The sequence below is a fragment of the Catonella sp. genome, assembly GCF_057250765.1.
Map to the genome: position 1 here is coordinate 57,672 of NZ_DBHIEC010000006.1, position 57,671 is coordinate 115,342.

Sequence of the window (57,671 nt, forward strand, 5' to 3'; positions counted from 1 at the left end):
TTGGGGAAGATCCTCTTACATATCTTTCAGCTGTAATGGTCCAGTCAATCTTAGAGTTCTTCACATCAAGAACTCCGGTCTTTGTAAGATTGACATCACCGACTATTTCTCCAAGCTGATAGTCTTTACCAAAAATTCTAATCACTTTCTCATTGGTTGTAGTAAAGTCAAACTTAGAAAGGTCAGTAATTAAAGTAACTGACGCTCCGATTGAAGTGCTGTCCTTTTCAAAAACAGCGTCATCTGTGTTGGAAAAATCAAATTTAACCTTGATATTTCCATCGTCATCACAGGTAAAGATAGCATCACAAATCTTAAGTTTTGATGCCGTATCTTCTACAGGGCGCACAACTTCATTAACACTTCCATTAATTTTTAGCTTACTTCCTAAGTCAAACTGAATATAATCGCCCTTATTAATGCGGTTTTCTTCAGTTAAACTTTTGTTAAACACAGCGTTAAAGGATACATCCATCCTAATATAATTTGCTGTATTTATTGCTCCTGTAACAGGCTTTTCAACGTTACTGCTATCTTGTTGATAGATAGTTACGTTCACATTCTTTGCAAGATTTGTCTTGTCATTTCCTGCTGCGGCTACATATTCAGGAAGCTTTACTCCGGTTAGCAATATAGCTAACGTAAGTATGATTCCTAATAGTGCTGTTCCATGTTTTTTCCACATATTTTTACTCTCCTTGTAAATTATTTCCCCTCCCGCACCTGCGGAAAGATTATATCCCTTCCTTGGGATCCCTCATGGTTACAAATAGCAAAATATTTGGCATATATTTTACCACTTGTAATATTTATACCAAAAATCCACGAAAAGTGCAAGTAAAAAAAACATACACAAAAATCATTTTATTCGTCACATTTGACAAATGTTTTGATTTTCGTGTATGTTTTGGTAACCTTTATCGGTATCTCTGTATTTTATACCTTATTACTCTTCTTCTTTACGTTTTCTAAATGTAAGGCCTGCCATAACTACAAGACCCATTCCTGCCACGTAGTACCAAACTGTAGATGCGCCACCTGTCTTAGGAAGTGCCTTGGTATGGCTCTTCTTTGCCTTAAATCCGTCTAAAGGTGTTTTATCCTTCTCAAAGATATACTCCTTTTCTCCATTTGGCTTGGTTTTCTTAACAACCTTACCCTGAGGAGTTCCATCATTTCCTATAACCTCAAATTCATCAGGACTGTTAGGGTCATTTGGATTTGGTGTATTGTTTATCGGATATGAAGGTATAGAAGGTGTTGGGTTTGGTGTATTAGGTGTTGTAGGATTTACCGGAATCAGTGGTGTTGGGTTCTCAGGTGTTGGAGGAACCACTGGCTTCTCAGGTGTTGGTGGTGTTACAGGCTTCTTCTTGTTAATAACAGTAAGTTCGTTATTCAAAAGTTTTGCCTTTTCTGCATAATCTCCTACTAATTCAGCCTTAAATCCGCCTTCAACCTTAACCACTTTAATCTTATATGGCTCTTTGTTGACAACATATCCTTCAGGAGCCTTAGTCTCAACAAGTTCATAGTCACCTGCTGTAAGATTCTCAATTCTGATAGCTTCATCTGTTACAGAGGTATATTTACCTACTTCTACCGCTGCATCAGTTGTAGCACCGAGCTTCTTAAGCGTAAACTCCGCTCCCGCAAGTCTGTTGCCATCTGCATCAGTCTTTATAAGGTTTAGACGCTCAGTAACCTTATCAATCTTCTTGTTGATAATCTTTAGCTCATTCTGCTCTAGTGTTGCAAGACCTGCATAATCGCCTATCAGTTCAACCTTAAATCCGTTTTCAAGCTCAATCACCTTAATTCTGTATGTAACATTGTTTGACTCATATCCTTCAGGAGCCTTTGTCTCAACAAGTTCATACTCTCCCGCTGTAAGCTCTTCAAACTTAATAGCTTTATTAGCAGATGTTGTAAATGTACCAATATTTTTTTCAGGTTTGGCAGCAGTTGCAAGCTTCTTAAAGCTAAACTCCGCTCCTGCAAGCTGATTTCCCTTTACATCAGTCTTAATTATCTGAATACGCTCATAAGGCTTGTTGTTTACATGACCATAAGCCTCTGCCTTGACCTGATGAGTTACTTTTACACTCTTACCTATTGTCTCACCATTCTCAATGAGCTTAACTTCATTGCTTAAGCTATCACCACGTGCAGCATTATCAGCAAAATCAGTTATGTAGGAAATCTTATAGGATGAATCATTATCCGGAATATTGATGCTCATTATACCGGTTTCATTGTTATAGGTAAATATAGTATTTGGGGCATCTGTAACTTCTACCGGATTGATAAAGTTACCGTCCTTATCAAACTCACCCTTCCATATCTTATAATTGTCTCCATCGAAAACAAGATTTGAAGAATTCTTCTCTTTTCTAAGAACGAGGTTTCCATTTATCTTATCTTCGATCTTTATTTTTGTTGCGTTGTTATCATTGTAGGTCTTATATGGTCTGTAGAATACATTCCACTTAATAAATCCATTGTCATCTACATTGATTTTATCCTTGCTGTCCTGTCCATCGTAGTTCTTCCAAAGGAATCTGTCGTCATACCATGAGTAATCCTGTCCTACTAAGGAATTACTTCCAATGTAAATTCTAGCATGATTGTATACTGTTCCTTTATTATTGACACGGTTACCTTCCTTAACCTTTATTTTCACAAAGACTACGTAAGGACCGTTTAATTTATTAAACGCAACTTGAAAGCCTTCGCTAGGTTTTCCATTAGGATTGATTACTATGTCTTCCTTTTTTAATTCTTCATCGCTAAGAGCATTACCAACTGCCTTAACAGTACTATTTCCAATTCTATAATCAGGATCATTCGTACCCTCATATTTAATAGCAGGAACACCCTTATAAATTAGTATTTCTTTATTATTCTCTGGGTTTAACTTATCCTCAACTATTGGAACAAAGGTAAAATCTTTATCCCAACTATAATTACTAAGAGAAGTATCATCCAGTATAACAGGACCGAGGTCGCCATACACATCCTTTATATTAGCGGCATTTACATTTATTCTAAAAACTACTGTTCTTGTATCTCTGTCGTATCCGACATCATTTTGCTTAACATCAATTTTCTCATTATCATCAAATACATCAGCATTTGTTGCTTCCGCATCAAGGTTTTTCAAGAAATTTCTTGCAGTTTTTGCAGAAATCACCTGTTTGCTGATAAGTTTTGAGTTATATCTGTAATATGCTGAATCCTGATATGTCACATAGCGTCCCTTTGTAAGCATAATGGTATTATACCCGGCTTTTTCATCACCTCCACTATACCACTGTGTCAGTATATCCTTATCTGCAATCATTGAACTAAACTTAGCAAAATTATCCACGCCAGGAACAAGCTTAAGTTCAAGAATGTGACCTACTACCTTTTCGTTTTTAACTATTTCGTAAACTGCGCTTGTAATACCAGCTGTAGAAACCGTCACTGGATTTTCAACATTTATAAGTTTCTGTTTTTTCCCTTCAAGAGGAATTATTGTGTCAAATTTTGCACCATTTGCAAGTGTAGTGACACTTGGATCACCCACCTTCTTTATGGTATAGCCATTCGCAGAATTTACTTCTGATTTGTTAGGTACTGTATTATTATCGAAGATGAAGGTATCATACATATAGTATTCGCCAGGAGCAGGAACGGTACTCTTATCAGCTCTAACTGTCCACTCAGGCTGAGGTCCTATATATTCTCCCTTATATGCATAGTACTTTTTCACATCTTCTGTCAGGGCCTGAGCATTTGCAGTCTTACTTATACTTCCGAAAGAACCACCACCTATAGGACTTGTTCTCACTTTCGCATGAAGCTTTGCCTTATAATTTACTTCTCCGTTCCAATACAGAAAAGCGTCATTTTCAAAATTTGCAGGACTTCCGTCAGGTTCAATAGCTGTCTCAATTGTAAGTAACACTCTTTCACTGACATCATTTATAGCAAACTTATGACCTTTTTCAGTTACTGTAGGAGTTACATTCTCTTTGGCTCCCCACTCTCCATTTTTCATCCTCTGAAAATATGCAGTAGTAAATTCTTGAGGAATTCTACCGGTCAAATCACTTTCAAGTTTATCAAGAACAGTAACATTACCAAGATTATAGTTTTCTTTGTTAAAATCTACAGTCCAAATAATCTTTTTGCCTGTAGAATCGATTGAGCCCAATTTTTCTCCGAATTGTGGGACAGCAACATTCGCAGTTGCATCTCTGTAACCACCACTAATCTGCCTTATAACTGCCCTATTATTATATGTTTTCGACAAATTAATAAAATCAACATAGCTGCTTAATGTTATAACTACCTTACCCACATTATCAGGATCTAAATCCTTATCCTGTATAGAATGGGAAACCCACTGATATTCAGGCATATTGCTCTGTTTTCTAGTGTATACATTTTCAGCTTCTTTACCATTAATCCTAAATGAGCCTTCAACATACTCTTTAGCTATGCGATTGCTAAGTGTATCTTCAAATTCATAATTTTTAAGACTAAGATACCTCTTTGGATTGGTTCCTGATATAAATCTTTCAACATTGATTGTCCAGTCTATTTTTCCGTTAATATAATCAAGTTTACCTACCTTATTTATATTTACAACATCTCTAATGTTGACTACTTCATATTCCTTATTCAGAAGTCTAATGCTCATCTTAGAATCTTCATACTTTGCAGTCTGTCCATCAACAGAAATTGTAATTGAAGCACCAATCTTTCCATCTCTTTTCTTAAATACAGCATCTGCTCCTGTAGAAAAGTCAAACTTCACCTTAAGGGTTCCATCAGAAGGATTAACTGTAAAGATTGCATCACATATTTTATCACCTGTATCTTTATCGTTTACTGGTATAGTCTTCTGTTTTAAAGTTTGATAGTTATCTTCAATATTTAAGCCCTGTCCCAAATCAAACTCAACAAAATCACCTTTATTTATACGCTTATCAGCAGGTGCATCAAGATCAAACACAGGGTCAAATTCAACATTTACCAAAATGTCCTTTGACATATCTACCTTGTCTTTGATTGGTTCATAAGTTGTTATGGTGCCTCCGTTGCCATAATCGTACTTTGGTTGTCTAAACTCTACTTTTGTTGTAGGTCTAACCAACTCAGTCTTATCATTTGCATCTGAAGCGAAAATAATGTTAGGTAGTTTTACTCCGGTTAGCACTATAGCAACCGTGAGTATCAGACCTAACAGTGCAGATCCATGTTTTTTCCACATACTTTCTCTCTCCTTTATAATTAGATTTCCGCCTCCTGCCATAAGCAGAAAGAAGTAAATGCCCATGTTTTGGATATCTATGGGTTACAAATAACACATTAAGTTATTTGTAATTTATTACTTGTAACATTTATATCAGAAATTCACGAAAACTGCAAGTAAAAAAAACATACACAAAAATCATTTTCTTTGTTACATCTAACAAAGAATTTGTTTTCTGTGTATGCTTTCGTGGTTTTATTCAGTAAGTCTGTAATCTAAGTAACTTGTTCACACTAATACTTTCTTTGTGCTTAGCTTTGTAATTAGCTTGTTACCTTATTCGTACTATATTTCTACTAACTTTGACTTATACTTGTGCTTATCTCATTACTTTTCTTTTTTACGTCTTATGAGTACCAAGCCACCTACAAGAACCAGACCGATTCCCGCAACATAGTACCAAACTGTAGAAGTACCACCAGTTTTTGGAAGGTTCTTCTTCGCTTTATTTCCACCTAAAGGAGTGTCATCATCATCTACTATCTGATTATTCTTTCCCTTTGGTTTATTGGTCTTTACAACCTTCCCCTGTGGTGTCTTATCTTCATCAACAACCACTCCATCTGGTGTCTTAGGATTATTAGGAGTTGGAGTTATAGTTGAAGGTGTTGTTGGGGTTATAGGTGTAGTTGGGGTTGGTGTAGGGGTTATAGGTATAACAGGTGTTGGATCCTCTGGTGTTGGAGTTACCGGAATTAAAGGTGTAGGGTTATCCGGTGTTGGTGGCACTACAGGTGTTGGATTAACTGGTGTAGGTGGTACCACAGGTGTTGGATTATCCGGTGTAGGAGGGTTAACAGGATTTGGAACATCAGGTGTCTTTTTATTAATAATACTAAGAACACCCTGATTCATCTTTGCCTTTCCTTCATAGTTGCCATCTAAAAGTACCTTTAATCCGCCATTTTCAAGCTCTACAACTTTTATCTTGTATACCACGCCATTTGATTCATAACCTACAGGTGACTTTGTCTCGGTAAGTTCATATTCACCAACTGTGAGGTTCTCAAACTTAACAGCAGAATTGGTTGCAGATATAACTGTTCCCATATCTCCTGCAGGGCTCTGTGCACTTGCAAGCTTCTTTAAGTTAAACTCAGCTCCTGCAAGCTCTGTACCTTCAGTATCTGTCTTTACTAACTGAAATGCACCATAGTTCATATCCTTAAGACTTCCCCAAGCATTGGCTTCAACCTTGTGGCTTACTCTTACTTCACTGCCTACCTGTTTGTCTTTCTCTATAAGAGCAACGCTATTCTCAAGAGATACATCCTTTGCTACGTCTTTTGCAAAGTCTGTGATATATGAGAATCTGTATCCTGCATTTCTGTCAGGAATATGCATAACCAGCTTCTTCTTTGCAAGGTCGTACTTGAATATTTCATCAAGTCCGGTAGTAATCTCTACCGGGTTAACAAAGTTACCAGCATCGTCATACTCACCCTTCCATACCTTGTAGTTATCATCTGCAAATATAAGCTTGTCTGTACCCTTTTCTTTTCTAAGCACAAGATAGCGGTTTAACTCATCCTCCAGTCTAACTGTAGCTGTATCGTTGGCAGCATATACTCTGTATGGCTTGTAGTACACATTCCAGTTGATGTAGCCATGTTCATCGATGAAGACCTTATCTGCATCATGGTTCTTCCAAAGGAATCTTTCATCATACTTTGCATATGCATTTTTAATAATAGCGGTATTGCCACCTTCAAGCATAATTGTGGCATTGTTCCATACCTCACCTTTTTCATTCAAAGGAAGATCATTTTTCATTACAGCCTTTACGAAGATAACATAAGGGCTGTCTATCTTGTCAAATGAAAAGGTAATTAAATCATCGTTATAACCATCTTTTCCGATCGTGGCCTCTATACCTTTGTCTGCTATTTCCTGATCTGAAAGAGGATTACCTACAGCATTTACCAGCGATCCTATCTTTCCTGTTATATCGTTAGAAAATGTAGGAATACTGCCATATCTCTGGTCTGCTTCGTTTGTATTGTTGTATTTTAGTGTAGGCTCGCCCTTGTATATAAGGAAGTACTTATTATCTTTTATTGGTGCCAGTTTTAGCTTGTAGCATAGTTTATCATTTAAGATAAACTTTCCTAAGTCACCATTTACATCCTTGATATCCTTTGCATTTACGCTGATTCTAAAGACTACAGATCTGGTATCTCTGTCATAAGCAGTGTCTCTGTTGTCAATTGCTCTGTTGTTTACAGCGTCATATACATTACTGTTTGTAGCCTCTGCGTTATAATCGGTAAGGAACTGCTTTGCTACCGACTTTGAGAGTACATGCTTATCCAAAAGCTTTGGCTGATAGTGGTATCCAACCAGCTTATCAAGCACTACGTGGGCTCCCTTTGTAAGAGCAAGGTAGTTCTGTACCTGATATACACCGTCATCACGGTCTAATACAACGAGGTCTTTGTCCATAACTCTTGACCTAAACTTAGCATAGTTATCTGTACCCTGCACAAGCTTAAGCTCAAGTATGTGGCCAACTAATACGCCACCCTTAAGGACTTCATATACTGAATTAGTGAGCCCGCTTGTAGCATCTGTGACAGGGCTTTCAGGATTAACAAGCTTCTGGTGTCTTTTATAGATTGCATTTTTTGATTTATTTGAAAATACCTTATCAAAGCCCACACCGTTTGCAAGAGCAGTAACGCTGTTGTCTCCTACTTTTCTTATGGAGAAACCATTAGCTGTATTTATTGTTTCTCTGTCAACACTTACACTATTATCAAAAATGAACGCATCGTACATATAGTAGTCGCCAGGAGTAGATACAGCATCCTTATTAGCTGTTACTGTCCACTCAGGTTCAAAGCCGATATAATCGCCCTTTCCACCAACATAGCCAAGTTCACCTTCTGGTGAGGCCTGGCTTTTAGCGGTCTTGTTAATCTCACCAAACTTGATATCTCCACCTGGTACAGTATAGATATCGGCATGTAGCTTAGTCTTATTCTTTACGTTATTCCACCATACGTATGCATCATTGCTAAAGTCTATACGGTAGTTGTCTGGCTCAATCTCTGTTTCGATAACAAGCTTAAATCTACCTGTAACATTAGGTATGGTAAATGTATGATTATCACCTGAAACCTCTGGTGTTATTTCAGTCTTAACACTACTAAAATCATATTTATCATAATCATAAGCCTGGATATATGCCTTCTTAAACTTCTGTGGTATCCTGCCCTGATTGTCCTTGGTAAGTTCATCAGATATTGTTACATCACCAAGCTCATACTTAGGGTAGTTGAAGTCTATAGCCCAGGTAATTGTCTTTGTATTGGCGTCATATGTACCTGTCTTACTACCCATTTTTCTAGCTGAAACACCGGTAGAAACACGCCATCTCTGGGATGTATTAAACTTAACCAGCTCAACGGCATTATAATAATAGCGATCTCCCCCGCTAAATTCACCACCAAAATTCACATCTGTACTGAATTTCACTACTGCCTTACTAGTATCAGCAGTATCTAAGTCCTCAGCCTTGATGGTATAGGACATGGCATCGGTATAATCCGTACCATATACTTTACCCACCTTTAAGCCTGATGTCTCATCTCTGGACTTATCATTGATTGTGAATGTGCCCGGTATATAGTTATTCCCCCACTCTCCCTGAGAGGTTGGATCCTCCAGAAAAGTATATCCTTCTATGCTAAGAGGCTGTCTTGGTTCAACACCCTTTACAAATCTTTTAGCTGTAATGGTCCAGTCAATCTTGGAGTTCTTTACATCAATTACACCGGTCTTTGTTAATTCAACATCACTGTCAATAACGCCAACCTTGTACTCTTTGCCAAATATCTTGATAACTTTCTCAGTGGTATTCTCATAATCAAACTTTGAAAGGTCCACATCTACCTTGATTGATGCTCCGATACCTGCACTTTCTTTATCAAATACCTTATCATCACTGTTTGAAAAATCAAACTTCACCTTAATATTACCTGATGCATCCTTTGTAAATATTGCATCACAAATCTTCACATTTAATGACTTATCATTAATAGGAATTACAACTTCATTGGCAGACGCATTGTCACCTGTAAACTTGAGCTTTTCACCCAAGTCAAACTGTACATAATCACCTTTTTTAATATAATTGCCTTCATTTAAGGTCTTGTTAAAAACAGCCGTAAATGAGATATCAACCTGGATATCTTTATCTGTGCTTATATCCCCTGTCACAGGCTTATAATCATTATATCCTTCCTTTTGCGAGATGGTTAGCTTTGCATCATTTACAATACTTGTTTTGTCATTTTCTGCAGCTAACACATAATCAGGAAGCCTTATTCCGGTAATGAATAAAGCCACAGTAAGTATTAGCCCAATAAGCGCAGAACCATGTTTTTTCCACATACATTCTCTCCTTATGTAATAATAGTTGCTCTGCAAATAAGCAGAATGTTACAGTTGCCCCCTCCTTGGGATAACAGGCTCAAAGCAAAATATTGCTTATTTCCCCATTACTTACTATCCTAATTTATACCAAATATAATAAAAATAATCAAGCTAAATAATAATTATTATATCCTAAAATTAATAAAAAACGAAGGTCATGCTGCCACATATATACAAACAGCACAACCTTCGTAAATTAGTTAATTAAAAGCATTTATAACCTTTACAAATTACTTTTCTTCTTTACGTCTCTTAAATACAAGACCTGCTACAAATACCATACCAATACCTGCAACATAGTACCAAACTGTAGAAGCTCCACCTGTCTTAGGAAGATTCTTCTTTGCTTTATTTCCACCTAAAGGAGTATCATCTTCATCAACTATCTGATCATTATTACCCTTTGGCTTATTGGTCTTTACAACCTTGCCCTGTGGGGTACCATCTTCATCAACAACCACTCCATCAGGTGTCTTAGGATTATTAGGAGTTGGAGTTATAGTTGAAGGTGTTGTTGGGTTTATAGGTGTAGTTGGGGTTGGTGTAGGTGTTATAGGTATAACAGGTGTTGGATTCTCAGGTGTTGGAGGTGTTGGTGTCTCCGGATTGACAGGAATAAGCGGTATATTAGGTGTAGGTGGGTTCACCGGAGGATTCACCGGAGGATTTACCGGTGGGTTTACCGGAGGATTTACCGGAGGGTTCACCGGTGGATTTACCGGTGGATTAGGAACATCAGGCTTTTTCTTGTTTATTACACTAAGTACATTCTGTTCAAACTTAGCCTTTCCTGTATAATCTCCTACCAATTCAAGCTTAAACTCTCTATCAAGCTCGTCTACCTTGAACTTGTAAGTAACACCGTTTGACTCATAGCCTTCAGGAGTCTGTGTCTCAGCAAGTTCATACTCGCCCGTTACGAGATTTTCAAACTTGATAACTGAATCAGTTGCTGACTTATATGTTCCTATCACAACTGCAGCATCTGTTGAAGCACCAAGCTTTTTAAGTGTAAATTCAGCCCCTGCAAGTCTTTCGCCATTTTCATCAGTCTTAACAACGCTAAGCGAAGCTTTAGCTTTAACAAACTTCTTATTGATTACAGTAAGTTCGTTCTCTGTAAGTTTTGCCTTTCCATCATACTTAGCAGCGCCATCAGAGAACTCTACCTTAAATCCACTTTCAAGCTGTGTAACCTTAATCTTATATACTATACCGTTTGAGTCATATCCATCAGGTGTCTTATCTTCAGTAAGCTCATACTCACCAGGTGTTAACTTCTCAATAACAATGGCTGATTTGGTAGCAGAATCAAATGTACCAATGTTCTTCTTTGGATTTGCTCCATTGGCAAGCTTCGTTAAAGTAAACTTTGCACCTGCAAGCTTTTCTCCATTCTCATCAGTTTTAACTATCTGGAGACGCTCATAGGTCTTATTGGTTAAGCTTCCCCAAGCTGTACCGTCAATCTTATGGTTAACTGTTACTGTACTGCCTATCTGCTTTGAGGTCTCTATAAGAGCCGCCTCATTACTTAATTTGTCACCAGGCTTTGCATTATCTGCAAAATCAGTTATATAAGAAATCTTATAAACTGTATCGTTATCAGGGATATTGATTACAAGCTTTTCAGCTGTTGTATCATAGGTGAAAATCTTGTCAAGGTTCTCTGTAATCTCAACAGGATTAACGAACTTTCCATCCTTGTCTATCTCACCCTTCCATATCTTGTAATTGTCTCCCTCAAATACGAGGTTTCCTGTACCCTTTTCTTTTCTAAGAACGAGATTTCCGTTTAACTTATCTTCGATTCTTAATTTGGTTTCATTGTTATCGTTATAAACCTTGTATGGTATGTAGTTAAGGTTCCACTTGATGTATCCGTTATCGCTTATATTAACCTTATCTCCATCCATTCCCTTTGTAAGGAATCTTCCGTCGTAATCAAAGGCTGCACTTCTATTAACGGTATACTTATCTAATGTTATTGTTACATTATTATTAGCAGTACCTATCTTATTGGTATACTGAGGTATGTCATTTCTAAGTTCAGCCTTCACAATAACTACATAAGGTCCATTAAGCTTGTCAAAGGTTACATTAAGCTGATTCTTTATATTGTTATAGTCCTTAACAACCTCGCCGCTTATTCCTTCTGACTTAAGCTGAACGTCAGTAAGAGCAATGCTAGTAGCAGATACTACATTGGTTGATACAATTGAAGTCAAAGTATCATTTGTTCCAGGATACTTATCTGCAGAAGTTCCTTTATACACAAGGAAATATTTGTCATTTGCAGGGTTTGTTTCATCCTTTTTGATTGGAGAAAACTGGAACTCATAAGGAAGCCTATCCTTAAGTACAAACTTACCTATATCACCATCAACATCCTTTATATCGGCAGCGTTCACACTAATCCAAAAGTATACAGACTTAGTCTCTCTATCATAAGCTATTTCTTTATTGTTCTTTGCCGCTCCTTTATAACCCTGATAAAGAGAATTGGCTGTAGCATCATAAATATCAGTATTTGCAGCTATAGCATCATAATCTTTTTGGAACTTTTTAGCTGCATCTCTTGAAAGAGTGCTCTTAGCCAATATTCTTGAAAGATAACGGTATCCTGCATCTTTTGTAAGCAGTAACTTACCGTTTTTAGCAAGAACTACTCTGTTTGTAACAGGAGAACCATTATAAGTATTTTCATTTACAAGAGCAGATCTCTCCATAATCCTTGACTTAAATGTAGCTTTATTATCTACTCCAGGTACAAGCTTAACCTCAAGTACATGCCCTACTGTCTTTCCATCCTTAACTATTTCATAAACTGCATTAGTAATACCGTCAGTCTTAGTTGTTAATGGATCATTGATATTTAGGAGTTTCTGATGCGTTCCGCTTTCAGGCATTATTTTTGCAAGTGATACATTGCCTGCAAGCGTTGTAGTTCCGGCATCTCCAACCTTTTTAAGAGAAAAACCATTCCCTTCATTTACAGTCTTCTTGTTTATTGCAACATTCTCATCAAAAATGAGTACATCGTACATATAGTAGTCCCCTGTACCTACAGGAACAACTTTGCTGTCTGCTGAAATAGTCCACTCAGGTTCAAATCCAACAAACGAATGCCAGAAGGAGTGATTTTTAGCGGACTTATCGATATCACCATAAGTCTGTCCACCCGGAAGAGTTGTGGATACACTGCCATTTAATTTAACCTTGTACTCTTCTTTATCATTCCACCATACATAGGCATCATTGTCAAAATCAGCACGAACGCTGTCAGGTTCAATTTCAGTCTCAAATGTAAGCTTTATCTTTTCCTTAACATCATCAATGCTGAATGTATAATTGTTCCCTACGTAAGAGATAGCAGTTAATGTGCTCGCTGCTCCCCAAGTTTTGTTAGCTTCATCCCATCTCTGAATCTTAGCATTTAAGAACTTCTGATCTATTCTTCCTGTTCTGTCAGGTGTGAATTCATCAGATACCTTAACAGTTCCAAGTTCATATGCAGGCTCGTTAAACTCAACTGTCCAGATAATCTTCTTACCGCTATCGTCTATCTTACCTTCTTTTTTACCAAACTTTTCATAATTAACACTTGCCCAAACATCGGCACTTTCACCACTACCATAAGGCTTAGAAACCTGAGCCCTGTTGGAGTTAGTAGTATTTATATTGCCATATTGATTTACTCCAAGATTTGCAACTGTGCTGAGAGTAACAACTGCCTTTCCTACATTTGCAGCATCTAAATCAGCTGCAGTAATTATATACTCATAATCAGCTGATCCATTTTTGTAAATATGTAATGTGCCATCAACATAATCATTTGATTCTTCTACAAGTCTGTTCTTAATCTTAAAAGTTCCTCTGATGTAATCACCAAACTTAACACCATTTACGGTCTCAGTTGTTGGGAGGTCACGAACCTTGTATCCCTCGAGGCTTAATGGTTTATCAGGCATACCTTTGACATGTCTGTCAATTTCAATAGTCCAGTCTACCTTATGGTTTTTAGGATCAAGTTTACCTGTTTTAGTAAGCTTTAACTCTCCTTCAATATAACCAACTTCATAGTCTTTACCAAAAAGCTTGATTGTCTTTTCAGAATTCTTCTCCCAATTAAGCTTGGTTATATCAGGCTTTACTGATACACTTGCACCTACCTTACCGCTCTTTTTCTCAAAAACAGCATCATCTGAATTTGAAAAGTCAAATTTAACTGTGATATGTCCTGTTGTAGGATCCTTTGTGAATACCGCATCACAGATTTTTAGCTTAGATTCACTATCAGTAATAGGCAAAGTCAGTGAGTTTGCAGTTTCGTCAGCTCCAGCAAACTTAAGTCTGTCGCCTAAGTCAAACTGAACATAGTCTCCTTTGTTGATACGTTCATCAGGCTGAAGATCCTCGTCAAATATTGCCTCGAATGACATCTCGACCTTAATTTCGTTTCTCGTGTCAATCTGGGTAGCATCTTTTATTGGTGTATAATTACCCCCGCTATCCTTTTGACTAAGTACAAAAGTTGTACTATCCTTGCCTGCTACCAGGCTTGTCTTGTCGCTGCCTGCTGCTGCTACATACTCAGGAAGCTTTATGCCTGTTATGAATAAAGCTATCGTAAGTATTAGCCCAAGAAGCGCAGAACCATGTTTTTTCCACATACTTTTTCTCCTTTTAGTTGTTTACAATCTCCGTCAGCAAGTAGAAGTGATATCCCCTCCTTGAGAAATAGATAAAAATAGATAAAATTATTTAGCTACATTTTATCCCTATTAATATTAATACCATATTTAATAAAAACTTGCAATCAAAAAAAACAAAAAAAAATACACAAAAAACATTAAAATAAGTACATTACACATTATATAATGTTTTTCATGCATTCTTTTGTAACCTATCTGTAACCATTTTTTATGGAATTGCTTATTTAACAAAGTAAACTACAAACTTAACTTTGTTAACAACTTTATAAAATATTCAGGTAAAGGCGCATGGAACTCCATATACTCCTTCGTTCTTGGATGGATGAATCCAAGCATCTCAGCATGAAGAGTCTGGCCTTCAAGCTTAAAAGGATTCTTTGCTACACCATATACATTATCTCCAAGCAGTGGATGGCCTATACTTGTCATATGAACTCTAATCTGATGCGTTCTGCCTGTTTCGAGTACACACTCAATATGGGCAAAATTATTGCCATTTGGAGAGGAATAGTTCTTTATGACCTTATAATGTGTAATTGCAGGCTTGCCATTAGGTACTATAGCCATCTTTTTTCTATCATTCTTAGACCTTCCTATTGCTCCCTCTATCTTTCCTTCATCATCCTTGAATGTTCCATAGACAATGGCCTGATATTTTCTTTTAATACTGTGTTCTTTTAACTGTTCCGCTATAAATCTATGAGACGCATCATTCTTACAGGCTATTACTACACCTGTGGTATCCATATCAATCCTATGTACTATACCGGGGCGCAGTTCTCCATTTATGCCCGAGAGGTTGTCCCTGCAATGAAACATCAGTGCATTGACAAGGGTTCCGGTGTAATGACCTGCTGCAGGATGGACTACCATTCCTTTGGGTTTATTTACAAGGATAACATCTTCATCCTCATATAGAATATCAAGCGGTATATCCTCAGGAAGTATCTTGACATCCTTTACTGGAGGTAGATTAACTGTAATGGCAGCACCGTTATATACCTTAAAGCTACCTTTAACTATTTTCCCTGCAACCTGTACTCTGCCCTCATTTATTAGGTTTTTAAGATATGACCTGGAGTAATCAGTGAGAGTTTCAGACAGATATTTGTCTATTCTTTCCCCCTCTTCCTCTGAGTTTAGCTCAATGATGTCATCAGAATCCTCATCCATTTCTATATCGTATGTTTCTATTTTACTGTTTTGTTTCATCCTTCACCTTACCAAGCATCTTATCAAAGTCATCATCCTTATAATAAAAAATACCGAGAAATATCATTGCACAAGCTGCTACAGTCACATAGCAGTCAGCCACATTGAAGATAGGGAAATTAATAAGTTCAAAGTATAGAAAATCGATAACATAGCTGTGACCATACTTAACCATAGTGAGTACTCTGTCTCCAAAGTTTCCCAATGCTCCTGCAAGCAAAAGAACCAGCGCATAATGAAAAAAACTATATCTTTTCTCGTACACTAACTTTCTAAGCATAAATATAACCAGTGCCACCACAGCTATCGTAATGACAATAAATATCCAAAAACCACCTTGAAGCATACCAAATGCTGCTCCGGAGTTGCCACCTTCAAGTAGGGTAAAACTAAACACACCAGGTATTATATCAAAGCTGCCATTTGACAGAAACTTTACCGCCAACTGTTTGGTCACAAAATCAATGGCAACCAAAATAACAACAGCAATCATTTCAAAAAGAAAAATCTTATTTTTATTCATACCTAACCTTCAAATACCTCATTTATTCCAAGCATTAGCTCTTCATCAGTCACATCTCTGTAGATTTCTGCTCTTCCTATCTCCGTAGTCAAAACAAACTTAATCCTTCCACCCTGCATCTTTTTATCTGACTTTGTTGCAGATAGAATGTCTTCTTTGCTAAAAGCTATTTCAGATAAATTAATCCTTCTAAACAGCTTGAAGCTCACAAGTATGTCTTTCATACCAGAAAACTCTTCCTCCGACATAAGTCCACGGCTAAGAGCAATTCGTGCTGCGGCTACCATGCCCAATGCAACACATTCTCCATGAAGGAGCTTAAACTCCATTAGTTTCTCGATTGCATGTCCTATAGTATGCCCATAGTTTAATATTGCTCTAAGCCCTTCTTCTAATGGGTCTTTCTCTACCACTTCTTTTTTTATTCTACAAGAGTGGAATATGATATACTCCAGAGTTAAATAGTCTTTGTCTAACACTTTATTTGCATTATCCCTAAGATAGTCTATGAACTTTCTATCATAAATATAACCATATTTGATGACTTCAGCCATACCTGATAGATATTCTCTTTCAGGCAGTGAAATCAAAGTATTGACATTCATATATACAAGTTTTGGTTGATGGAAAGCTCCTACCATGTTTTTATAGGAGAGAAAGTCAACTCCTGTCTTACCGCCAACACTTGAATCTGACATGGCAAGTAAGGTAGTAGGAATCTGTGCAAATCTTATTCCCCTAAGATATGTAGCTGCGCTAAACCCTGCCAAATCTCCCACAACTCCACCGCCTATAGCAAGTATTACATCATTTCTTTCAAATTTCTCTTTTATAAGTTTCTCATATAGCTTGTAAACTGTAGACAGATTTTTGTTATCTTCTCCTGCAGTAAATGTAAAACTACTTACTATCTTATTTGTATTCGATAATAACCTAGAAACTTCATCCTTAAAGTATCCATCTGTGTTCGAATCAAATACCATCATATATTTATTGCATGTAGCAAAAACTACTGATAATATATCCGCTAATTTGATAAAATCAGGCTCAATGACTATGTTATAGGGGTCATCTACGCCTGAATTTATCTCAACATTAAGTATTTTACTCATATTTCCCTTTACAATTTAAAGCCTGTTATCATTAAAAGTTTCATCATCAGCACTCAGGATGTCACGAGGTATTCTGTTAATAAGATTTTCATTTACAGAAGTCGATTGCTCTCTTAAATTCTGCATCCTATCAATTTCCTGTCTTGTCTTTTCTTCTGCTGCAATCTTTCTTGCAAGAAGCACTCTTCTTTCCTGTGCATTCATCTCTCCCGCGCGTAAGTTGCCTGCAGACTGGCTCTTTGCTGCAGAAGAAAGCATCTCTACAGCAGTAGGTACTGACTCATGTGGATGTACTTCTTCTGCCGCAGCTTTTAATTCGGATGCAGGGCTGACATCAGTGACAGGCTTTGACTCATTTAAGTGCTTGTCATCCGCTGTTCTTACTCCTTGAATAGTACGAGTCTGTGCAAAATGTCTTGCATCACTAACGGTAGCTGATTCTGAGGCAGGTCTAGCGCCCTGTGCCGGTTTTGCAGAAGGAGTTATCTTTGGAACTTTAACAGGCTTAATTTCCTGAGTAGGTACGGTTTTAGCTACAGTATTTTCCTGTACAGGCTTTACTTCACTTGCTTTTTTTGCTTCCTGCATTGGTTTTGCAGAAGTCATCGGTTTTACTCCCTGGACAGGCGTTCCTGCAGAAGCAGGCTTTGCTTCCTGTACAGGTTTTGTGGCAGTTTTATGCTTCAATTCAGGAACATGATCTACATCTTCCTCTTTGATTTTCTCCATTACTGCTTCAAATTCATCTTTTTCTACATCTTCTTCATCATCTGAAGCTTCTTTGTCCGACAAAAAGTCAGCAATGTTCTCATCTACCTCGGATGTATTGTCCTCTTCCTCAGGTATTGCATTTCGTGCATCTTCAAGTTCATCCTTAAGCTTTAAATATCCATCCAAATCATTAACAGATATCTTGTAGGTGTCACTATTAATAAGGTCTAACTGTGTGGTAATAAGGTTCTTAACATAAGACTTATACAGCTCAAATCTTCTGTTTAGCTCATCAGTCTGCCTGTATATAGCATCCAAATCAGCCTTTGCTTTGGTAATTATCGAATCCGCTCTTGAACGCGCAACCTTTTCAATAATTTTAGCATTATTAAGTGCCTTCTCCTTCTTTTCATCAGCTGTCTTTTGAGCAAGCACCAGCGACTTCTGCAGGGTCTTTTCTATTGACTTATAATACTGCATACCCTCACTTAAAGTAGTTAATTTCTCTTTAAGCTCAGTATTTTCCCTGTTTACCTCTTCGAAAGACTCAACAATTTCATTTACGAAATCATCTACGCTCTTTTTCGTATAGCCAATACCCTTCTTAAATTCATGGTTCTTTATCTCGTTTAGTGAAAGCATAATCCCCTCCTGCAAATTAACAATATTTTCCGATATGAATCTGTAGCCTGTCTTTTTTTGTTTTTCCTAAACTTCCATAAAAAATAAATTTTCCAAAACCTCTTACGGATATTACATCACCTTCCGATACCTGATAATGGCTTGATGATGAAGCTGCAGAATTAACAGCAACCTTATCTCCATCAATCAGTGCCTTTACCTTAGTCCTAGAAAGGTTAAGAGCCTCTCCAATTATTACATCCAGTCTAAGTGATGGTACAGTACCATACTTGTCTTCAATCCGTCTGCAAACCATAACTTCGTCTGCAGATGTCCTTTCTGCACTTACATTACATCTTCCGATCTGCCTGAGTTCACTTATGAGAAAATCTGTAATCTTATCCTTACAGAATACAAAGGCCTTAACTATACTGCCATTTTCTGACTCTGTGAAGATATCTCCTATAAGCTTTCTCTCTATTCCAAGCCCCAGTATGGCCCCAAGAAAGTCTCTGTGTGTAAGCGAGTTATTTTCATACTTTACACTCTTTATAAGTATTTCAATACACTCAATTGGGAACTTAATATCTTCTCTATCCTCATACGATGCAGGAAAACAAACCATGACTCTCTCTGCGTCTTCTAAGCCTCCATATAGGAAAAACCTTCCTAACGGAAGGTCTGCCACCTGTCTTTTTAAAATTGCAACTTCCCTGTTATTAAGAAAATCTGAAAAAACACTTATATCTCTGGCAAAAGACAGCTTTGCCAGGTCTAGCAAATGCCTGAATACTAAATTTTCTTCCTTATCCATATTACTGTCCATTTAACTTTGGTACAGCAAAGAGAGTATCAATAAGCTCCTCTTCATTTTCAACTGAAAGCTCAACGTTCTCAGGTGATATGATATAAACATACTTAGACACAGCTCTGAACTTCCCGTTGATTGCATGCATCGTTCCAAAAACAAAATCCACTATACGCTGTGCTTCCACAGTATCAAGTGCTTCGAGATTGAGGGCAACAATAGAGCCAGCAAGCAACTTATCACAAATGTCTTCAACCTCATCAAATCCCTTAGGGAGCTTTACACAGACTTCAGTTCCGCCTTTTCCGCTCTTTTTAATAGGTATAACCTTGCGGTTATCCTTTGGAGCAGCTGTTTTCTTCTTTTTCTCAAAGAATGAAGGCTCTTCGTCTTCATCCTCCTCATCGTAATCATCATCATAGTCGTTTCTTCTAAGCTGTCTGGATCTTGAAGACTCTAAACGCTCTTCTTCAAGCTCATCTTCATAATCCTCATCATAGTCATCATCATAGTCGCTGCCGTCTTTGAATGACGTAAACATATGGCTAATCTTCTTAAACATAAACACACTCCTATTATTAATCTCAAATCGAATAGTCTCTGTGACCGAATATTCCGGTACCCACCCTAACAAGAGTAGCTCCTTCTTCAATTGCCGTTTCATAGTCACCGGTCATTCCCATCGAAAGGACATTCATACTCACATTATGAATGTTTTTGCTATTCAAGTCAACCATTATTTTATTAAGATTTTTAAAATATTTACGATTTTCTTCAGATTCTTCCGCAATAGGTGCTACTGTCATCAATCCTTTCACTCTTATATGCTCGAATTTTGCCACTTCTCTAATAAAATCCTCCACATTTTCAGGCAGCACACCGAACTTGGTATCTTCTCCTGCGATATTTACTTCCACAAGTACATCCACAATCACTCCTCGTTTGACTGCTTCCTTTTCAAGTGCTTCTGCAAGCCTAATGCTTTCAAGTGAGTGTATTAAAGATACCTTTCCTACTACATATTTTACTTTGTTAGTCTGAAGATGGCCTATCAGATGCCAATCAAGAGAATCGTCAATCTTCTCCATCTTGTCTTTAAGCTCTTGAACCTTGTTTTCTCCAAATGACCTTATCCCGCATCTCATAGCTTCTTTGACAGCCTCTACAGGATGAGTCTTACTAACCGCTATAAGTTTTACTTCTTCTCTTTTTCTTCCTGCCCGCTTACATGCAGCTGCAATGTTTTCTTCAACTAATCTAAGATTATCAGATATTTCCATATTACTCCTTATCCATCTTATCAGCATTAAGAATTATATTGTCATATTCACTTAAATTATAGCCTTTATCTATAGGGATGAGATAATATTCACTGTTGTCACCTGCTGCATTGTCGGTATCAGGCTCTACGTGCCTGAATCTCGGATAACCGTTATTAATATTATATACACCCTTCATAAGCTTGGTAGAACTGATTGTATATGTATTTTGACTATTGGCAGCCATTAGCTCATCTCCCGGCTTAAAGCCCTCATTTACATCTACATACACCATTTTCTTCTTGGTATCCCTGTAGCAGATATCAGTCTCAACATACTTGGTCACTGTTTCTCCATTATTATTAGTACTGCGCAGGGTAAATCCTCCTGTCCTGTTGCCGCCTCCATTCATATAGTATTCTTCAGGAATCTCATATACCTGTCTTTCAACCACAGAAGACTTAGGCACTTTGAGACCGGTTATGCTCTTTAGCACAATATACACATTCACAAATCTCTTATCGGCATAGTCAACCATATAGTTGTAAAACGTCAGCACCAGATAATTGCTTCCGTTTATTTCAGTAATATCCGCCTTTGCCTTTGCATTAAATCCCTTGTTGTCAACATTAACGTCCACATAGCCTTTATCCTTAAGCAGTTCTATCTGAGTTTCATTGACAGGAACCACTACCTTCCAGGTTTCATCCGAAATAAGCTTGTACACAGGAACTCCCGCCTCAACCTTGCCATCATTTTCAGTAGCTATTTTAAGTATATAGCTATTCTGCTTTTCAAATATATCGGATGTAATATTATCTTCAGTAAGATTCTCAAGCCCGTCAGCTCCATAGACCACAATACCGCTGTCACTTGCGGAGCTAACACTAAAAGAGCCCTTTGCGTCAGAAGACTTTTTAAGTGAAGCCATAATCTTTTTGCCCGAGGTAGTCATAACAGTCTCTTTCATAGACTCTTTAAGACCATAGGTGCTAAGGAAATTATCATCTCTGTTTATCTGGAACTGATGAAGTATTCCTGCAATTCTCTCTCCTGACTCATCGCTTTGGTCGTCAGCAGTAAGCTTTGAATATATTTTTCCTGTCTTGTCTATGGAAAATACTGCTTCTTTTCTTCTCACCCTTGAGTTTCCGTTCACATAATAATTGATATATCCTGCTTCTTTTGATTTTACTACATTTTCATTTCTTAAAGCTAATCCGGTAGTATTGATAACCTCCGTCTTTTCATCACTTACTACTCTGTATATTGAGGTCTTTTCTCTTAGCATATAAGAAATAGTGTGCCCTAATATATAAATCAATATGATTCCAAAAACAACAAAGCCTACATGGAATTGATTTTTCCCACCGTATCGTACAACATTACTTTTCCTTCTCTTTGTCATCTTTCTTTCTGCCAATATCTATTCCTCCAAACAAACAAACTGCCACACCAAAAATAATGTGACAGTCTGTAAAATAAAGCAATAATCTTATAAGGAAACCAGCACATTACGCTTATATTCCTCAGGAAGTTCCTCACTCTTAACAGAAAGACTGAGAATAATGTCCACACTGTATTTATCTGCAACCTGAATAATCTTATCTAATACAGGCTTCATTGTTTCCTTATCTGTCAAGGAAATCTTAAGGAAGCTATCAAGGAAAATGGCCTCAAGATCGTGGTCCTGAGAGATAATTCCGCAAACAAATCCAATAAATTCCCCGGAATTCTCTACAAAGAAATCCTTCACATTTATAAGACGGATCTTATTGTTGAGCTCATACATATGAGCAAGATCCTTGTCAAGAAATACAACATTACCACCTGAAGTTTTCACTGCTTCATTGGCCTTATCGAGTATTACTTTAGTCTTACCTTTTCCCTTTTCCCCACAAATAATATTTACCATAGTAAAACCCTCCTTTATATGAAAAAGTTTATTAAGCACTAATATTATATGTCAAAATACCATAAAATTCAATCAGTTTGAAGCATTTTGAGGTAAATTTTCAAAAACAGTTCCTAGCTGTGCGTAAAGGTTGAGGCTGTCTGATGCCTTAAGAATACCCACGATATAATTCTTATCAGCAGATGACTTAAATGACATCAAAATACAAGAGCCTGCCTCATCTGTAGTACCTGTCTTCCCTCCTATAACTGTATATCCATCAGGTACTCTAAGCAAGCCTGCCAGATACTGGTTGGTAGAAATGACCTTAGTTGTGACCTTGTTACCCAGGACATTTTTATATTCTAATGTGTATGACCCCTGATTAATTATCTTAACAAATTCCGGGATTTCAAGAAGCTTATGGAATATGAGATACTGGTCATACAAGGTAGTATAGTGGGCATTGTCGTGAAGTCCGGTACTATTTACAAATCTACTATGGGTAGCTCCTATTTTCTTAGCCTCTTCATTCATAAGAACGGCAAACTTCTCTTCACTTCCACTTACAGCAACAGCAAGAGCCTTTGCCGCATCATTGGCAGATGTTACAAGAGCAGCGTTTAAGAGCTGTCTTATAGTAAGCTGGTCTCCATCCATAAGCCTCATTCTCTTAGCATAAGGCTCAGTGATTTTAATTGCTTCTCCATTTATTTTTACTACCCTATCCAAATCACTTTCTTTGGTAAAAACCACATAAGCAGTCATCATCTTTGTAAGACTGGCAGGGTACATCTTCTTAAAGCAATTCTTAGCATAAATAGGACTTTCTTCGTTAGCTACTATAACCGACTTAGCATTAAACGATGGTTTGTCTGTTAATTTATTAACATTTTTGTCTGTGATTACACAAAGACCATCTGACATCAGAGAGATATCAGAGGCAGAGGTTACCTTTTCATAAGCTCTGCCGCCTGTTCCCTCATCCCCATATGGGAAATATGCTATGGCATTGTTTCCACAGCCGGTCAATATAATTCCACACAGGGCTGCAAGAATTATTTTACTTTTTAACTTAATCATGACTTATACAATTCTCTCCAGTCAAGGTCGCCTCTATCCAAAGCCTTTATCATAAGCTCAGCTGATGCAAGATTAGTTGCAGCAGGGATATTGTTAGCATCACAAAGCCTAAGAATGTTGCTTACATTAGGCTCGTGGGTCTTTGAAGAGAGTGGATCTCTTAAAAATATAACCAAGTCTATCTCATTATGGTCTATCTGCGCAGCCATTTGCTGCTCACCACCTAAATGTCCGGCAAGATACTTGTGCACATTTAGATTGGTAACTTCTTCTATAAGCCTTCCCGTAGTCCCGGTTGCGTATAAAGTATTCTTGCCTAGTATGCCTCTATAAGCAATGCAAAAATTCTGCATCAGCTTTTTTTTCGCATCATGAGCAACCAAACCAATATTCATATTCCACCCCTTTACAGTGTTTATTTAAAATAATATTTCATTCTCACCTGAATTAAATGTCAATCCATGTTTTGCCTTTTGAAGGCCAACATTTAATACCATTGCTATTGCTAAGAAATTACTTAGCAGTGACGACAACCCATAGCTTAGAAACGGCAGCGGAAGTCCTGTATTTGGCAAAAGTGCTGTAGCAACTCCAATGTTAACAAAAGACTGGAACGCAAGCATCGCAGATACACCAATTGCAATCATCTTACCGGTAAAATCTGCTGTTCTTCTAGCTATCAATACGCACTTAAATACTATAAAAGCAAATAAAACTATAACCAAAACGCAGCCTAAAAAACCAAGTTCTTCTGATATGACGGAAAAAATAAAATCACTTTCGTTTACATATACCTTGTTGTATAGTCTAAAATCTGATCCATCGCCAACAAGGGTTTTCCCCAAAACCTTACCAGCGGCAATAGCATTTACAGAATTAATCTGCTGATATTGACCGGTAAGTGCATACTTTTCAGGATTCAAGAAACTAAGTATACGCCCCTGCTGCACTTTAGTAAGTAATTTCTGACCCGGCTGTAACACATACCAAAAAAGTCCTGCTCCTAACGGAATGGACACAGCCAGGGTAATACCAATAATTTTAAGGCTAAGTCCCGCCATAAAAATCATAATGACAAAGATAAACATACAAACCATGCTGGATGAAAGATCTGTCTGAATGAGTATCAACGATGTTGGTACCATCATTATAATACCGGATAGGAAAAACGTGCTCCATTTATTAAGCTTATTTTGAACTTTTGTAAACAATACAGCTAGCACAACTATTAGTATTATTTTAACAAGTTCTGATGGCTGTATCTCAATCGTGCCAACACTTAACCACCTATACGCTCCTGTGGTATGGTCATTACCAAAAGAAGTAAATCTGACCATAACTAGAATTATTACACCAACAATATAATAAAGGATTGCAAACTTGCATATCAGGTGATAATCAATTAAAGCACCTACAACAGCCACTATCAACCCAATAACGATACCTATAAGCTGCCTTCTTGCCATCGAAAACCCTTCTGACTTAAAGAGGCAGTACACTCCAATAAGGCAAAGTAACAACACAGCAGCAAGTAAGGAAAAACTAAAATCCTTAAAATCGTATTTTTTATTTTTTAACATCAGTATCCTTATGACCTTTTCCCTATCATCTCCTTAATAGGGATGTTTGCACAGATTGCAGGTACAGAGCCGTTCCTTGAATCTGACTCTGTCTGTTCAATCTTAATGTCAAGTCCATCAACATCTATTTCAACGTATTTTGAAATAACCTTAAGTATGTCATTTTTAATCTGCTCCATGATTTCAGGAGAACAGTTAGCCCTGTCTGATACCAACACAAGCTTAAGCCTGTCTACTGCCTGTTGTCCTGAAGATTTCTTCTTGAAAAAATCCATTAAACTCATAGCTTAACTCCTTTACTTCTTAAATATTTCTCCAAGACGTGCCAAAAATCCCTTCTTGCTTTCAAGGTCAAGTAAAGGTACTTCTTCGCCTGTTATTCTCTTACAAATATTCATATATGCCTGACCTGCAAGACTATCGTTACCTACAAGAGGCTCTCCTGTATTGGTAGCTACAACGATATTTTCGTCATCAGGAACAACACCTAGAAGGCTGATGGCTAAGATATCAAGAACCTGTTCACTTGACATCATGTCACCTCTTTTAACCATGTCCATACGAAGCCTGTTGACTATAAGCTCTGTCTTTTTAATCTCATTTGCTTCAAGAAGGCCAATTATTCTGTCAGCATCTCTTACTGCTGATACTTCAGGCGTGGTAACTACAATCGCTCTGTCTGCACCCGCAATAGCATTCTTGAAGCCTTGCTCTATACCGGCAGGACAATCAAGAATAATATAATCAAACTCATTCTTTAACTCTTCAGTAAGTGCAACCATTTGCTCAGGGTTTACAGCATCCTTGTCTCTTGTCTGAGCACTAGGAAGAAGATATAAAGTCTCATATCTCTTGTCCTTAATAAGCGCCTGCTTGATTTTGCAGTTCTGCTCAATTACATCAACAAGGTTATACACAATACGATTCTCCAGTCCAAGAACCACGTCAAGGTTTCTAAGACCGATATCAGTATCGATAAGAACTACTTTTTTACCAAGCATAGCAAGACCGGTACCTACATTAGCTGTAGTAGTGGTTTTTCCAACTCCACCCTTACCGGAGGTTATAACAATAACTTCTCCCATAAAAAAATCTCCTAACTAAATCAATATTCCATCAATAATATAATATAATTAAAATGAATTAATTACAAGTGAATAAGTAAACTTTTTTATATTTGTAGTGAATCAAGTACATTTTTATCAAGATCCTCAATGCATATATTGTCATTTTCAACAAAGGCAACTTGAGGTGATAAGCACTTAGACTTACCTGAAAACGCAGTGTTATCGGCACTTCTAGCTATCTTTGATCCTATTCTAAGCTGTATAGGTGCCATATCAAGGGCAATAATGAAAGCATTGTCATTGCCTCCTGCGCCGGCTTCAGCCTCTCCCTTTAGGGCACCTAGTACCACTATACTGCCCTTAGCTACGACTTTTGCTCCGGGATTGATATCACCAATGATGATAACACCGGTATCAAATTCCATCATCTGACCGGATCTAAAATACCCTTTATGTATCTTTGTAAGGCTAATATCCTCCGATATGGCTATCTGATCCAGTTTTTTCTTGAAACGTTCTTCCCTTATCGGATCATTGTCGATTGTACACACTATGTTGATGGAAGAATTATGAATTATAGTATCAATTATAGTCTCTTCCTCGTCATCGGTAAGCTTTCTTCCGTCAAATGCCACTGCCATGTCCGCATTTCCAAAGAACTTAGCTGATTCCTTAAATTTTTCAGCCACTGCTTTACATAAAGCATCAAATTCAAGCTCTGGATCAAGTATTATCATAAGCCCAAAATTATTTGCTTTAATAACAACCGGTTGCTTCATTTTTCCTCCTGTATTAGTCTGAAATTATATTTTTAACTTTATCTTTGACAGCTTTTTTATTAAATGCCTCTTCATCCTCATCGCCAAAGTAATATTCATAAAAGTCGGCCACAGCACTTGCGGCATTTCCTGAGGTATAACCATTAGGAATGACACAGGTCACTGATATCTTTGGCTTTTTATAAGGCGCATAGGACGTGAAGAGACCGTGGTCAGCTCTCTGCTTAGAAAACTGAGCTGTACCGGTCTTACCTGCTATGAGGTTTTTAACCTTCTTAAAAAGTTCTTTATGGGAACTTCGACTGCCGTTTACTGCAAGATACATACCATCTCTTATAACACTCCAAACATCAGGCCTAAGCGAAATCTGTGGTGTTTTCTTATTTTTGGAATTAGAAACTGTATTCTTCACAGTATTTCCCTTGATGTCCTTTATCTCCTTAATCACTGTAAGATAATTAAGTGTACCTTTGTTGGCAATGGCGGCTGTATACCTTGCTATCTGGGTAGGTGTAAATGCATAGCTGCCCTGACCGATAGAAGATCTTACAGAATCGGTGTCTGATATAGAAGGCTCGTACTCGTATAATTCAACTCCTGAAGTAGTGCCCTTCTTAAAGCCGAACATTGCAGCGTATTTATTAAGCTTCTCAAGACCTAGCTTTGAGTTATATTTGCCTTCAGAGTCAAGACTCATTCTGTATCCGCCTTCATAAAAGAAGTAGTTACAGGATACCTCAATAGCTGTTCTGATATCTATATTACCGTGTGGGACATTGCTCCAGCAGGCTGCAGGCTTGTCAGTCTTTGTAAATAATACTTTCGCATATATCTTCTCATGGTCACCTATGGCGCCGGTTGAAAGGTCTGCGGCTGCAGACACCATCTTAAAGGTTGAACCGGGTGCAGTCTTTTGCAGACAAGGCCTGTTGATAAGCGGATAGGACCCGTCAGTGGAGAGCTTAGCATAGTACTTGGCATCTATTTGGTTGGCAAGCTTGTTGTTATCATAACTTGGATACGTAACCAAAGCCTTTACATCACCATTATTAGGGTTTGTGATAACCATTGAGCCGGAACATGGATCAAGTGCCAGATTCGCAGGTGTTATTTCAAGACTCTTTATCTTACTCTTTATAAAGTTATAAGGTGAAAGCGAGCCATTTAAGAGATTGCGGTATGCTTTCTCATCCTCTTTTAAGAAACCTTGCGAAAAAAGTATAAGTGATACCTCTGTCCCTGAAATCTCATAATTAAATATAAGATTCTTATAGATGATTTTCTTAAACTGCAAATCAGATGTTATATTGTCAAATATGTAGTTAAGCAGTATTTTGTATATTTCATCAGTACTTAGGTACTCACTGCCTATATCAAGCTTAGGCAGATTAATCCATCTGTTAGAGACCGCATACTTAAGGAATTCTCCAAGGCTTTTCTTGTGTGCAATATAATCCTTGAAGTTAACATCATCCTCATTGACCAAGGTCACGTCAATCAGCTTTTCATTTTTGACATAAGTATATATATAATCCATATACTCACTGATTGTCTTGTTGTCACGTTCTTTGGAAACGCTGTTAATCTGCATGAGGTTCTTTAGCTTCTTTAGGACACTGCCCTCTTCTTTCTTAAACTTAGAAAAGACAGCCTTTTCAACCTTTCCCGCCTTCTTTTTCTCGAGCCTTTCAAGGTCTATTGCTCCATTATCAAATAGGGCGTTATATACCTCATATATAGGTATCTTAATGTCATAGGCATTTTTGCCCTTGCCACCGTAGCTTGCAGAATTGTGTATTTTGCTAAGCAGGATAGCTGCCAGCTCTTTTTCTAATATGTTATAGCAAATCTTCTGCAGCTTACTGTCTATAGTCAGGTAGATATCATCTCCGGCTTTAGGGGTTGATACATTTTCCACACCTGTTACATAGTAATCAGAATTTAAAGTGGCCTTCTCAGAACCCTTTTTGCCTCTCAGGTATTTCTCAAAGGAGTATTCTACACCTATCTTTCCTATCTGGTCAGTTGTATTGTAATAATGCTCCTTATCCTCGGCTATTTCACCTTCGTTTACATTGCCGGTATACCCTATGATATGAGCAAAATACTTACTGTCATTGTAGTATCTGTATGTATGCTCTGCTATCTCAGCCCCCGGAAGGTCTGAGGAATTCTCAAGCACTGCGGCAACAATCTTTTCATTTACATTTGTTGCTACAAGAATCGGATTACCCCTGTTATAAGTATTTAAAAGGAGGGCAAAACGTATTGTCATGATTTTAAGAGCATCGTCTATACTGTATTCGTCGCTGATGTCAAACATGTACTTCCCATGTCTTAAGTGCTCAAAAACTTCTGCAGCAGTTGCATTTCTCTGAGCAGTTGTTAGCTTCTCAATAGAAGTAGACATATAGGCATCTCTCTTGAATCTGCTCTCTGCCGCACCATCAACTGTAAATCTTAGCTTTCCTTTTTTATCTTTCTCGATATAAAACTCAGGATAAAGCTTACCTCCATTAACCTCAATAATTCTAATTAACTTTATTATCATGGCATTCTTTTCTTCATCAGTCTTAAATGCCTTATAATCCTGTAAGGTAACATTATATGAGAGTCTGTTTGAGGCCAAAAGAACACCGTTACAATCGTAAATATTGCCTCTTGTTGCCTTGGTCTCACGAGTAATCTCCTCGTTATTTACAGTGTTCTTAGTAAGTTCTTCCTGTCTTACTACCTGTATGGTGAACACCTTATATACCAAAACAACGGAGAAAACAGAGTATATTAAAATCAGTGGAATAGTCCTTGTCTTAAGGATATTTTTGACAAAAGTCATCAAAGTGTCTAACAAAACTAGGCTTCATCCCCTTTCCCTATCGAATCTATTCTAAGGTAAACAAAATCAATAACCCTATACAATAGGGCTGCAACTATCATTGTATACACAAGTTCAGGCAAAATAATTCTTATCATATAATAAGGTAAATCGAGCCTGTTTCTAAGCAAAAAACCTGTAACATATATAAGAAAATTCAACACCATATCCGATGCTCCAACTAAGCCAAGAGGCACAAGTGTAGAATCGTTGCTGTAAAGCTTGCTGCTAAATCCTACCAGATAACCGATAATGAGATAAAATAAAGCATAATATCCAAGATAGTCAGATTCATTAAGGTCTATGAATAGTCCTGTAAAGAAGCCTAAGACCATACCCTGGACTCTGCCGTATCTATATCCGACTATCACTATGGGGATGAGAATCACATTTGGCTTTACACCTGCTATGGCGATGTTGTTAAATATCGTAGTCTGTAAAAGATACAATAAAACAACCATAATAAAAGAGCCTATAACACGCTTCATCAATATAATTCTTCCTTTTCACGAGTAATAATAAGCACCATATCAAGCTTTGAAAAGTCCACTGCAGGAGTGAGGTAGCCTGATTCTGTCATATTGGAAGGATCTACTTTGATACCGCTTACATAGCCAATAAGTATACCCGGGTGATATTTTTGACTGGTATAAGACGTAACAACCTCATATCCGTCTTGTATACTTGAGCCTTTCTTGATATCTGTAACCTCAATATGTCCTTCATCAAGCAGCTTTAAGTTACCCTTAACCGTACAGGTTTCAGAGTTATCAAGGAACATACCTCTTACATTACTGCTGTCGTCTATTATAGAGCGTACATCAGCATAGTTCTTACCCGTCTTTGTTATTATGCCTACAAGACCATTGCCGGCCATAACATTCATTCCGGGCTTTATGCCGTCATCACTGCCCTTGTCTATCTTAAATTTACTGTACCAGTTGTTGGTATCCTTTGATATTACCCTCGCTGCTACCTTCGGATAGTCGGCGTAGGTCTGATCAAGGTTATATAGCTTTCTAAAGTTATCAAGCTCATATTTGCCCTGAAGCAATAGCTTATTCTCATAACTGACCTCATTTAGCTTGTCTGTCAGCTCTTTATTTTTTGCAATCAGGTCGTCTACTTTTTTGAGATAATCAAGCTTTGACGTGAAAAAACTGCCAATCCTGTTGATTCCCACCTGCATAGGTGTAATAACATTACCTGCCACAGATTTTACCGGTCCTAAGCTATCTGAGAAACGATAGGATACAATAAGTAAAACTAAGCAGATAACAATCATTGCAATAAACAGATATCTTGGAACAATTTTTATCTTAATCTTATTTTTTCTTTGTGATGCCATTATTTACATTCCTTAAATTAACTGAATATCCCGGCTGCCTGTAGATATAAGGCTGCGTCTTAAAGTTATCTTCATCAATAAGCTTGCCAAGACCGTTTATTACACTGTCCTGAGGATCTTCAAGTATATTTATTTTAAGGCTGGTCTCAGCATTGAGGAGCTTATCAAAGTTGCCTATACGTGCTGAGCCGCCTGTCACATATATACCCGCATCTATGATATCAGATGATACTTCCGGTGGAATGTGCTCAAGAGTACTCTTTATGTTCTCTGTGATATTCTTAAGGTCATCCTTTATCGCTTCATATACGAGATCAGACTCAATCTCCATACGCTTAGGAAGTCCTGTAACAACATCTCTACCATTTACCTGCATGGTAAGAGACTGTCCGGATACTGCCCCCGCTATACCCATCTTAAGCTGTTCTGCATTACTCTTACCGATGACAAGAGCACATTTTTGTCTGATATAATTGCAAATTGATTCATCAAACTTATTACCTGCTGTAGGTAACAGTCTGCTTCTAACTATACCTCCAAGAGCAATGATTGCTATCTCTGTAGTATCTGCGCCTACATCCACGGTCATTACACCCTTTGCTTTCATGATATCGAGGCCTGCTGCCATAGCTACGCAGATAGGTTTGTCAACCAATGAAACATTCTTTGGCTTAAGACCGGACTTATGAACTAAGTCTGCAAATGACCTCTTCTCCACCTCGGTGATATCTGTCGGAAGAGCTATAACAAAGTTAGTTCCCGATGCTCTCTTGGCTTTGCCATAGATTCTGTCAAATGAAGCATTGAAAAGAAGCTCCATAGCACTTACATTGGCAATAACTCCGCGGTTAACAGGATAGATTACCTCTATCGTCTCGGGCGTCCTTCCCACCATCTCTGCTGCCTCATCACCTATGGCCCTTATCTCATCCTTGTTTTCTATCGCAATGCAATTTTCCTCATCAAAGATAATTCCATCGCCTTTTCTATAATATTTGATTCTCTTTGTTCCCAGATCTATCCCAATACTTTTTCCAAGCATAACTAAGTCCTTTCAAATATCTGTTTATTTGTTTCAAAGTCCACTAATCCCTTTTCCCTTAGACTCACATGGCAGCAGTCCCCGATAACGATATGATCAACAAGGGGAATACCAATAAGCTTTGACACTTCAAGTATCATGTCGGTAATCTGTATGTCTGCCCTGCTCGGAGTCGGATCTCCACTGGGATGATTGTGAAGAAGAACAATATTGACCGCCTCGTACTTGAGCGCCTGCATAAAGACCTCTCTTGGCCTTAGAAAAGACTGGTTAACTGTTCCAATGCTAATGGTAATTTCTTTAATTAGCCTACACTTGATATCAAGGAGGAGTAATACGACATGCTCCTCTTTAAAGTGCCTCATTTCTTCCATATACCGCTTAGCTATCTTATCTGCAGTGTCTAGTGACTCATCATACGTGCGTTTCGTTCTTGCTATTCTTCTTGCGAGCTCACAGATACAAATAATCTTCACTGACTTAACAGGTCCTACACCCTCGATATCTTGAAGTTCTTTTTCAGTCTTGCCATATAGGCCTGCCAAAGTACCTCCACTAACATCGAGCACCTTCTTACATAAGTCAATACAGTTTAGCTTCTTTGTACCGGTCCTTAGAATAAGTGCCAGAAGTTCAATGTCAGATAGTCTATCTATACCCTGCTTCTGATACTTCTCAAACGGCTTTAATTCATCCGGTAAATCTCCAATTCTTACAGTCTCCATAATCATCGGTTAGTGTAAAAGGAATAGTCAACTTTTATTTTAACACAATTGTTTTTTTCTTTCAAATACAAACTTCACATTATTGGATAAATCTTCCCTAAAAATATAGTGGAGCCTGTCAAACTTCTTAATATTTTCAGGATTCTCTATTCTTTTTTCAGCCATAAACCTCACCATTTCGCCCCTTGCCATCTTCGCATAGGTTCCCTTGGTGACAAGCTTTCCCTTCACCTCCTCCACAAAATCGCAGGTAATAAACCTATCTTCATCCGTTAAATACTTATCAATGCACTTATAATATTCTTTCGAAGCAAGATTTATGATGATTCCACTCTCATCCCTTACCTCCTTATAGAGTTTATCTCCCCAAAACTCATATAAATCTTTGCTTCCATTTACATCAGCCTTTGCCTGCATTTCCAGTCTGTAAGGGCTTACACCGTCCATAGGCTTTACTACACCGTAAAAAGCAGACAAAATTCTTAGATTACTCTGTATGTAGCTTAGCTGTTCATCATCAAATACAGCCGGAGCCATATACTGATAAGCTATACCCTCATAAGATAAAATTGCAGGGGGTAGATTGCCCGTTAGCTTCATACCTGCAATTCTTTCATAATTTTCATCAGCAATCTTATCGTTGCACTTCCATAATTTCTTTAATTCTTCTCTGTTTTTTCCCTTCAGCCAAGAGAGGATTATCTTCGTATCGTCAAGAAACACAGGCTTTCCGATAACTCCCGAAAAGTCTGTGTCCATCTTCATTTTCTTGGCAGGAGACAATATAATCTTCATACCTTCTCCTCAAAATATGCCTTATTATAACCGCTTAGCTTTATTATTTGGGCGTTCTTGTATCTTTTATCATCGCTTACATCCTTGCCTAACCAATGGGGCTTAACAAAACTGTTAGAAGCCTCTATGGAAGGAAATTCCACCTCAGCGAATACAAGACCCTCAAACCTTTCCTTAAATACATCAAGCTCCGCAACAAGTCCACCTTCTAAAGGAATGAGGTATCTCATTTTCTTTAAGACATCCCTTTTTAGTTTTTCTTTAAGGTGATTATATTCCTCTTTGGTTATTTCGAACTCGTGCTCATTATTAACTATCGGGCCGCCTTCATTCCCGCTGACTCCAAACTTACTTTTGACAGTTAATAAATACTTTTCATTAGCCTTTCTAATCCTTATAGTAGGCTTATTGCTTATATAACCCTGTTCTATCTCTATTTTTTCATAGGAATCAAGGTCTGTTGGAAGTTCATTTATAAGGAACTTTCTTTCTATCTCCATCATTATCCCTCTTGAAGCGATTTATAGTCAATATCATATTTTACAACAATATTGTATTTGTCAGCAAAGAAAGAATAGTTCTTTACCACCCTTTCAACTACCTCCTGGGGCTTAATCTTATTGGCACCTACAAGCATTACCAGATACTGGCAGGAGCTGTACTTGGTGGCCACATCCCCTATTCTAAGAGACACTTTGATAATATTTTCAAGGTCAAACATAGCATCTGAGAGCGTAAGAGGATCTATCATACTTCCATCTTTTTTTGATATTGTAAAAAGGATGATTTCTATACCTGTTTCCTTTCTGTCAGAATATCTGGAAATAAACCTGAATATATGTTTAAACCCGTCATACTCCACCTTGTAGGCCCCAAGAGGTTTGTCTTTCTCGGATATGAGGTGCTTAACTATATCCATATCCGCATCAGTATTGATGGATTTATTCTCTGAATAGTTCTCTTCAGCAATCATAAAACCATTTTTACCGACTTGCTTAGACTTGGTTAGTGCCTCTACAGCCTTTCTGTATAGCGAGAGGAAATCACTTCCATTTGCAGGTGCTTTGGCTATGCCTATGGATATGGTGAAGTCCTTATCTAACTTCATACCCTCAAAGCTCTCCCTTGATACCTTTAAGAGCTTGGCCGCTATGCTGTTGATGTCTTTGTAGGTAAGGGTACCTACCAAAAATACGCCAAATTCATCTGCTGATATCCTCGCAGCCACATCTCTTTCGCGGAATGAGCTGCTAAGAACCCCTGCAAGTCTAACAAGGCATGCATCACCCATAATGTGGCCATATTCATCATTTATCTTTGCGAAATCATCAATTTCAATGATAAATAAGGCTCCTGAATTAACTTCTCCACCAACATAATCATCTACTTTATCAGCGAGGCATTTTTTATTCCACAGACCTGTAAGTCCGTCTTTAAGTGATATCGTATCTAACTGACTAAGCTTGTTAGCAATCTCATTGTCTAGAACTACCACATTATTATTTTTTCCCATTTTACCCCCCGTTATTTCCACTTGTTACACAGTGATTCAATCTGTTCCGCAAATTTAATCATGTCTTTGTTGGCTAGTCCGCTGTTTGCATTTATGATGTCAAGCAGTTTCTGACCAGCATTTATGAGCTTATCATACTCTGCCTTATGAGTACCCTGTTTAACTTCTTTCTTAATGAATACAGGTTCTGCAATATACTCCCACTTCCCTAAAGAAAGGTCATATACCGAGCCACTGTATGGGGCATAAGCATTATGGTGATACTCTTCTTCTAGAGCCAGTCTAAAGCTCTCTGCAACCCTGTCTTCTCCGTGCACTATGAACACTGCCGCCGGCTTTGGATTAAAGGCTGAAATCCAAGAAATGAGCCCATTTTTATCCGCATGTCCACTAACTCCTGCAAGCACTTTTACTTCAGCATTTACTTCAATTTCTTCTCCAAATAGCTTAACCCGCTCTGCACCGTCCACAAGTATCCGCCCTAAGGTTCCCACGGCCTGATATCCCACAAATAGTATAGTACATTCTTTCCGCCAGAGATTATGCTTTAAGTGATGCCTTATTCGTCCTGCCTCACACATACCTGATGCTGAGATAATAACCTTAGGCTTCTTGTCAAAGTTAATTGCAATCGAGTCCGTACTCGTCACAGAGGTTCTAAGCCCTTCAAAGCTGATTGGATTGATGCCGGCGTTGATAAGTTCCATAGCTTCTTCATCAAAGCAGTCGGCATAATTCTCCTTGAATATATTAGTAGCCTCTATAGCCAGAGGGCTGTCAACTATTACTTCAAAGTCGTCATAGCCGTATACCAGCCTGTCCTCTTTTATTTTCCTGATAAAATAAAGTATCTCCTGAGTACGTCCAACTGCAAAGGATGGTATAACTACATTGCCACCCCTGCTAAAGGTATCGTTTAGGATATCAGAAAGCTCAGACACGTAGTCAATCCTATCCCCATGAAGTCTGTCACCATAGGTTGATTCCATCACTACATAGTCGGCTTCAGTTGTGTAAGCAGGATCCTTTATTATAGGCTGATTGATATTACCTATATCACCAGAGAATACTATGGTCTTGGTAACATTATCTTCAGTTATAATAATCTTTATACTTGATGAGCCTAAAAGATGTCCCACATCAGTAAAAGAGATGGTTATACCCTCACATAATGTCAAGTCTTCATTATAGCTTACTTTGTAGAAATGACTAAGAACTCCCTCTACATCTTCCATAGTATAAGCAGGTTCAAAATGCTCCTTACCTGCTCTTTTATTCTTTCTATTCTTCCATTCAGCTTCAAATTCCTGAATGTGAGCAGAATCTCTAAGCATAATATCACAAAGCTCACAGGTCGCAGAAGTAGCATATACCTCACCCTTAAACCCATTCTTATAAAGAGCAGGTATCATGCCTGTATGGTCTACGTGAGCGTGTGTAACCAAAAGATAGTCGATTTCTGATGGAGATACAGGAAGCTCTGCATTTTCAAATACATTTACTCCCTGCTCCATACCATAGTCTACCAATATGTTTTTGCCACAAGCAGACAAAAAATGTGCACTTCCTGTGACCTCGTGATCAGCACCAATAAAATGTAGTTTCATACCTTGTCTCCTGTAACTGCCGGGAAATACATATAATCCGTCATTTTCTAATTAAAACTCCGGTTCACTCGTATTATAGACTTTCCAAAAGTATAATTAACATTATAACATAAACAAACTATGAATTATATACTCTTAGCATTTCTTTTAAACATTTATCTTCTTCATCAAATTCATCTTTGTCGATATAAGTTACCACCTTTTCCCTCTTAAACCAGGTAAGCTGCCTTTTGGCAAAATGCCTGGTATCCCTTTTGATAATATCTATACATTCTTCAAGGCTCGTTTTACCACCTAGATAATCAATCACTTCTTTATAGCCAATACCCTGCATAGACACCAATGACTTATCATATCCTTTTGCCATGAGAGCTTTAACCTCCTCCACAAGCCCCATGTCAAACATAAGGTCAACTCTCTTATCAATTCTCTCATAAAGCTTTTTTCTGTCCATGGTCAACACAAAGTAAGCAAAGTCAAAGGGGGAACTCCTCTCTCTCTCCCTCTTATTATGCTCCGAGAGCTTCTCTCCAGTCATTTCAAAGAAAGTAAGCGCCCTCACAACCTTTTTTACGTTATTATAAGAAACCGAAGCAGCATATTCCCTGTCAACCAGAGCAAGCTTTTTGTGAAGTTCGCTTTTGCCTAAAGTTTCTGCCATAGCCTCATATTTTTTCCTGACATTGCTGTCATCACCATATTCATTAAAGTTAATATCATAGATGACGGACTGGATATAAAAGCCTGTACCTCCTACTATGATAGGCACCTTCCCTCTGCTTTTTATATCCTCAATGTATCCCATAACCTTATTTTTGAATATGGTTACATTGAATTCCTCGTCAGGCTCTAATTCATCTATCAGAAAATGAGGAATACCACACTTTTCTTCTTCTGTAATTTTAGCAGTTCCTATGTTCATGTATTTATATACCTGCATGGAGTCTGCGGATATTATCTCTCCGTCCACAGCCTTTGCAAGGGCTATGGACAGAGAAGTTTTGCCTACCGCAGTAGGACCTGTTAAAACTATCAAATCTTTCATTTAATAAAGCTCCCAATTCTATTATTTACCTGCTCACGTTTTAATTTTTAATCCCGGCATAATCTTATCTAACAAGGTTTATCTGTTAGGAAACACAGTTCTAAACAACAGCATTATGTTTATAATCATCTCTATACAGTCTTATTCTGCCGGCGTCCAAGAATGAAGCTCCTTAAGTATCTTTGCGCTTTTATCAAGTAGATATACTTTTATTAAAGACTTCTCAGATGTAACATTTACAATCTCCTTTACCATCATATAGTCGCCCTGAACAGAAAAGTTGATAGTTACGCTGTTGGTCAATATCTTTTTATATTTCCATTTTTTATTTTTATATGTTCCAACCTGAATCTCACCCTCACCGAATTTACCGGCTTTACGGTATAGAAGCTTAGTTTTTACATTGTAGCTGCTGTCAAGACTGAAGGTATCAAGGCGTATTTCTCCTGCATTTATAAACTTTCTTGACTTAACTACATTACCCCTCATATCATAAACTGTCTTGTTATCCGTAGTATAATAAAACCTCTCGCCACTCTTAAATAATTTTAACAAGCCATTGTATTCAACGCTGACTCCAAACACCTTCTTTTTATTCTTTCCGTTTAAGTCCATACTTGAGATATAGCCGTCACTTTTGAAATCCTTGAATTTCAGGTTTCCTTCTTTAACTGTGTATATCTTACCTGAAAAATAATAGATTTTATCACCTATAATTACAGGCTCTTTTCCAACCGCAAGCTTAGTCTTAGTCTTTCCATCCTTTGAAATCCGGTAAATATAGGGTTCTTCGTAGCCTGTACCATATCCAAACACCTTATCAAGTACAGCATAGATATAGTTACCCTTTATAGATAGGTTGGTATATCCGTTTCCCGTTTTTTTGGCAATACTCTTGCTTTTAAGAGTCTTAGGGTTAAGCTTTATTATGTCCATACGCCTGCCATCACCCTGATAGGCATAATAGATGTATTTTCCGTCTGTGACTACACTTCCGGGATTCTCTATAGCAATCCTTCCGTCTACAGATATGACCGGAGCTTTATCCTTTGCCAGGACAGGAACTGTGCTGAATACCGAAAAAAATAAATTAAAAATTAAAACAATCGAAAATAATACCGTAATACCCTTTGCTTTCATACCCTGCCTCCAATTTTTATTTAGTGTTGCATGTCTCTTTGTCTATTATACCACTTATTTTAGCTATAGCCAATTCAAAGTTTTTGTGATATAATCTTACGATACAGTCGTCAAGTTATTTGACAAAAAATATTTTGTGAAAGGCAGGTGTTTGGTATTAGCGAGTCAAATTTTATGAGAGCTCTAAGACCTTTTAGCGATTTGAAGGATCCTACCAATACTATCTATGACCATTTGCCTTATAGGAAGGATATAAACCTTATCAAAGAAAGTGATATAAGAATGGTATCCGGCAATGTTGTTAAATATACCCAGCTGGTTGTGGAAGAAGCCAAAATTATAGATACAAATGAACTTGCTGAAATTATCATAGAAGAAGCAAACAGCCTGTATGAGGCACAACTTTCCGAGCGTGAACCGGACGAGACTCTTATGGATGATGTTAGTGAAGATGAAATTGTTGCCGCTGATGATGATGATGATGATGTTGATGATGATGAACTCTTTACAGGAGAGCTTGATATGGACTCTATCAATGCCCTTGCTGAGGCGGATGAAAATGAAGATGACTATTCTTTCTTAAATGATGAATGATGACTCTTAAGTATTAAGATTTATAAAGCAAATGCTGTAAACACTCTCAGAGCTTCTGCCCTACTGTGTTTACAGCATTTTTACTTCAAATAAATCGAGCATAGATATTAAAACGCATATATACTTGGTTTTTTACAGCCAAGATCTGTCTGAAGCCATTTACCATCAACGTACTTAAACTCTGTCCTAATGTACATGCTTCCGGTATTATTACTATCCTTCCATTCCGGGTCGCCAAACCAAGGCCTGTAGTAATAAGAGAAATATATCTGATAAAACACTGTTTTTGTCACAACAGGCTCTGTCACATCTATCTCAGTATTCGCAGAAGTAAAATCAATCTTAGTAACATGTCTGCTGTCATTATTTAATCCCTGTGCAAGCTCATCGTACTGGGCCTTAATCGAGTTAAGACTATCCGCATCCTGCACAAAGATATCCTTAATCTTGTCAAAAGAATCACCATTTAACGCAGCCAAATATACCGACTTCATATTGTTTATAGCCAGCTCTTCAAGTGCTTCTGCAGTATCCTTAGACAGCCTCATATCGTCAAGTGTGATATTATCATTATTGCCTGTAACTGTCTCGTTTCTTTTCAATGTTTCTAAACCATCTTTAGATACTTCAATTTTGTGATTCCCGGTAAATATTATAGGAATTGTATAAGTACTATCACCAGGTACTTCACCTGTTGTCACATACTTCTCAGGAATCTCAACATCATCAACCTTTACCTTAGCTCCATCAGGCACATTTATCTTGACATTAGAAGCAGCAATTCCGACATAGTCTATGCTCCAATCATCAAATATATAATACTTCTTAGCTGATTCCTTTACCAGATTTACAGTGAATGTATGCTCCTTACTATCCCCCCTGTTGGTATAGGATATAACAACTTCTTTACGTATATCATCACCCTTGTCCATTTTCCAAAAAGAATCATTATCGTTTACCTTATAATTAAGGACATCCGTTAAGCCGGCAGAAGCACGGTACTGCTTTATTCCATCCTTTTTAAGCAAGAAATTCTTATCATCCTCTGTATTTATATTAAACAAAGAATACACACTGTCATAATCTTCATTTACAAGAGCAACGAAATACTGTTTTGCCTTTTGTTCAGCACTGAAATTACCAAAGATATAAGGAACTAAAAAGTATATCATAGCCCCAAGAATGATAATTTCTAAAAATAAAAACTTGATTACTCCAAATATACCCTTCTTACGCTTGCCGTTGTTCGCTAGAGGCTGCCTATTATTTGCCACAGGCGAAGGCTGTACCTGCTGATTGTTTGCAACCTGCTCAGACTCCGGCAGTTTATTATTTTCTGCAGGTATTGGCTCTGACTGCTGATTGTTTTCTATAGACACTGGCTCCCCTGTAGCTTCAGCTGCATTCTGTTCTTCTTTATTTTCATCAAGAGAATAATCCGAGTCATGCAGTTTGTGACCACATTTTTCGCAAAATACCTGCTTACCAAAATATTCTGCTCCGCAATTTTCACAAAACATATAATCCCTCCATTTAATTAATTCGCTTTATCAATCTCATCAAGCACTTCTATATTCTCTTTTTCAAGTGCACTCATTTTAGAAAAAGCCTTGTCTGTACTAACTTTCTTTTTATTCTTGTACCAGCTTTTTTTATTGAAGTATTTCTGAACCTCGTTATCCTTAAACTTTGCGCCATGTTTTGCGTACATCTCATTTATTATCATTCTTGCAACTGATCTGTCACTGGGCATCTTGTAGCCCTTACTTTCAATCTTTTCTACAAGTGCCTTCGCACTCTTCTTATTCAGTTTCTTTTTAGCACTGTCAGCAAAGAGATATTTTGTATCTGATTTCTTCTTCTCTTCCTTAACCTCTTTTTTGTCTTCTTCTCCTGTTACAGTTCCCTCTGTATTGTTGCTGTCTTCGCTATTTTCGCTATTTTCTTTTGATTCACCAGCTTCAATAGCTTCGTTGGTAGTCGTATCATCGTTTTTTTCACTACTCTCCGTGGATTCGCCTGCATCTTCCTTATTCTCTGAAGATTCTTCTTCACCCTCCTTGTTGTCACTAGCATCATCCTTCTTGTCTTTATCTTCTGATGACGACATAGTGTTGTCTACAGTGAACTGGTCAAAACTCTTTGTAAGCTGTGTGTCAGCAACATCTTCTGAGGTATATCCATTGTCTGTATTATCGTCTGTATTCTCAGCAGTAACTGATGTTTGCTTTATCGCAGGCACTCCATTGGTATAAGCAAGTGCACCTGCAGATGCTCCAAGTGCAATGATTACAAGAGCCAATATAATTGACAAGAAAACTAATCCGCCTTTTTTCATATCTTAACTCCTATCTTTTATGTGTACTTCTTCCCTACAAGTATTACTAATTCCTATAGATAGACCACAGATAATAGTACTTCTGTGACCTTTATAATCTCTATATTTAATAAACGTTACCAAACATATTCATGTAGTTCATATTACCAAATATACTTGAATATATGCTAGATAAGATGCTTCTTCCTAAAATATCAAGCAATAGGATAACTATACAAACAATAATAAGCTGAAGTAAAAGACCAATTCTGTAGGTCTTAACAAAATTCTCTTCAAAAGCTATGTAAGCAATAACTACTGATGACATAATATTGTTTACCAGCAAAAACGCAAGACAAATACCGGAAAGCATGAATAATGAAAGCGACATAAATATCACAACAAGAAACAGAATTATCATATCTAAAATCGCAGTCAGACTACAAAGTCCAAGTACTGATAAGTATGACACCGGTTTTGTCTGCTTCTTAGCGAAAATGAATACTCCAAAAGCATATACCGCTTTTATGGCTAAGTAAAATACGATTAAGAAAAACGCTATCTTAAACTTTGTAAATGCATCAAATACAGGATAATTAACCATTATTATGAAAAATATAAACATAATAAAGGCCGATATACCGCCTGCAACCAGCTGACTTAGCTTATCTTTCTCTGCAAATGATGATTTTAATGCCTCAAAAGGATTCATTAAAAATGATTTGGTTACGCCTAAGGCATCTTTCAATATCTTAGCTACATCAATATTTAAGCTCTTTCCCGCAGAACTTCCAGCCTGTCTGGTACTTCCTGCATTCTGCGCAGGAAGAGGTGCGTTGTTAACTGCACTTACGGACTCATTGGCCTTTACCTCGATATCTTTAGTTACTTCAGGAGCACTGTTAGCATCAGCATTTACAGGTGCCTCCACTACAGGATTTGCTGACTCGCTCACACTTGATGCAGCCTTTTCCTGTCTATCTTTTACAGCTCCGTCACAGTTACATTCCTGTCCATCCTCTATAGGATTTCCACAAAACTTACAAAACCTTCCCATATCTTTCCTCCAAGAATAATATTCCAAAATTATCTACCAAATGAACCTAATCCAAAGGTAAATAATTTGGGTGTTTAGATTGATTATAACATTGTTGTATTTATCCAGTCAACCACCTGTTCTAACCCATAAGGAGTGAAAGCAAATTCTTTAGTAAGAAGCTCCTCTTCAGGGGTCTTCTCAAAGGCTAGAACATCTTTCCAAAGAAAAGCCTTGAAGACTACCTCCTTTGTAGGCTCAGTTCCCTCTTCTCCCAGTATTTCCTTTTCAAGCCTTACGATTCTGTATCTCTTACCGTTATCACTGCCGGTAAATGGCTTTTTATAAGTATAGTAGTTAAAAGACAGAACATCCTTTATATCAACCATTGGTATTTCCTCTTCTTGCAACCGTTGCTATGTCAATCATTTCAAGCTCATCTTTATGAGAATTTGTTAAACTCCTAAGAAGGGCTGTAGCTGTATCAAGCGCAGTAATAACAGAAACACCTGTTTCTATAGCAACTCGTCTGATGAGGAAGCCGTCCTTAGACTTTCCTGCCCCCTTAGAAGGTGTGTCTATAACAAGGTCAATATTGTGTGCAAGTAAGAGGTCCATAAGCGTAGGCGCAGCCTGCTCAAGCTTGTTTACCTGAGTTACCTCAACACCGTTATTCTTAAGTACCTCAGCAGTACCTCTGGTAGCATATATCTCATAGCCAAGCTTGTTAAATCCTGCAGCTATAGGCACGATTTCCTTCTTGTCCTCATCACACACTGTAATTATCATCTTCTTGTGAATAGGAAGGTCAATTCCCGCTCCAAGGAAGGCCTTAAAGAGAGCCTCATCAAAAGTTTTTGCTATACCAAGACACTCTCCTGTAGACTTCATCTCAGGTCCTAAGGAAATCTCAGCTCCTCTTAGCTTTTCAAAGGAGAATACAGGCATCTTCACTGCCACATAAGGAGCTTCCTTCTGAAGTCCCGGCTCGAAACCGAGATTTCTTATCTTTTCTCCCATAATAACCTTGGCAGCAAGCTCAACTATAGGGATACCTGTTACCTTGCTTATATATGGTACTGTACGGCTTGAACGAGGATTTACCTCTATAACATACACTTCATTCTCATAGATGATGAACTGAATATTGACAAGTCCTATTACGTGAAGGCTCTTTGCAAGCTTCCTTGTATAGTCCTCTATCCTTTCTATAAGCTCTGCCGATATATTCTGTGAAGGATAAACTGAAATACTATCTCCTGAGTGTATGCCTGCTCTTTCAATATGCTGCATTATACCCGGAATCAAGATGTCCTCGCCGTCACAAACTGCATCTACTTCAAGCTCCTCACCCATAAGATACTTGTCTACAAGGATAGGATGCTCCTGAACATTACGATTTATTATGTCTATATACTCCCTTATATCAGAGTCAGATATGGCTATTCTCATTCCGGCACCACCAAGTACATAAGAAGGGCGGACAAGCACAGGGTAGCCAAGCCTATTAGCTACTTCCACAGCCTCGTCAGCTGTAAATACCGTTCCACCTGAAGCTCTTGGTATACCTGTTTCATTTAAGATATTGTCAAATATCTCTCTATCCTCTGCTGCATCTACATCTTCTGCAGATGTTCCCAGTATCTTTACTCCCATCTCCATAAGAGCCTTGGTAAGACCTATAGCTGTCTGTCCTCCAAACTGAACTACTGCTCCATAAGGCTTCTCAAGCTCTACTACATTTCTTACATCTTCAGGAGTAAGAGGCTCAAAGTAAAGCTTATCAGCTATATCAAAGTCAGTACTTACTGTTTCAGGGTTGTTGTTTATGATGATGGTCTCATATCCTGCCTTTGAAAACGCCCATACACAGTGTACTGAGCAGAAGTCAAACTCGATACCCTGACCGATTCTTATTGGACCTGAACCAAGTACAAGCACCTTCTTCTTATCTGTAACTGAGGTATTCTCGTTTTCTCCGTCAAAGCAGGAATAATAATAAGGTGTAACTGCTTCAAACTCAGCAGCACAGGTATCTACCATCTTGAAGCCCGCAATGATATTTTCTTTTATTCTACAATCGTAGATTTCTTTTTCAGTCTTGCCGGTAAGCTTTGCAATGACCTTATCAGGGAATTCCATACGCTTTGCCTCAAATAAAAGCTCCTTTGTAAGCTCCTCATTTTTAAGGCGAAGCTCACATCTTACAAGACGCTCTATCTTGTCTATGAACCACTCGTCTATCTTTGTTATACTATGAATGTACTCAGGAGTAATCCCCCTTCTGATAGCCTCAGCTATAAGGAATATTCTTCTGTCATCTACTTTTTGAAGCTCATCCTTGATATCCTCATCAGTAAAGCCCTCGTAGTAATTGACTATGAGGCTGTCTACATGCTGCTCTAAGGAGCGGATTGCCTTCATAAGAGCACCTTCAAAGTTGGTACAGATACTCATAACCTCACCGGTAGCCTTCATCTGAGTTGTAAGTGTTCTCTTGGCAGTAATGAACTTATCAAAAGGAAGTCTGGGTATCTTAACAACCACATAGTCAAGTGCAGGCTCAAAGCTTGCAAATGTTCTTCCTGTAACAGCATTCTTAATCTCATCAAGGGTGTAGCCAAGTGCAATCTTAGCTGCTACCTTAGCTATAGGATAGCCTGTAGCCTTTGAGGCAAGGGCAGATGAACGGCTAACTCTAGGGTTTACCTCTATAACGCAGTATTCAAAGGTATGAGGGTTAAGGGCATACTGCACATTACAGCCACCTGTGATTCCAAGCTCATCTATTATGTTCAGAGCAGAAGTTCTTAGCATCTGGTGCTCTTTATCAGAAAGTGTCTGAGATGGAGCGACTACTATACTATCACCTGTATGAACTCCAACCGGGTCAAGGTTTTCCATGTTGCAGACAGTAATGCAGTTACCTCTGCTGTCTCTCATTACCTCATACTCTATCTCTTTCCAGCCTGCGATTGAACGCTCAATAAGACACTGACCTACTCTTGAAAGCCTAAGTCCGTTCTCACATATAAGTCTAAGTGAAGTCTCATCATCAGCTATTCCACCACCTGAACCACCGAGGGTATAGGCAGGTCTTACAACTATAGGATATCCTATTTCTTTAGCAAATTCTACAGCAGCTTCAACGTCTTCTACTATTGTAGAAGCAGCAACAGGCTCCTTAAGCTTCTCCATAGTATTCTTGAACTCAAGTCTGTCCTCAGCCTTTTTGATAGTTAAAGCAGTTGTGCCTATGAGCCTTACTTTGTTCTCCTTAAGGAAGCCACTCTCCTCAAGCTCCATAGCGAGGTTAAGCCCTGCCTGTCCTCCAAGTGTCGGGAGGATGCTGTCAGGCTTCTCTTCTTTAATGATTTTCTTAACTACATCTACATTAAGTGGCTCTATATATACCTTATCCGCAATATCCTTATCTGTCATGATTGTAGCAGGGTTGGAGTTAACAAGTACAACCTCTATACCTTCTTCTTTAAGGGAACGGCAGGCCTGAGTACCTGCATAGTCAAATTCAGCGGCCTGTCCGATAACGATAGGACCTGAACCTAAAACCATTACTTTTTTAATATCAGCTATTCTTGGCATCACTAACCTCCCTTAAAAATTCATCAAACAAATATCCTGTATCAAGCGGTCCTGAGCAAGCCTCCGGATGAAACTGCACAGTAAATATTCTCTTTCCTGTGTAACGTATACCCTCAACAGTACCGTCATTTACATTTATAAAGCTTGTAGTTGCAACCTCCTCAGGCATACTCTTGTCAACCACCATGTAGCCATGATTCTGAGTAGAAATATATACTCTTCCTGTAGAAAGGTCTTTTACAGGATGATTTGCTCCCCTGTGTCCGTACTTCATCTTCTCTGTCCTTGCACCCTTGGCAAGAGCCATAAGCTGGTGTCCGAGGCAGATACCAAAGATAGGGATGTCTCCCTCAAAAAGCTTCTTAAGCTCCTCTATTATATCAGTACATTCAGCCGGATCTCCAGGTCCGTTGCTAAGCATAATTCCATCAGGCTTATCCCTAAATATCTCTTCTGCCTTGGTATTCTGTGGATAAACCGTTACCTCACAGCCTCTTCTTAAAAGAGAATCCACTATGTTCTTCTTGGCACCGAAGTCCATAAGGGCAATCTTATACTTTGCCTCTGTAACAAAGTCATTCTTAAACTGGAATTCAGGCTTAAATACCTTGTCAGGTCTTCTTGCAAATCTAGGTTCAAATATCTCCTTTTCTTTGCAAGATACCCGCTCAACCACTCCTTCTACCCTGTAGCGCTTAATTTTATTCAAAATATTAGCACTTCCAAGTTTTGTTTCGTCAGTAGTTATCATACCGTTCATGGTACCACTTTCACGAAGAATCCTTGTAAGTGCCCTGGTGTCAATGCCATAAATGCCTGTAATTCCCTGATCAACTAAAAATCTTGACAGAGAATCATCATTTCTAAAATTAGAGGCTTTTCCTGCTATTTCACGAACTATAAAACCATCAGGCTGAGCTTTTTTTGACTCCATGTCCTGATAATTAATACCATAATTACCAATCAAAGGATAGGTCATTGTAACTGCCTGTCCAGCGTAACTAGGATCGGTAAGTATCTCAAGATAGCCTGTCATGGAAGTATTGAAAACTATTTCACTTATAACTTCTTTTCTGGCACCAAAAGATTCTCCCATAAATACCGTTCCGTCTTCAAGAATCAAATATGCTTTCATCATTTCCTCCAAATCTTACTTTGCAAACTACACCACTTTTGGCAAAAGAAAAAGGAAGAACAAAAGTTTTAATTTCGCTCTTCCTCCTCCTTTCTATTTATGCCCAAATTGTTAGAATTGTAGCACATAAATTCAATTAATTCAAGTATAAAACTCAAATAATTTTTCCCATCTTTTATTATTTATCCTTATAAGTCTTGATGGTATTCGACTTAATCACAATTTTGTTAATGCTCTGCTCCTTAGCATGGATTGCAACATCCTTTCCTGCCTTACAGAAAAGCTTGTTCTTCTCAATTACAGCCTTGCCAAATTTTACTCCTGAATGAGAATAAACCATAACAGCCTGCCTGCCACCATACACTGTATTGCCACTAATCTTAAACTCAGCCTTTTTTAGAGCTTTATCCTTTGAAAATGTAGTTATATGCAAACCGACAGTATATGCATCACCAATTCCTTTTCTAAGGCTTCTTATCTTATTATTCTTAACCACAGCTGATTTGGTATTAAAAAGTACAACTCCTTCTCCGTTGAGACCGGTTATATTATTACCTATGAGTGTGATATTTTCATGAATAGCATTGATTGCATCTTTATCCTTTGTATAATTGGCGACTACACCCCGGCAGCCAACTATCTTACATTTTTTAATTGTAACATTCTTGCAACCTGCCTTATTCCATAGCGACTTAGTTAAGCTAGTTATAAATGGTACACTTTTCAAATAAGGTGCTGTCCCTGATGTAGCAACATCCAACTGAACAGCCTCTTCCGTCATTGATTCTGCCTTTCCCAGTCCTGCTATATCACAGTTTTCCATAAACACATCTTTACAGGCTACAAATTCAAAACTATGGCCTAATAAATTGGCTGACCTAACTTTCATATTTTTAAGAGTTATATCATTTGCATGAGTGAACTTAAAGGATGAGCCTGTGTATCCACTGCCTTCCGACTTCCAAGTACCACCGATAATGGTAACATTTGATAAAGAATTGTAGTCAGTTTCGTCAGGTATATTGTAGGCAATAGGCCTTTCACAAATTATGGTTGCTCCTTCAGCATTAATAGTCATGTTGCTTCTTAAAACAATGGACTTCTCAAGTCTATAGGTCTCACCTTTTTTAAGAGTAACACTCCCCAGCGAATCCAATTCCTGCTGGATAGCATTAGAATCGTCGATCCCATTAGCTTCGACTACAGCTGAAGCTTTTATGCTGTCTGTCTCACCAAAGCATAAAGCCACCATAAGTACGATTCCACCGCATAGTAGAGCATTTTTAATTCTCATCTTTAATTCTCCATATTTATATATCAGATACAATTTTCAAAATATAAAAATTTCAATTAATATCCGTATTCATCATCATTTCTAACATTTTTTAACTTATAAGCTGTTATAGAGAGTTTTTCATCCTTAAATGCTCCAAACATAGCAGGAACAGCTCCTATTAAAGTAAATGCAAACATTTTTACCAATTCGATAGTATAATTTCTCTCCTTAAATACAGCATCTACAAAATATCCTATCATTTCTTCGATATAAGCCACATCGCCAGGGCTCTGTCTGATTACATATAGGCAAGAATCTAAAATAAATGCTGCAAATGTCATACATATCATAATTATAAGTGAAAGTACGGCGCCTTTTTTGCTTAACTTTCCACCAAGGATGGCATAGCCCTTAACTGTACAAACACCCATAACAATTCCCGAAAGAACTGCAACATATCCTAACTGTCCTACTAAAACTATAACAATAAGACCTATGATACTTCCCAAAAATGCTCCTACAATACCAGTAACAACATTTTCACCTTTTTCGCTTTTTGTGTAATGTCTCTCATTTACAGCTATTTCACGTTTACCATATTCCTCGTCTGTCAGAATTAAAACTTCTCCTCCAACCACACAGAATAAGAGATTGTCAGTTCTTCCGCTGACCTCACAACAGCTTGTAAAACCTGAACTTCTAAGCATCTCAGGAACAGCAGAAACTGCAGCAGAAATGTTTTCAAGATAAGCACCAGTCGTAAGAGGTCTTTTAATAAAAAAGGTAACATCATACTGCTTAACAGTTACTCTTCCTACGGTGTTTATCTGCTTACCAAGCTCCACCATAGTCTGCTTGTCCGGCATACCTCCATTGGTTACGGGAACTACAAGTTCGTAGTTCTTCCCATCATTTGTACGGACAAGTTTCATACTATAGCCTGAAACTGTGCCATACCATGAAGCAGATGTTTCATCATACTCCATCCCTTTTGTCTGCAAAAGTTCTGTAATTTTGCCATCAATCATTTCATTAAAACCTTCCCTTCATAATTTTAAGCCTAATCCTTTTGCGCCCGTAATATTATACACGATATAAGAAGAATTTTAAAGCACAAATATTCACAAAAGATGATGAAATAAATTGCACTAATTTTCCATAAGTCTTTTTATGAACTCTGATGCTCTCTTTCCGGACTTACCGTCAAAGTCATCAAAGAAGCCCAGCTTAAATTCTATTATCTTATCAGCTTCAAAGTTCCCACTTGAAAGTGCAGATAATATTTCATCCATGTTTTCCACAAGCTTTCCCGGTATAAAGCTAATATATTCGCAGTAGAAGCCTCTTCTTGATATATACTCATCTAGATCAAAGGCATAAAAGAGCATAGGTATGTCTAAGAGCGCCGCCTCAAATATCACGGATGAATAATCCGTAATAAGAATATCAGTGACAAACAAAAGCTCGTTTAGCTCCTCGTTCTTTGATAGGTCAATGACTCTATCCTTGTACTCATCATCTATAACAGGCTTATTGTTTACGTGAGGATGATGCTTAATTATAATTCTGTATTCATCACCGAATCTTTCAAATATCTTCTTATAATCGAAGCGGTAATGAGGATAGTTGCCCTCTTTTTTGCTTGACCCTCTAAATGTAGGCGCAAAAAGAATAACCTTTTTGTCTTTTAACATAGGATATGTAGAAAATATTTTTGCTCTTATTTCCCTCTTATAGGCTTCATCAAAGAAGATATCAGTTCTTGGAACTCCTGTACCAATAACCCTGTCAACATTCATCCCAAATGCTTCAGCATAATGCTTTGCTACTTTCCTTGAACTTACCAGACAATAATCGTAGGTTCTGTGAGAACGGGCGTCTTGCGGCCAACACCCTTCTCTGCTTAATCTGCTAAAGCCAAAGGCCTTGAATGCTCCACAGGCATGCCACACCTGAATAAGATAGTTATCCTTACGCTTTCTTATCTCATAGACCGAACGAATATAATCATCAATTAAAATGACCTTTGACGCTGCAAGGTAATAACCGTACTTAAAGCAGGATATGAAGCTTTCCTTCGTATCAAGCACAGTCTTTATATCAATATTTTTATCTTTGATAAGCTCTGCATAAATACTTTCATAGTTACCGCTTATACTATTTCTACGGTTTGATATAAAGGTAATTCGGTTTTCCTTTAGCCTAAAAGGCTTAAACAGATAAAACCCAAACTTAGTCATCAGATTCTTAAACGTACTGAGTCCTATAGTTCTATCCATAATAAGCTCTGTACGCCATCTGATATGTTCTATAACCCCCATTATTTTCTTATATTTTTTGGGGGAAGCTGTTGTTATAAGTCCTATAGCCTCAAGCATTGCCTCGATGGTAAAAATTGGTATAAAAATGACAGCCAGAATAAAGAGTATAAAACTCCACGCAAATGAAATCATCCCATTTAATAAAACAGGAATCACATTTGCACTACCTTTATCACCTGCTGTCCTTATTAACTTAATACTTAATCCATCATTGGCGAGTGAAACCAAATACTGTCTTGAAGATATAATTTTTAATTCATCAGGTTTATCTAAGATTATATCGGTATATGTATCACCGCCATACGTAAGTTCAAGCTTTACTTCTATATTTTCAGGCTTATCATGGTCAATGTACAGGTCTTTTATGGAATAGCTGTAGCCCGCCAGAATAAAGAATCTCTTCATATTCATTTCCGGCAGGTAAGTCTTTATAGGGACGGGAAGCCTTCTGTATTTACTGCCTGAGGTAAAAATGATGGTAACGATAGGGTTTCTAACCTCCGGATTATAATTACCTCTTACCTTAACATCTATGTTTAATGTAGTTTCCGTTACATTCAACTTAAGTATATTTATCTCAAAACGTTCCAAAAACTACCTCCTCATCCCTACAATACATACTTAACAGCTTACTTATCCCATTCCATTATAGTCTTTCCACCGGGCTTTTGTATATCAAGTTCAAATGCCCGATTCATGTCTGTCATATTCCTTACAGGCACTATATTATTTATAATATTGCTTAAGTAATTAACCATCCAAGGATTTTCACTAAGCATGTTAACAGTCATCTTAAAGTCATCGCGTCCGCTCCTGCTGCTTCCAAAAAGCTTCAGTCCTTTTTCAAGCACCATTCTGGTATTGATAGGGACAGGATACTCAGATACTCCGAGTAAAGATATAGTCCCTTCAGGATTAATAAAATCAATCATCTGCTCAATCGCCTGGCCGCTCGCAGCGTTACCCACGCACTCAAAGGCATGGTCAAAGCTTAGGTTCTTTAGTTCACCTGCCACGTTATATGTGTTGTCTGCAAATGAAAAGCTCGCCAGCTTATCATCATTTACACCAAAAATTGACAGCTTAGAGTCAGGCAGCATTGACTTTAGAAAAATACCTGTAATAAAGCCTAAGTTACCGTCTCCAAAGATAGCAATATTATCTCTCCTGCCATGTGAGAAATTCTTAAATCTAAGAATCGCATGCACACTTACACTCATTAACTCAATAAATGCAGCCACATGGTTATCAATCCCTTCAGGTACCTTCACTACCCTGTCTGCATCAAGAGCAACCAAGTCCTGCATAAATCCATCAAAACCACTTGCTCTAAACTTAGAACTCCTAAGGTAGTTTTCCGCTATATACTCGTCCTTTTCCACAGGTGTATTGGGTATCATAACAACTTTGTCGCCCACTTTTACCTTGTCAGAGCAGGACTGAACCACCACACCTATAGACTCATGTATAAGCGCCATAGGAAGTTTTTTATTAAGTATGGCTGCCGGACGAAGTCCCTGATAGTATCTCTGGTCTGCGTGGCAGATAGATAGAAACTGAGGTCTTACTATGACCTGATTATCCTTAAATAACTGGATATCCGAAAATGCCACCTCAAACCTTCTGGGTGCAACCAACCTATATACGGTATTTAGCATATTTTACTCCCTGTCTGTGTTAATCAAAGTTTCAGCTACTGTTAGATCATAAGGATAGGTAATCTTGATATTAAACACTTCTCCCCTTACAAGATGTACAGCCTCTCCCTTCAGCAGATATATCTTAGCTGCATCTGTAAGTATAGCCTTTTCCTCATCTGTAAGTGACGAATAGAGCTCCTTTAGGCGCTTCGCCCTAAAGCTCTGAGGAGTCTGTCCCTGATACACCTTAGAGCGGTCAGGAATACTGCTTATCTTCTCTCCGTCTAAGCTCTCCACTATTGTATCAGTAGCAGGGATAACTGTATCGCAGGCACCCACCTTAACAGCAGCCTCTATATTATCCATAATTATTCTGTGTGTAACAAAAGGTCTAACTGCATCATGGGTTACAATGATGGTATCATCATCAAGAGTAAACTTCTCTTCTATGTAGTTAATGGCATTCATAATGGTTGAATTTCTGTCACTTCCTCCTGCCATAACCTCAACCTTCTCAATCCCCTGAAGATGCTTGTTGATTATATCCTTTGTATAGCTTATCCAGCTTTCAGGAACAAGAACTATAATCTTTTCAAACTTCTCATTTACCACAAACTTCTCAATCGTATGTAGTATAATAGGCTTGCCGCCTACATTAAGATATTGTTTTGGCTTTTCAGCATTTCCCATTCTACTGCCTATACCACCTGCGCAAATAACTGCAAATACCATAATAACCTCCTATTTATCAAGTAAACTAACAACTAAATCGGCTACTCTCTGTCCCGCCTTACCGTCTAACTCGTCAAAGAACTTGTGCTTAAATGCATCTATCTTCTCGCTCTCAAAGTCCTTCTTGTCTATGGCTTCAATGAGCGAATCCATATTGTAGACTATCTTGCCCGGTACAAAGGAGTCGTATTCATAATAAAATCCTCTGGTTGCAATATAATTCTGCAAATCAAAAGAATAAAACAACATCGGAATATCAAGGAGGCTCGCTTCAAATACCACTGATGAATAATCAGTTATAAGCACATCAGTAACGAATAAAAGTTCATTTAACTCTTCATTTTCTGACATGTCAATGATTTTACCTTCATATTCCGCAGGAATCTCCACTCTGTTATTCACAAAAGGATGATGCTTTATTATAATAACATATTCTCCTTTAAAATGCTCATATAATTTTATAAAGTCAAAACGGTTCTCAGGATAAAATCCTGATTTTTTACCATTCCCTCTAAAGGTAGGAGCAAATAGAATTACCTTTTTATCCTTTAGTTCAGGGTATTTACTATAGATTTCACTTCTTGCCTTTTCTTTATATTCCTTGCTAAAGAAGACGTCAGTTCTTGGAACCCCGGTAGGAACCACCTTTTCAAGGGATAGCCCAAATCCTTCCGCATAGTACTTGCATATCTCCGAAGAACTAACTGTACAGAAATCATAGTTTCTATGCGCATTGTTCTTCTGCTTCTGCCCACCCGGTCTTCCAAGCCTGCTAAAACCAAATGTCTTAAACGCACCGCAGGCATGCCACACCTGTATGAGATAGTTGTCTTCTCTTCTTGGAATCTTGTATATAAGCTCTATGTAATCATCTACTAAAAGCACTTTGGCAGTAGCCATATAATAACCATACTTAAAGCAGGTTAAATAACCCTCCGTAGTATCAAATACGGTTCTTATGTCAAGTTTTTTATTGTCTATTAATTTATCATAGATATATTCGTAGTTTCCGCTTATGGCTTCCCTTCTATTTGAGATAAATACTATTCTGTTCTTTTTCACCTTAAATGCCTTAAACAAATCAAATCCGAGTCTTGCAAGACTAAGCTTTAAGTACGCAAAGCTTAGGTTCTTTCTAATTATGCCGCTCACCCTCCACTTTATATGAAAGAGGATTCTCATAAGACCGGTTTTGTTGTTTCTTGGTGCAGGCTTTACACAGTATATAAAGTTAAGCAGTGCTTCAACAACAAATACAGGTATAAGTATAATCGCTGTTACAATAAGTACAATGCTCCAAAGCAGGTTTACTATACTTTGAATAGAATTAACGATGTTATTTCTTATGCTGGTTTCTGTCTCCCCCTGAAGAGGCTTAATCACTATGTCTTGATGTTTCTTACCAAAGGCTACACCATAAAACTCGGAACCATAGATAAGCAAATCGCTGGATTCAGTCATAACAGGGCTTACAAAGAGGTGTTCACCATAAGCTACTTCGATGCTCATCCTCATTTTTTCATTACCATAGTTTTTGAAAAACACCTGATCTAAAAGATAAGAGTAGCCTGCAAAAAAGTCAAAGGTCTTTAAGTCTTCACTTGGGTAATAAGCCTGAATAGGCATGGGAATCCTTCTGTTTTCCTTTCCATTGTCAAATATGACTGTAACCATAGGCTTCCTAACCTTAGGATCATAGTCCCCTCTAACTCTAAGTCCTATCTTAAGACTTGAATTCTCAACAAATAACTCAAATACTTTAACACTTATATCCACTAATACATCCTCTTTCTTTATACGTCTTCTTTCTATATCAATTCAAAGTCCATATCAATCCAAAGTCACAATCAGCTTCTTCATAGCAGTAAGAGCCTTTCCTCTGTGGCTTATCTTATTCTTTTCCCAAGGAGGGAGTTCTGAAGAGGTCTTCCCGTATTCAGGTAAATAAAAGATAGGGTCATATCCAAAGCCGTTTTCTCCTTTTTGCTCATAGCCTATCAGGCCTTCAACAACTCCTCTTTCTACAAACTCCCTGCCATCAGGAAGCACTAAAGAGATAACGCATACAAACCTGGCACTTCTATCTTCGCCCTTTGCCCCACTTAGCTTGTCTATGATATAATTATTCTTATAATCATAGTCTGTATCTCTGCCCAGATATCTGGCAGAATATATACCCGGCTCACCGTTTAAGTAATCTACTTCAAGTCCCGAATCATCGGCAAGTGCAGGAAGTCCGGTAAGCTTTGCTAAAGCCCTTGCCTTGATAAGTGAATTCTCTTCAAAAGTTGTACCATTTTCTTCAATGTCTGCTGTTATACCCATTTCCTTCATAGACACTACTTCAATGGGGAAATCCCCTAGTATCTCTTTTATTTCCTTAACCTTGCCTTCATTAGTAGTTGCAAAAACTATTTTATCCATTATTCCTCATTTTCCTTAAAAGCCTGAACTATAGCCTTGTAAACAGCTTCTGCACAGGCGGTCATTTTTTTATTATTCTGTATAATCTTTAGGTCGTCTTTGTTGGTAAGATATCCTATTTCAACCAAGGCAGACGGCATATTGGTATGCCCTAAAACATAGTACCCGCTGCCTTCAACCACACCTCTGTTTTTTGTTTTAAGCACACTGCAGATGCTCTCTAAGATGAGGGATGCAAACTGCTTAGAACTTACCTTGGTATCTTTAATCTTCTCGTTATAGTGAATCTCAGTTCCCCTTACAGCATTAAAGTCAACAGGACTGCCCATTACAGTATAGTTATTGTTGTGAATGCTTAAAAAGAAGTCAGCATCCAGGCCATTGGCTAAATCAATTCTGGTTCTCCTATAGAGGAAGGTGTCAGTAAGCCTTGTGTAATACACCTTGATATCGTCCTGTTTATCAAAAAGAGCTTTTAACTTCAACCCAAACTTAAGCACTGTATCCTTTTCATACACCTTACTGTCACCACTAAACGTTCCAGCGTCTTTTCCGCCGTGCCCTAAGTCTATTACAAGTATTTTTTTGTAGACATCTTTAGGCCTTCTAAGTGAAATGTAGTAATTATCATCATCTTCGAAAAACTCAGGTACATAGAGCCTGTTGAAGGTAAGAACAAATCTGGTGACATCTTTGTCCTTTCGTTCAATCTTGATATTGGCTACCGGGTCTGGGCTTTCATCCTGATTTTTATTCTCTTTTTCATACTTATCGTAGGCCTCCCTATCATTTTCAGAGGCCTCTGCCTCTCCATTTATAAATGCCATAAGATAAGGAGGAAATACCTGTCCCACAGGTTCTCCGGTAAATTCCTCAGATTTGTTGTATCTTACAACAGAGGAAGTACTGTAAAAGTTCTTGCTCTTATCCCTGATATCCAGATACACTGTTCTATAGTTATACTCATCACTAATCATAGCAAGTCCATCCTCACTGTCCTGCTTAGGTATAACTACATAATTCTCAGGCATCTTCTCTTTGTCAAATACAAAGCCTGCTTCTGCCTTTTCAAATTCACCGGCCAGGGCAGTATCATCATTCTCAATCTCTATATGTGTCTCATCAATGGCAGCGATACTGTCATGTACTTCAAAAGGCTTTGCCCAAAGAGTAGTTCTTTCAACTTTGTTTCCCGAAAAAATAGAGGAAAACAACAGAGCCACTGTCATAATCGAGACACCGGCCGCAGTTATTTTCCTAAGTTCCTTCTTCTTATCTTTCGAGTTCATTTTATTCACTCCAAAACTATAGATTTCATCCTTAAAATCCTAAAAAGCTTTAACATATCCATTATACCGCAATTAGATAGTTTTGCAAGTAAAAATGATAATATATTT

Annotated in this window: 46 protein-coding genes (2 of these 46 cut by a window edge); 1 reads left to right on the forward strand and 45 read right to left on the reverse strand. The window is 37.9% G+C overall.

The annotated features are described in order from the left end of the window. The 30 genes from ACO6HM_RS04580 to ACO6HM_RS04725 all read right to left on the reverse strand — a co-directional run. Positions 1-685 carry the 5' end (the start) of a SpaA isopeptide-forming pilin-related protein gene (locus tag ACO6HM_RS04580; protein WP_485389979.1) on the reverse strand. The gene continues 3,356 nt to the left of window position 1, outside the view, so 685 of the gene's 4,041 nt are visible here — the first part of the coding sequence; it begins with the start codon at positions 683-685; its stop codon lies off the left edge, out of view. A gap of 261 nt (positions 686-946) precedes the next feature. Next, complete coding sequence (locus ACO6HM_RS04585) at positions 947-5,263, reverse strand: SpaA isopeptide-forming pilin-related protein (protein ID WP_485389980.1); 4,317 nt, start codon at positions 5,261-5,263, stop codon at positions 947-949. A gap of 369 nt (positions 5,264-5,632) precedes the next feature. Further along, the gene (locus tag ACO6HM_RS04590; protein WP_485389981.1) at positions 5,633-9,700 is read right to left on the reverse strand and encodes a SpaA isopeptide-forming pilin-related protein; all 4,068 of its coding nucleotides are present in this window, start codon (positions 9,698-9,700) and stop codon (positions 5,633-5,635) included. Positions 9,701-9,972: 272 nt separating this feature from the next. Beyond that, complete coding sequence (locus tag ACO6HM_RS04595) at positions 9,973-14,415, reverse strand: SpaA isopeptide-forming pilin-related protein (protein WP_485389982.1); 4,443 nt, start codon at positions 14,413-14,415, stop codon at positions 9,973-9,975. 279 nt (positions 14,416-14,694) lie between these two features. Beyond that, complete coding sequence (locus tag ACO6HM_RS04600) at positions 14,695-15,630, reverse strand: RluA family pseudouridine synthase (protein ID WP_485390033.1); 936 nt, start codon at positions 15,628-15,630, stop codon at positions 14,695-14,697. A 22-nt stretch (positions 15,631-15,652) separates the two neighbouring features. After that, positions 15,653-16,192 carry a signal peptidase II gene (gene lspA, locus ACO6HM_RS04605; protein ID WP_485389983.1) on the reverse strand — a complete coding sequence of 180 codons (540 nt, stop codon included), beginning with the start codon at positions 16,190-16,192 and terminating at the stop codon, positions 15,653-15,655. A gap of 2 nt (positions 16,193-16,194) precedes the next feature. Further along, entirely contained in the window at positions 16,195-17,304 is a 1,110-nt protein-coding gene (gene aroB / locus ACO6HM_RS04610; RefSeq protein ID WP_485389984.1) for a 3-dehydroquinate synthase, read from the reverse strand. 15 nt (positions 17,305-17,319) lie between these two features. Beyond that, the gene (locus ACO6HM_RS04615) at positions 17,320-18,657 is read right to left on the reverse strand and encodes a DivIVA domain-containing protein (protein ID WP_485389985.1); all 1,338 of its coding nucleotides are present in this window, start codon (positions 18,655-18,657) and stop codon (positions 17,320-17,322) included. 16 nt (positions 18,658-18,673) lie between these two features. Beyond that, a complete protein-coding gene (locus ACO6HM_RS04620; protein WP_485389986.1) occupies positions 18,674-19,450 on the reverse strand; it encodes a YlmH family RNA-binding protein in 777 nt (258 codons plus the stop codon). A gap of 1 nt (position 19,451) precedes the next feature. Beyond that, entirely contained in the window at positions 19,452-20,006 is a 555-nt protein-coding gene (locus ACO6HM_RS04625) for a cell division protein SepF (protein ID WP_485372524.1), read from the reverse strand. 22 nt (positions 20,007-20,028) lie between these two features. Then, positions 20,029-20,724: a YggS family pyridoxal phosphate-dependent enzyme gene (locus ACO6HM_RS04630; protein ID WP_485389987.1), complete on the reverse strand. Its 696-nt coding sequence runs from the start codon at positions 20,722-20,724 to the stop codon at positions 20,029-20,031. Position 20,725: 1 nt separating this feature from the next. After that, positions 20,726-22,126: a biotin/lipoyl attachment domain-containing protein gene (locus ACO6HM_RS04635; RefSeq protein ID WP_485389988.1), complete on the reverse strand. Its 1,401-nt coding sequence runs from the start codon at positions 22,124-22,126 to the stop codon at positions 20,726-20,728. Positions 22,127-22,198: 72 nt separating this feature from the next. Further along, entirely contained in the window at positions 22,199-22,618 is a 420-nt protein-coding gene (locus tag ACO6HM_RS04640) for a twitching motility protein PilT (RefSeq protein ID WP_208428649.1), read from the reverse strand. Positions 22,619-22,690: 72 nt separating this feature from the next. Next, positions 22,691-23,680, reverse strand: coding sequence for a D-alanyl-D-alanine carboxypeptidase family protein (locus ACO6HM_RS04645; RefSeq protein ID WP_485389989.1), 990 nt, complete (start codon positions 23,678-23,680; stop codon positions 22,691-22,693). Next, a complete protein-coding gene (gene mgsA / locus ACO6HM_RS04650) occupies positions 23,677-24,075 on the reverse strand; it encodes a methylglyoxal synthase (protein ID WP_208428647.1) in 399 nt (132 codons plus the stop codon). Before mgsA ends, ACO6HM_RS04645 begins: the two co-directional genes overlap by 4 nt. A 24-nt stretch (positions 24,076-24,099) precedes the next feature. After that, positions 24,100-25,260: an FtsW/RodA/SpoVE family cell cycle protein gene (locus tag ACO6HM_RS04655; protein ID WP_485389990.1), complete on the reverse strand. Its 1,161-nt coding sequence runs from the start codon at positions 25,258-25,260 to the stop codon at positions 24,100-24,102. Positions 25,261-25,268: 8 nt separating this feature from the next. Next, positions 25,269-25,544 carry a cell division topological specificity factor MinE gene (gene minE, locus ACO6HM_RS04660; RefSeq protein WP_208428645.1) on the reverse strand — a complete coding sequence of 92 codons (276 nt, stop codon included), beginning with the start codon at positions 25,542-25,544 and terminating at the stop codon, positions 25,269-25,271. Positions 25,545-25,556: 12 nt separating this feature from the next. Next, positions 25,557-26,345, reverse strand: coding sequence for a septum site-determining protein MinD (gene minD / locus ACO6HM_RS04665; protein ID WP_208428644.1), 789 nt, complete (start codon positions 26,343-26,345; stop codon positions 25,557-25,559). Positions 26,346-26,431: 86 nt separating this feature from the next. Next, positions 26,432-27,106, reverse strand: coding sequence for a septum site-determining protein MinC (gene minC, locus ACO6HM_RS04670; protein ID WP_208428643.1), 675 nt, complete (start codon positions 27,104-27,106; stop codon positions 26,432-26,434). A 13-nt stretch (positions 27,107-27,119) separates the two neighbouring features. Next, on the reverse strand, positions 27,120-29,957 hold the full coding sequence (locus ACO6HM_RS04675) for a penicillin-binding transpeptidase domain-containing protein (RefSeq protein WP_485389991.1): 2,838 nt from the start codon (positions 29,955-29,957) through the stop codon (positions 27,120-27,122). Positions 29,958-29,959: 2 nt separating this feature from the next. Next, complete coding sequence (mreD, locus tag ACO6HM_RS04680) at positions 29,960-30,469, reverse strand: rod shape-determining protein MreD (RefSeq protein WP_208428641.1); 510 nt, start codon at positions 30,467-30,469, stop codon at positions 29,960-29,962. After that, positions 30,469-31,329, reverse strand: a complete 861-nt coding sequence (gene mreC, locus ACO6HM_RS04685; RefSeq protein ID WP_208428640.1) for a rod shape-determining protein MreC — start codon at positions 31,327-31,329, stop codon at positions 30,469-30,471. The genes mreD and mreC overlap by 1 nt, the downstream gene beginning before the upstream one ends. Next, positions 31,307-32,371, reverse strand: a complete 1,065-nt coding sequence (mreB, locus tag ACO6HM_RS04690; RefSeq protein WP_208428639.1) for a rod shape-determining protein — start codon at positions 32,369-32,371, stop codon at positions 31,307-31,309. The genes mreC and mreB overlap by 23 nt, the downstream gene beginning before the upstream one ends. A 2-nt stretch (positions 32,372-32,373) precedes the next feature. Then, a complete protein-coding gene (gene radC / locus ACO6HM_RS04695; RefSeq protein WP_485389992.1) occupies positions 32,374-33,096 on the reverse strand; it encodes a RadC family protein in 723 nt (240 codons plus the stop codon). Between the two features lie 39 nt (positions 33,097-33,135). Beyond that, positions 33,136-33,891 carry a peroxide stress protein YaaA gene (gene yaaA / locus ACO6HM_RS04700; protein WP_485389993.1) on the reverse strand — a complete coding sequence of 252 codons (756 nt, stop codon included), beginning with the start codon at positions 33,889-33,891 and terminating at the stop codon, positions 33,136-33,138. After that, positions 33,888-34,394, reverse strand: coding sequence for a CYTH domain-containing protein (locus tag ACO6HM_RS04705; RefSeq protein ID WP_485389994.1), 507 nt, complete (start codon positions 34,392-34,394; stop codon positions 33,888-33,890). Before ACO6HM_RS04705 ends, yaaA begins: the two co-directional genes overlap by 4 nt. Next, positions 34,394-35,404: a GGDEF domain-containing protein gene (locus tag ACO6HM_RS04710; protein WP_485389995.1), complete on the reverse strand. Its 1,011-nt coding sequence runs from the start codon at positions 35,402-35,404 to the stop codon at positions 34,394-34,396. Before ACO6HM_RS04710 ends, ACO6HM_RS04705 begins: the two co-directional genes overlap by 1 nt. 11 nt (positions 35,405-35,415) lie before the next feature. After that, positions 35,416-37,011 carry an MBL fold metallo-hydrolase RNA specificity domain-containing protein gene (locus ACO6HM_RS04715; protein ID WP_485389996.1) on the reverse strand — a complete coding sequence of 532 codons (1,596 nt, stop codon included), beginning with the start codon at positions 37,009-37,011 and terminating at the stop codon, positions 35,416-35,418. 118 nt (positions 37,012-37,129) lie between these two features. Next, positions 37,130-38,056: a tRNA (adenosine(37)-N6)-dimethylallyltransferase MiaA gene (miaA, locus tag ACO6HM_RS04720; protein WP_485389997.1), complete on the reverse strand. Its 927-nt coding sequence runs from the start codon at positions 38,054-38,056 to the stop codon at positions 37,130-37,132. 141 nt (positions 38,057-38,197) lie between these two features. After that, a complete protein-coding gene (locus ACO6HM_RS04725; RefSeq protein ID WP_485389998.1) occupies positions 38,198-39,196 on the reverse strand; it encodes a hypothetical protein in 999 nt (332 codons plus the stop codon). A gap of 174 nt (positions 39,197-39,370) precedes the next feature. Between ACO6HM_RS04725 and ACO6HM_RS04730 the strand changes: the two genes are divergently transcribed. Next, positions 39,371-39,790, forward strand: coding sequence for a hypothetical protein (locus ACO6HM_RS04730; RefSeq protein WP_485389999.1), 420 nt, complete (start codon positions 39,371-39,373; stop codon positions 39,788-39,790). Between the two features lie 107 nt (positions 39,791-39,897). Here ACO6HM_RS04730 and ACO6HM_RS04735 read toward each other — a convergent pair whose 3' ends face one another. From ACO6HM_RS04735 to ACO6HM_RS04805, 15 genes are all read right to left on the reverse strand, one after another. Then, a complete protein-coding gene (locus ACO6HM_RS04735; RefSeq protein WP_485390000.1) occupies positions 39,898-41,310 on the reverse strand; it encodes a zinc ribbon domain-containing protein in 1,413 nt (470 codons plus the stop codon). 17 nt (positions 41,311-41,327) lie between these two features. Further along, a complete protein-coding gene (locus ACO6HM_RS04740; protein ID WP_485390001.1) occupies positions 41,328-42,128 on the reverse strand; it encodes a YARHG domain-containing protein in 801 nt (266 codons plus the stop codon). A gap of 106 nt (positions 42,129-42,234) precedes the next feature. Then, positions 42,235-43,164 carry a hypothetical protein gene (locus tag ACO6HM_RS04745; protein WP_485390002.1) on the reverse strand — a complete coding sequence of 310 codons (930 nt, stop codon included), beginning with the start codon at positions 43,162-43,164 and terminating at the stop codon, positions 42,235-42,237. An 83-nt stretch (positions 43,165-43,247) separates the two neighbouring features. Beyond that, entirely contained in the window at positions 43,248-43,532 is a 285-nt protein-coding gene (locus ACO6HM_RS04750) for a hypothetical protein (RefSeq protein WP_485390003.1), read from the reverse strand. Then, on the reverse strand, positions 43,525-46,746 hold the full coding sequence (gene carB / locus ACO6HM_RS04755) for a carbamoyl-phosphate synthase large subunit (RefSeq protein ID WP_485390004.1): 3,222 nt from the start codon (positions 46,744-46,746) through the stop codon (positions 43,525-43,527). The genes ACO6HM_RS04750 and carB overlap by 8 nt, the downstream gene beginning before the upstream one ends. Further along, complete coding sequence (locus tag ACO6HM_RS04760) at positions 46,730-47,881, reverse strand: carbamoyl phosphate synthase small subunit (protein ID WP_485390005.1); 1,152 nt, start codon at positions 47,879-47,881, stop codon at positions 46,730-46,732. The genes carB and ACO6HM_RS04760 overlap by 17 nt, the downstream gene beginning before the upstream one ends. 178 nt (positions 47,882-48,059) lie before the next feature. Then, a complete protein-coding gene (locus ACO6HM_RS04765; RefSeq protein ID WP_485390006.1) occupies positions 48,060-49,175 on the reverse strand; it encodes a right-handed parallel beta-helix repeat-containing protein in 1,116 nt (371 codons plus the stop codon). Positions 49,176-49,231: 56 nt separating this feature from the next. Continuing rightward, entirely contained in the window at positions 49,232-50,185 is a 954-nt protein-coding gene (locus tag ACO6HM_RS04770; RefSeq protein ID WP_485390007.1) for a hypothetical protein, read from the reverse strand. A 120-nt stretch (positions 50,186-50,305) separates the two neighbouring features. Further along, on the reverse strand, positions 50,306-52,069 hold the full coding sequence (locus tag ACO6HM_RS04775) for a CDP-glycerol glycerophosphotransferase family protein (RefSeq protein ID WP_485390008.1): 1,764 nt from the start codon (positions 52,067-52,069) through the stop codon (positions 50,306-50,308). Positions 52,070-52,107: 38 nt separating this feature from the next. Next, positions 52,108-53,136 carry an alcohol dehydrogenase catalytic domain-containing protein gene (locus tag ACO6HM_RS04780; protein ID WP_485390009.1) on the reverse strand — a complete coding sequence of 343 codons (1,029 nt, stop codon included), beginning with the start codon at positions 53,134-53,136 and terminating at the stop codon, positions 52,108-52,110. A gap of 3 nt (positions 53,137-53,139) precedes the next feature. Continuing rightward, positions 53,140-53,850 carry an IspD/TarI family cytidylyltransferase gene (locus ACO6HM_RS04785; RefSeq protein WP_485390010.1) on the reverse strand — a complete coding sequence of 237 codons (711 nt, stop codon included), beginning with the start codon at positions 53,848-53,850 and terminating at the stop codon, positions 53,140-53,142. A gap of 9 nt (positions 53,851-53,859) precedes the next feature. After that, complete coding sequence (locus ACO6HM_RS04790) at positions 53,860-55,626, reverse strand: CDP-glycerol glycerophosphotransferase family protein (RefSeq protein WP_485390011.1); 1,767 nt, start codon at positions 55,624-55,626, stop codon at positions 53,860-53,862. Between the two features lie 54 nt (positions 55,627-55,680). Beyond that, a complete protein-coding gene (locus ACO6HM_RS04795; RefSeq protein ID WP_485390012.1) occupies positions 55,681-56,274 on the reverse strand; it encodes an XTP/dITP diphosphatase in 594 nt (197 codons plus the stop codon). Continuing rightward, a complete protein-coding gene (locus tag ACO6HM_RS04800; RefSeq protein ID WP_485390013.1) occupies positions 56,274-57,563 on the reverse strand; it encodes an N-acetylmuramoyl-L-alanine amidase family protein in 1,290 nt (429 codons plus the stop codon). Before ACO6HM_RS04800 ends, ACO6HM_RS04795 begins: the two co-directional genes overlap by 1 nt. 106 nt (positions 57,564-57,669) lie before the next feature. Next, positions 57,670-57,671 carry a 2-nt sliver of a THUMP domain-containing class I SAM-dependent RNA methyltransferase gene (locus ACO6HM_RS04805; protein WP_485390014.1) on the reverse strand. Its footprint extends 1,156 nt past the window's final position, so just 2 of its 1,158 coding nucleotides fall inside the window; its start codon lies beyond the right edge, outside the window; only part of the stop codon is in view: it crosses the right edge, with 2 bases visible at positions 57,670-57,671.

Coding starts and splice junctions, on each gene's coding strand:
- radC (WP_485389992.1), bottom strand. CDS start 33,096: ATGGAGACTGTAAGAATTGGAGATTTACCGGATGAATTAAAGCCGTTT.
- ACO6HM_RS04590 (WP_485389981.1), bottom strand. CDS start 9,700: ATGTGGAAAAAACATGGTTCTGCGCTTATTGGGCTAATACTTACTGTG.
- ACO6HM_RS04705 (WP_485389994.1), bottom strand. CDS start 34,394: ATGATGGAGATAGAAAGAAAGTTCCTTATAAATGAACTTCCAACAGAC.
- ACO6HM_RS04595 (WP_485389982.1), bottom strand. CDS start 14,415: ATGTGGAAAAAACATGGTTCTGCGCTTCTTGGGCTAATACTTACGATA.
- aroB (WP_485389984.1), bottom strand. CDS start 17,304: ATGAGTAAAATACTTAATGTTGAGATAAATTCAGGCGTAGATGACCCC.
- yaaA (WP_485389993.1), bottom strand. CDS start 33,891: ATGAAGATTATATTGTCTCCTGCCAAGAAAATGAAGATGGACACAGAC.
- ACO6HM_RS04750 (WP_485390003.1), bottom strand. CDS start 43,532: ATGGTTGATATAAAGGATGTTCTGTCTTTTAACTACTATACTTATAAA.
- miaA (WP_485389997.1), bottom strand. CDS start 38,056: ATGAAAGATTTGATAGTTTTAACAGGTCCTACTGCGGTAGGCAAAACT.
- minE (WP_208428645.1), bottom strand. CDS start 25,544: ATGAGTTTAATGGATTTTTTCAAGAAGAAATCTTCAGGACAACAGGCA.
- mreC (WP_208428640.1), bottom strand. CDS start 31,329: ATGGCATCACAAAGAAAAAATAAGATTAAGATAAAAATTGTTCCAAGA.
- ACO6HM_RS04795 (WP_485390012.1), bottom strand. CDS start 56,274: ATGGATAAAATAGTTTTTGCAACTACTAATGAAGGCAAGGTTAAGGAA.
- ACO6HM_RS04765 (WP_485390006.1), bottom strand. CDS start 49,175: ATGAGAATTAAAAATGCTCTACTATGCGGTGGAATCGTACTTATGGTG.
- ACO6HM_RS04800 (WP_485390013.1), bottom strand. CDS start 57,563: ATGAACTCGAAAGATAAGAAGAAGGAACTTAGGAAAATAACTGCGGCC.
- ACO6HM_RS04645 (WP_485389989.1), bottom strand. CDS start 23,680: ATGATTAAGTTAAAAAGTAAAATAATTCTTGCAGCCCTGTGTGGAATT.
- ACO6HM_RS04770 (WP_485390007.1), bottom strand. CDS start 50,185: ATGATTGATGGCAAAATTACAGAACTTTTGCAGACAAAAGGGATGGAG.
- mreD (WP_208428641.1), bottom strand. CDS start 30,469: ATGAAGCGTGTTATAGGCTCTTTTATTATGGTTGTTTTATTGTATCTT.
- ACO6HM_RS04735 (WP_485390000.1), bottom strand. CDS start 41,310: ATGTTTTGTGAAAATTGCGGAGCAGAATATTTTGGTAAGCAGGTATTT.
- ACO6HM_RS04745 (WP_485390002.1), bottom strand. CDS start 43,164: ATGGGAAGGTTTTGTAAGTTTTGTGGAAATCCTATAGAGGATGGACAG.
- ACO6HM_RS04640 (WP_208428649.1), bottom strand. CDS start 22,618: ATGGTAAATATTATTTGTGGGGAAAAGGGAAAAGGTAAGACTAAAGTA.
- ACO6HM_RS04625 (WP_485372524.1), bottom strand. CDS start 20,006: ATGTTTAAGAAGATTAGCCATATGTTTACGTCATTCAAAGACGGCAGC.
- ACO6HM_RS04740 (WP_485390001.1), bottom strand. CDS start 42,128: ATGAAAAAAGGCGGATTAGTTTTCTTGTCAATTATATTGGCTCTTGTA.
- ACO6HM_RS04730 (WP_485389999.1), top strand. CDS start 39,371: ATGAGAGCTCTAAGACCTTTTAGCGATTTGAAGGATCCTACCAATACT.
- mgsA (WP_208428647.1), bottom strand. CDS start 24,075: ATGAATATTGGTTTGGTTGCTCATGATGCGAAAAAAAAGCTGATGCAG.
- ACO6HM_RS04710 (WP_485389995.1), bottom strand. CDS start 35,404: ATGGGAAAAAATAATAATGTGGTAGTTCTAGACAATGAGATTGCTAAC.
- carB (WP_485390004.1), bottom strand. CDS start 46,746: ATGCCAAGAATAGCTGATATTAAAAAAGTAATGGTTTTAGGTTCAGGT.
- mreB (WP_208428639.1), bottom strand. CDS start 32,371: ATGCTTGGAAAAAGTATTGGGATAGATCTGGGAACAAAGAGAATCAAA.
- ACO6HM_RS04725 (WP_485389998.1), bottom strand. CDS start 39,196: ATGAAAGCAAAGGGTATTACGGTATTATTTTCGATTGTTTTAATTTTT.
- minD (WP_208428644.1), bottom strand. CDS start 26,345: ATGGGAGAAGTTATTGTTATAACCTCCGGTAAGGGTGGAGTTGGAAAA.
- ACO6HM_RS04615 (WP_485389985.1), bottom strand. CDS start 18,657: ATGCTTTCACTAAACGAGATAAAGAACCATGAATTTAAGAAGGGTATT.
- ACO6HM_RS04780 (WP_485390009.1), bottom strand. CDS start 53,136: ATGCTAAATACCGTATATAGGTTGGTTGCACCCAGAAGGTTTGAGGTG.
- ACO6HM_RS04785 (WP_485390010.1), bottom strand. CDS start 53,850: ATGGTATTTGCAGTTATTTGCGCAGGTGGTATAGGCAGTAGAATGGGA.
- minC (WP_208428643.1), bottom strand. CDS start 27,106: ATGAAGCAACCGGTTGTTATTAAAGCAAATAATTTTGGGCTTATGATA.
- ACO6HM_RS04630 (WP_485389987.1), bottom strand. CDS start 20,724: ATGGAAATATCTGATAATCTTAGATTAGTTGAAGAAAACATTGCAGCT.
- ACO6HM_RS04585 (WP_485389980.1), bottom strand. CDS start 5,263: ATGTGGAAAAAACATGGATCTGCACTGTTAGGTCTGATACTCACGGTT.
- lspA (WP_485389983.1), bottom strand. CDS start 16,192: ATGAATAAAAATAAGATTTTTCTTTTTGAAATGATTGCTGTTGTTATT.
- ACO6HM_RS04715 (WP_485389996.1), bottom strand. CDS start 37,011: ATGAAACTACATTTTATTGGTGCTGATCACGAGGTCACAGGAAGTGCA.
- ACO6HM_RS04760 (WP_485390005.1), bottom strand. CDS start 47,881: ATGAAAGCATATTTGATTCTTGAAGACGGAACGGTATTTATGGGAGAA.
- ACO6HM_RS04600 (WP_485390033.1), bottom strand. CDS start 15,630: ATGGATGAGGATTCTGATGACATCATTGAGCTAAACTCAGAGGAAGAG.
- ACO6HM_RS04655 (WP_485389990.1), bottom strand. CDS start 25,260: ATGTTAAAAAATAAAAAATACGATTTTAAGGATTTTAGTTTTTCCTTA.
- ACO6HM_RS04620 (WP_485389986.1), bottom strand. CDS start 19,450: ATGGATAAGGAAGAAAATTTAGTATTCAGGCATTTGCTAGACCTGGCA.